This is a genomic window from Pseudomonas sp. KCJK9111 (assembly GCF_046231935.1).
Taxonomy (GTDB): Bacteria; Pseudomonadota; Gammaproteobacteria; order Pseudomonadales; family Pseudomonadaceae; genus Aquipseudomonas; species Aquipseudomonas parafulva_B.
The window spans coordinates 1-44,206 of sequence record NZ_JBJJMO010000037.1; the positions used below are offsets into that span (position 1 = coordinate 1).

The following is a 44,206-nucleotide window of genomic DNA, read 5'->3' on the forward strand; positions in this document are numbered from 1 at the left end:
ACAGGATTCCAGCGAAGGCAAAATCCATTTTCACCAATGGCTGGGCGACGGCTGGGGCGTGCTGTTCTCGCACCCTGCCGACTTCACCCCGGTGTGCACCACCGAATTGGGGCTCACGGCCAAGCTCAAGGATGAATTTGCCAAGCGCGGGGTCAAAGCCATCGCACTGTCGGTCGACCCGGTGGACTCGCATCACCGTTGGATCGACGACATCAACGAAACCCAGCAGACCGTGGTCAATTTCCCGATCCTCGCCGATGCCGACCGCAAGGTGTCGGATCTGTACGACCTGATCCACCCAAACGCCAGCGATACCCTGACCGTACGCTCGCTGTTCGTCATCGACCCGAACAAGAAGGTTCGCCTGACGATTACCTACCCCGCCAGTACCGGGCGAAACTTCAACGAGATTTTGCGGGTAATCGACTCGCTGCAACTGACCGATTCGCACAAGGTCGCCACGCCAGGCAACTGGCAGGACGGCGAAGATGTGGTGATCGTTCCTTCGCTCAAGGACGAAGAAGAGATCCGACAACGATTTCCAAAAGGCTACACGGCGGTCAAACCCTATTTGCGTCTGACGCCTCAACCGAACCGAGCGTAAATACTGTGTTGCATAACGCTTAGCCAAGCAGGGATTTTCGGGCCGTTTCGACGGCCCTTTTTTTTGACTTAAATTAGCCTGCAAATATCTAAATAGAATAAACAAAGAATTAAATATGATTTATAGATATATGAGGAAACTGCTAATGTCATTCCACCGTAACCCAAGGAAGCGCAGCAATGCTGGTCGTATCAATCGGTGGTAGCCCAAGTCCTCGTTCACGCTCAGGCGTGCTGCTCGAACGTTCGCGGCAGTGGCTCGAGCACCGTGGCGTTGAAGTCGTCACCTTGCAGGTGCGCGACTTTCCTGCCGAAGACCTGTTGCATGCCCGCTTCGACAGCCCACACGTGCAGCACTTCCAACAGTTGGTGGCCCAGGCCGATGGCCTGATCGTTGCCACACCGGTGTACAAGGCGTCGTTCGCCGGTGCGCTGAAAACCCTGCTTGACCTGCTGCCCGAGCGCGCACTGGCCAACCGGGTCGTGCTGCCCATCGCCACTGGCGGCAGCATCGCCCACATGCTGGCCGTGGATTACGCCCTCAAGCCCGTACTGTCGGCTCTCAAGGCCCAGGAGACCCTGCAAGGGATCTTTGCCGATGACAGCCAGATCGCCTATGCCGAAGGCAGTAAGCCAGCGCAGCTGGCGCCTGCCCTCGAAGAACGGCTGCACGACTCGCTGGAAACCTTCCACCTGGCCCTGGCCAGGCGCCCGCGCCCGGTAGCACCCGGCGTGCTCAATGATCGCCTGATCAGTGCTCGCTGGAGCATCTGACCCGGCAAACCCGCTGTATCACCTTACTCGCCCGTCAACGAGGCAAGCAGGTGCAACCCGAACCCCATCGCACAGGAGAGCGCCATGCGCACAATCTTCTTGCGTCGTGGTCTGGTCGCCCTGTTTGCGGCGGCTGTGTCCCTCGGCGCCATTACCCAGGCACAGGCTGAAACCCTGCGCATCGGTTATCAGAAATACGGCACCCTGGTGCTGCTCAAGGCCAAGGGCACGTTGGAAAAGCATCTGGCCGAGCAAGGCGTGCAGGTGCAGTGGACCGAGTTTCCCGGTGGTCCCCAACTGCTTGAAGGGCTGAACGTCGGGTCTGTCGATTTCGGCGTGACCGGCGAAACGCCTCCGGTATTCGCACAGGCCGCCGGGGCCGACTTGCTGTACGTGGCCTACGAGCCACCCGCGCCCCACAGTGAGGCCATCCTGGTGCCCAAGGACTCGCCGATCCAGTCGGTGCAGGCACTCAAGGGCAAGAAGGTCGCCCTCAACAAAGGCTCCAACGTCCATTACCTGCTTGTGCGGGCGCTCGAAGATGCAGGCCTGAAGTACACCGATATTCAACCGATCTACCTGCCCCCGGCCGATGCGCGCGCAGCGTTCGAGCGTGGCAGTGTCGATGCCTGGGTCATCTGGGACCCGTACCAGGCCGCCGCCGAGCAGCAGCTGCAAGCCCGCACCCTGCGTGACGGCCAGGGCCTGGTCGACAACCATCAGTTCTACCTGGCCACGCGCAGTTATGCGAATCAGCACCCGGCCGTCATCAATACCGTCATCGATCAGGTACGTGCGGTCGGTGAGTGGTCGCAGGCCAACCCGCAGGAAGTCACCAACCAGGTCGCCCCGCTGCTCGGGCTCGCGCCGGACATCACCCTGACGTCCGTCAAGCGCCAAGGCTACGGCGCAGCGCCCTTGACGCCGGACGTCGTGGCGGCCCAGCAGAAAATCGCAGACACCTTTCAGACGCTCAAGCTGATACCCAAGCCGCTGCGCATCAAGGACGTGATCTGGACACCCCCGGCCAAGGTTGCCAGTGCGCCTTGATTGATCTGCCCGTGCCGGGCGTTCCCCGGCTCAGCTACCCCTTAGGAGACAACTCCAATGAGCCTCAACATCTTCTGGTTCCTCCCCACGCACGGTGATGGCAAATACCTGGGCACCGCGCAAGGCGCCCGGGCGGTGGACCATGGCTACCTGCAGCAGATTGCCCAGGCGGCCGACCGCCTGGGGTTCGGCGGCGTGCTGATACCCACCGGGCGTTCCTGCGAGGATTCCTGGCTGGTGGCCGCGTCCCTGATCCCTGTTACCGAACGCCTGAAGTTCCTGGTAGCCCTGCGCCCTGGAATCATCTCGCCGACGGTCGCCGCGCGGCAGGCCGCCACGCTCGATCGCCTGTCCAATGGCCGGGCGCTGTTCAACCTGGTAACCGGTGGCGATCCGGACGAGCTGGCCGGTGACGGCCTGCACCTCAATCATCAGGAGCGCTACGAAGCGTCTGTCGAATTCACCCGCATCTGGCGCAAGGTGCTTGAAGGCGAAGAAGTCGATTACGACGGTAAACACATCCAGGTCAAAGGCGCCAAGCTGCTGTACCCACCCATCCAGCAGCCTCGTCCACCGTTGTATTTCGGTGGTTCCTCCGAAGCCGCCCAAGACCTGGCTGCAGAGCAGGTCGAGCTGTACCTGACCTGGGGCGAGCCGCCCAGCGCGGTGGCTGAAAAGATCGCCCAGGTGCGTGATAAGGCAGCTGCCCAGGGCCGCGAAGTGCGGTTTGGCATTCGCCTTCATGTGATCGTGCGTGAGACCAATGCCCAAGCATGGGAAGCGGCTGAAAAACTGATATCCCATTTGGACGACGACACCATCGCTCGCGCCCAGGCGTCGCTCGCCCGTTTCGACTCGGTAGGGCAGCAGCGCATGGCCGCGCTGCACAATGGCCGCCGCGACAAGCTTGAAGTCAGCCCCAACCTGTGGGCAGGGGTAGGTCTGGTTCGCGGAGGTGCAGGCACTGCGCTGGTGGGCGATGGCCCGACCGTCGCCGCGCGGGTCAAGGAATATGCCGCCCTGGGCATCGACACCTTCATCTTCTCTGGCTACCCGCACCTTGAAGAGTCATACCGGGTGGCTGAACTGTTGTTCCCGCACCTGGACGTACAACGGCCTCAGCCTGCGACCAGCGGCGGCTACGTGAGCCCGTTCGGCGAGATGGTTGCCAACGATATCCTGCCCAAGTCCGTGGCCCAGCGATGAGGGACATTGTATGAGTCGGAAAACTTCGAATACCGTGACAGAGCGCTTGGCGCCCTGGGCGCTGCCGGTACTGCTGCTAGCCGCGTGGCAACTGGCGGTCAGCGCGGGCTGGCTGTCGACCCGCATTCTGCCAGCGCCCAGCGCCGTGCTGTCAGCCGGCGTCGACCTGGTACGCAGCGGAGAAATCTGGACGCACCTGGCCATCAGCGGCTGGCGTGCCGGGCTGGGCTTTCTGATCGGTGGCAGCATCGGCCTGGTGCTGGGCTTCATCACTGGGCTGTCCAACTGGGGCGAGCGCCTGCTCGACAGTTCGGTGCAGATGATCCGTAACGTGCCGCACCTGGCACTGATCCCGCTGGTGATCCTGTGGTTCGGCATCGACGAGTCGGCGAAGATCTTTCTGGTCGCGCTGGGCACGCTCTTCCCTATCTACCTGAATACCTACCACGGGATCCGCAATGTCGACCCGGCCCTGGTGGAAATGGCACGCAGCTATGGGCTCTCGGGGTTCAGCCTGTTTCGCCAGGTGATCCTGCCCGGTGCCTTGCCTTCGATACTGGTGGGCGTGCGCTTCGCACTGGGCTTCATGTGGCTGACCTTGATCGTCGCCGAAACCATTTCGGCCAACGCCGGCATTGGCTACCTGGCGATGAATGCCCGGGAGTTCCTGCAGACCGATGTGGTGGTGCTGGCCATCGTGCTGTACGCCGTGCTCGGCAAGCTCGCCGACCTGGCTGCGCGTGGTCTGGAACGTGTGTGGCTGCGTTGGCATCCGGCTTATCAAGTTGCCAGGAAGGAGGGCGCATGACCGTGCTCAAGGACAATCCGCCACACCTGCTGCGTGGCATTCCACTGGCCGCCAATGGCCTGCGTAAAACCTTCGGCTCGCGCGAGGTGCTTAAAGGCATCGACCTGCATGTCCCGGCCGGCCAGTTCGTCGCCATCGTCGGCCGTAGCGGCTGCGGCAAAAGTACCTTGCTGCGCCTGCTGGCCGGGCTCGACCAACCGACGGCAGGGCAACTGCTGGCAGGTGCTGCACCGCTGGACGAGGCGCGGGAAGAAACCCGCCTGATGTTCCAGGACTCGCGGCTGCTGCCGTGGAAAAAGGTCATCGACAACGTGGGGCTTGGCCTGTCCGGCGATTGGCGTGCCAGGGCGCTGGATGCGCTGGGGGCAGTGGGCCTGGCCGACCGCGCCAACGAATGGCCCGCAGGCCTCTCGGGCGGGCAGAAGCAGCGCGTTGCGCTTGCCCGCGCATTGATTCATCAACCGCGTCTGCTGCTGCTGGACGAACCGCTAGGTGCGCTGGATGCACTGACGCGCATCGAAATGCAGCAACTGATCGAGCGCCTGTGGGGCCAGCATGGTTTTACCGTGCTGCTGGTGACCTATGACGTCAGCGAAGCGGTTGCGGTGGCTGATCGTGTGATTCTGATCGAAGACGGCGAAGTCGGGCTCGACCTGACGGTCGACCTGTCACGGCCACGACCGCGCGCCTCGCACCGCCTGGCCGCGCTTGAAAGCCAAGTGCTCAACCGAGTCCTTTCTGCGCCGGGCGCTGCGCCCGAGCCGGAGCCTGTTGCCCCCCTGCCCACGCAGTTGCGTTGGGCGCACTGAACCCCCAGAAGCCATCGAAAAGGAAACACGCCAATGACCATCAAAGCCATCAACGTCCGTAATCAGTTCAAAGGCACCGTCAAGGAAATCCTCGAAGGCCCGGTGCTGTCGGAGATTGACGTCCAGACCGCCTCGGGTATCGTCACATCTGTCATCACGACCCGCTCCGTGCGGGAACTGGAACTGCAAGTGGGCAGCGAGGTGATCGCCTTCGTGAAGTCCACCGAGGTGTCCATCGCCAAGCTGTGATCGAGCACGGGGCCGCCTTGCGGCCCCTCAGTGCGAGCGCTTGACCAGAAAAGGTGGCAGGTACAAGCCCAGGTAGGCTTCGAACACCCGCTTGCCTTCTTCGGCCATGCGCGGGGTGATGGTCTCGTGCAATTGCATCGACCGGGCATACACCCGATCGCTCAACTCCATCGCCAAGGCGAACACATCCACATCCGCAGGCATCACCGGCAAGTGAAAGTGCTGGTCGAACAACCTGTGCATCAGGGCACCGAGCTCCATGTCGTGCTGCCGGTCCGCCTGCATGACCTCGCTGAGCCCATGCTGCGCCAGGATCAACTGCCGCGCAGCGGCATCCCCGTTGTAAATATCCAGCATGCGTTGCTCGATCAACCGCGACAGCTCATGCCAGCGGGTGAGCGTGCTGCTGTCGATCGGCGCGCCAAGCGCCTCGCGGAAAACCCTGTGCACATCGGCAGTCAGCGCTTCGAGCAGCGCAGGCACGCTGGCGAAGAAGTGGTAGACCGACGACGGCGGGATTTGCGCGCGCTCGGCCACGCTGTAGATCGACAGGCCAGCCACCCCGCCCTCTGCCAGGAGCTCGCGGGCAGCTGCCAGGATCGCTTCGATCCGGGCCTGGCTGCTGGCGCGTGGCTTGCGCGCTGAGGTGTTGCGGGTCATCAGTTGCTGATTGCCAGGATACTGGCCTGGTAGGCGCCCACGAAGGTATCGAACTCGCCCACTTCTTCCTGTTCCATTTGGGATTGCTTGGCCAGGGACTCGCGTGCCAGTGTTTCGAAGGCCTGCTGCTGGTCGGGGCTCAGGGGCTGCTCGCGCAGTGTCTGGGCGTGGAGACGACTTTGCCGCAGCGAGAAGGCGATGAAACTCTCGTCATGCTCGGTCATGCGCGCCAACACCTGGGCCGATGGGGTCAGCTCAGGGTCGTCGACCTTTGCCTGCTGGGCTTGCAGGGCCTGGACGTGATCATCCCCGCCCTGGGCTTGGTCGAGCAGGTTGGCCAATTGACCGATCTGAGCAATCAACTCGCTGGCCCAGTCTTTGAGAGGTACAGGCTGCCCATCACGCTGCAACTTCAGGCCTGGACGCCGGCCCTCTTTGACCACGCTCAGGAAATTGCTGGTGCACTGGCTGCATTCGTTGTTGTTGAGCTGCGGGCTGTCGTCCAGCGCGCAGAACAGCAGAAACGCATCGAGAAAGCGTGCCTCGGAGAGGTCGATGCCCACCGGCAGGAGCGGGTTGATGTCCAGGCAGCGCACCTCCACGTACTGCACCCCGCGCGAGGTAAGCGCCTGGATTGGGCGCTCGCCTGAGTAGGTCACCCGCTTGGGACGGATGTTGGAGTAGTACTCGTTCTCGATTTGCAGAATGTTGGTGTTCAGTTGTACCCACTCGCCATCGACATGGGTGCCGACCTCCACATAGGGTGGGTACGGCGTGCCCACCGCCTTGCGCAGGCTGTCGGTATAGCTGGCCAGGTTGTTGTAGCAGGGCGTCAGGCCCGCCTGGGCATTGCTCTGATAGCCCAGGTCGCTCATGCGCAGGCTGGTGGCATAGGGCAGGTAGAGGGTTTCGCCATCGAGCTCTTCGAGCTGATGGGCGCGACCCCGCAGAAAGCCCTTGTCCAAGGCGGGCGAGGCGCCGAACAGGTACATGAGCAGCCAGCTGTAGCGACGGAAATTGCGGATCAAGGCAATGTAGGCGGCCGATTGGTAATCCCGTTCGTTCTCAGTGCTGCCTTCGGCTTCGCGCAGCAATGGCCACAGGGCCTCTGGCAGCGAGAAGTTGTAATGGATGCCGGCGATGCACTGCATGGTGCGGCCGTAGCGCAGGGCCAGGCCCTTGCGATAGACATGTTTGAGCTTGCCGATGTTGGAGGTGCCGTACTCGGCGATGGGAATGTCTTCTTCAGCCGGCAGCGAACACGGCATCGACGGGCTCCACAGGTACTCATCGCTCAGCTTGGTATAGACGAACCTGTGAATCTGCTCGAGGTTTTCCAGCACCGCAGCGGCGTCAGGCAGCGCGGGGGTGATGAATTCAAGCAGTGATTCGGAATAATCGGTGGTGATCTGTTCGTTGGTCAGCGCCGCGCCCAGTGCTTCAGGGTGCGGTGTCTGGGCCAGACGGCCACTGTCTGTCACGCGCAGGCATTCGCGCTCAATGCCGTGCAGACACTGCTTGAGCAAGGGGAGATTGGCGCCGAGCAAGCTCAGGCGGCGGTTGAGGAGTGTGCTCAAGATGTATTCCTTCACGCGTCAGTCGCCCCAATATGGGGGTAGAGAGGACGGTCTACAAGGGTAGGGGGAAGGGAACGGGCGTTGTCGCCTGGTTTACCGCGGCCCCAGCAGTGCGCGCGCACTGCCGAAGTTACCGCAGATAGTGCTTTGTGAGCTAGAGAGCGACGAAGGTTCCTTGCGCCTTGGCCACCAGCTTGTCGCCCTGAACTACGTCAGCGTCGACCACCAGCGTGCGCTTTCCTGCGTGCAACACCCGAGCGGTGCACAGCACCTCGCCATCGCTGACGGCGCGCAGGTAGTTGATCTTGCATTCGAGGGTGACGCTCTGCTGGTCGAAGCCGTGGCTGGACGAGCAGGCCAGCCCCATGGCGATGTCCACCAGGCTGAAGATCGCCCCGCCATGAAGCTTCTGGCCACGGTTGCGCAGGTGCGGCGCCACCGCCAGGCTTACCTCGGCAACGCCCGCTTCCAGGCGTTGCAGGCTGCAGCCCAGCAGTTGGCTGAAGGCGCTTTGTACGTACTCCGGCGCCACGTCCATCACTTCTTCTTCAACTGCTTGGCGTTGGCGAACAGGGCAGCCATGGCGTTGTTGGCAGGCGCTGCAGTGGCGGTCTCGCGCTGACGGGGCGCCGGTTGCTGACGGCCACCCCCCTGGCCACGTCCGCCACCGCGGTTGCCTTCGACCTTTTCGCCCGGCGTGTCGCTCATGCGCATGGACAGGCCAACACGCTTGCGCGGGATGTCCACTTCCATGACCTTGACCTTGACCACATCGCCAGCCTTGACCGCTTCGCGTGGGTCCTTGACGAACTTTTCCGACAGCGCCGAGATGTGCACCAGCCCATCCTGATGCACGCCGATATCCACGAACGCGCCGAAATTGGTGACGTTGGTCACCACGCCTTCCAGGATCATCCCAGGCTCCAGGTCCTTGAGGTCCTCGACCCCGTCCTGGAAGGTGGCCGTCTTGAACTCCGGGCGCGGGTCGCGGCCAGGCTTGTCCAGTTCCTGCAGAATGTCGGTCACCGTGGGCAGGCCGAAGGTTTCGTCGGTGAACTTCTTCGGGTCCAGGCGCTTGAGGAAACTGCTGTCCCCGATCAGCGAGCGGATGTCCCGGTCGGTATTGGCAGCGATGCGCTGCACCAGCGGGTAGGCCTCGGGGTGCACGGCAGACGCATCCAGCGGGTTGTCGCCGTTCATCACGCGCAGGAAGCCTGCGGCCTGCTCGAAGGTCTTCTCGCCCAGCCGGCTGACCTTCTTCAAGGCCGCACGGGTGGCGAACGGGCCGTTGGCATCACGGTGGGCCACGATGTTCTGTGCCAGGGTGGTGTTCAACCCCGAAATACGCGTGAGCAGGGCGACCGACGCGGTGTTCACGTCCACGCCGACGGCGTTCACGCAATCCTCGACGACGGCGTCGAGGCCGCGTGCCAGCTTCACTTGCGACACGTCGTGCTGGTACTGGCCCACGCCGATGGACTTGGGATCGATCTTGACCAGCTCGGCCAGTGGATCCTGCAGGCGACGTGCAATCGAGACCGCGCCACGGATCGATACATCCAGGTCGGGAAATTCCCGGGCCGCCAGCTCCGATGCCGAGTACACCGAGGCGCCGGCTTCGGAGACCATGACCTTGGTGATCTTCAGGGCAGGGTACTGCTTGACCAGGTCAGCCACCAGCTTGTCGCTCTCGCGGCTGGCGGTGCCATTGCCGATGGCGATGAGCTCGACCGAATGCTTGGCGCACAGCGCAGCCATCACCGAAAGCGTGCGGTCCCATTCGTTTCTGGGTGCATGGGGATACACGGTGGTGTAGTCGAGCAGCTTGCCAGTGGCATCGACCACGGCGATCTTGCAGCCTGTGCGCAGGCCAGGGTCGAAGCCCAGTGTGGCGCGCGGGCCGGCAGGCGCTGCCAGCAGCAGGTCATGCAGGTTGTGGGCGAAGACGTTGATTGCCTCACCCTCGGCATTGTCGCGCAGTTCCCCGAACAGGTCGGTCTCCAGGTGGGTGTAGAGCTTGACCTTCCAGGTCCAGCGCACCACTTCGCCCAGCCATTTATCGGCCGCGCGGCCGCGGTTCTCGATGCCGACGTGCTCACCGATCATCAATTCGCACGGGTGCAGGGTACCCGGCAGCTCTTCGCCCACTTTCAGCGAGGCGCTGAGCACGCCTTCGTTGCGCCCGCGGAAGATCGCCAGCGCGCGGTGCGACGGCGCGCTGCGCAGCAGCTCGTCATGGGCGAAGTAGTCGCGGAACTTGGCGCCTTCTTCTTCCTTGCCGGGCACCACGCGCGCGCTGAGCACCGCCTCCTGCTTGAGGAAGCTGCGCAGTTTGTCGAGCAGGGCTGCATCTTCGGCGAAACGCTCCATGAGGATGTACTTGGCTCCCTCCAGCGCAGCCTTGACGTCTGCCACGCCCTTGTCGGCGCTGACAAAGCGCGCCGCTTCGCTTTCCGGGGCCAGGGACGGGTCGGCGAACAGGCTGTCGGCCAGCTCGCCCAGGCCAGCTTCCAGGGCGATCTGGCCCTTGGTGCGGCGCTTTTGCTTGTAGGGCAGGTAGAGGTCTTCGAGGCGCGTCTTAGTGTCGGCCAGCTTGATCTCGCGCGCCAGTTCCGGCGTCAGCTTGCCTTGCTCCTCGATGCTGGCAAGGATGCTGATGCGGCGCTCGTCGAGCTCGCGCAAGTAGCGCAGGCGCTCTTCCAGGTGGCGCAGCTGGGTGTCGTCCAGGCTGCCGGTCACCTCTTTGCGGTAACGGGCGATGAAAGGCACGGTAGAGCCTTCGTCCAACAGGCCCACGGCCGCCTCGACCTGTTGTGGGCGTACGCCCAGTTCCTCGGCGATACGGCTGTTGATGCTGTCCATGTAAACCACCTGACGTTCTTGAATACGGAGTCGCCGGTGGGCCTTTCGCCCGGCGGCGCTGGATGAAAGCGGCGCATTATACCCATCGCAAACGGCTTGCGGTGATGGCCTGGCGCCAGTTGGAAGTGGCGTCCTGGGAAAAATCTGCTAACAATGCTCACGGCACGCGTTGCAGCGGCTACGCCATAATGCGCAGCGATACCAGAGGAGTAATTCATGACCGGCACGCCAACTACCGCTGAAGGTGAAAAAATTCTGATCGTCGACGACGATCCAGGGCTCAGCAGCCTGCTTGAACGTTTCTTCACCAGCAAGGGTTACCGTGCCCGCGCGGTCCCCAACACCGAGCAGATGGACCGCCTGCTCCAGCGTGAAGTGTTCAACCTGGTGGTGCTCGACCTGATGCTGCCGGGCGAAGACGGCTTGTCCGCCTGCAAGCGCCTGCGCCAACAGAACAACCAGATCCCCATCATCATGCTCACGGCCAAAGGTGACGAGCTCAGCCGCATCAAGGGCCTGGAACTGGGCGCCGACGACTACCTCGGCAAGCCGTTCAACCCCGACGAGCTGATGGCCCGGGTCAAGGCCGTGCTGCGCCGCCAGGCACCTTCGGTACCCGGTGCGCCGGGCAGCGAGGACGAGTCGGTCACCTTCGGCGACTACGAGCTGTCCCTGGCCACCCGCGAACTCAAGCGTGGCGACGAAGTGCACATGCTCACCACGGGCGAATTCGCCGTGCTCAAGGCCCTGGTGATGCATGCCCGCGAACCGTTGACCCGCGACAAACTCATGAACCTGGCACGCGGGCGTGAATGGGATGCGCTGGAGCGCTCCATCGACGTACAGATCTCGCGCCTGCGCCGCATGATCGAGCCAGACCCGTCCAAACCGCGCTATATCCAGACGGTATGGGGTGTGGGCTATGTGTTCGTACCGGATGGAAACGCCGGCAAATGACGCTGCTGCCTAGATGAAGACGCCGCTTTGGTTTCCGCAGAGTTTCTTCGCGCGCACCTTGTGGCTGGTGCTGATCGTCGTTCTGTTCTCCAAGGCGTTGACCCTGGTCTACCTGCTGATGAACGAGGACGTTTTGGTCGATCGGCAGTACAGCCACGGCGTGGCATTGACCTTGCGCGCCTATTGGGCGGCCGATGAAGAGAACCGTGACCAGATCGCCGAGGCGGCAGGCCTGATCCGGGTAACCGGTGCTGGCGTACCGGAGGGCGAGCAGCACTGGCCCTACAGCGAAATCTACCAACGGCAGATGCAGGCCGAGCTTGGCGAGGACACCGAGGTACGGCTGCGCATCCATGCACCGCCTGCGTTGTGGGTCAACGCGCCCAGCCTGGGCCCGGGCTGGCTGAAAGTGCCGTTGTACCCCCACCCGTTGCGCGGGCAGAAAATCTGGAACGTGCTGGGCTGGTTCCTGGCCATTGGCTTGCTGTCCACTGCCTCAGCCTGGATATTCGTGCGTCAGTTGAACCAGCCGCTCAAACGCCTCGTGTTCGCCGCGCGCCAGCTTGGCCAGGGGCGCAGTGTGCGCCTGCCGGTCAGCGACACGCCCAGCGAAATGACCGAGGTGTACAAAGCCTTCAACCAGATGGCCGAGGATGTCGAGCAAGCCGGGCGCGAGCGCGAGTTGATGCTGGCTGGCGTGTCCCACGACTTGCGTACCCCGCTGACCCGGCTGAGGCTTTCACTGTCCTTGCTCGGCAGCGACAGTGAGCTGAGCGACGACATGGTGCGCGATATCGAAGACATGGACGCCATTCTCGACCAGTTCCTGGCGTTCATTCGCGACGGGCGGGACGAGCCCCTCGAAGAAGTCGATCTTGGCGCGTTGGTGCGTGAGGTGGTCGCACCCTACAACCAGCCCGAGGAACGTGTTCGCTTGTGCCTGGAGCCCATACCGCCGTTTCCACTGCGCCGGGTATCGCTCAAGCGCATGCTGGGCAACCTGATTGGCAATGCCCTGCACCATGCGGGCAAGGGCGTCGAGGTTGCAGCCTATGTCTCGGGGGACGAAAGTGCCCCGTATGTGGTGCTGAGCGTGCTTGACCGAGGGGCAGGGATCGACGAATCCGAGCTCGAGACCATCTTCAACCCGTTCATTCGAGGTGACCGTGCCCGAGGCGGCAAAGGCACCGGGCTGGGCCTGGCCATCGTCAAGCGAATCGCTGCCCAGCATGGCGGCAACGTCGAGCTGCGCAATCGTTCCGGGGGCGGTATCGAAGCGCGGGTACGGTTACCCTTGGGGCTGCTGTTGCCGCGCAACGCTGTCTGATCGCAAGTCTGGCCTGGCGCTTCCAAGGGGCGATTAGCCACCGAGGAAGCAGGCTGGCCCGGTAGGCGACCAGCGGGGCGATCAGCCCTTGCCCTTGGTTCGGGTCTGGTTGGGCCCGCCGTTCTTCTCCAGGTGTTCGAAGATCATGCCGGCTACGTCCTTGCCGGTAGTCACCTCGATGCCCTCCAGCCCCGGTGACGAGTTGACCTCCATCACCAGTGGGCCATGGTTGGAGCGCAGAATGTCGACGCCGGCCACGCTCAAGCCCATCACCTTGGCTGCGCGAATGGCCGTCATGCGCTCTTCCGGGGTGATCTTGATCAGGCTGGCAACGCCACCACGGTGCAGGTTGGAGCGAAACTCGCCCGGTTTGGCCTGGCGTTTCATCGACGCGATCACCTTGTCACCCACCACGAAGCAGCGGATATCAGCGCCACCGGCTTCCTTGATGTACTCCTGGACCATGATGTTCTGCTTGAGCCCCATGAAGGCTTCGATCACAGATTCGGCTGCCTTGGTGGTTTCGCACAACACCACGCCAATGCCTTGGGTGCCCTCGAGGACCTTGATCACCAGTGGGGCGCCGTGGACCATCTGGATCAGGTCCGGAATGTCATCGGGCGAATGGGCAAAGCCGGTTACCGGCAAGCCAATGCCGCGGCGTGACAGCAATTGCAACGAGCGCAGCTTGTCGCGCGAACGTGCGATGGCGACCGACTCGTTGAGCGGGTACACCCCCATCATTTCGAACTGGCGCAGCACAGCGCAGCCATAGAAAGTGACAGAGGCACCAATGCGCGGGATGACTGCATCGAACCCTTCCAGTGGCTTGCCGCGGTAGTGAATCTGCGGCTTGTGGCTGGCGATGTTCATGTAGGCCCGCAGGGTATCGATCACCACCATCTCGTGACCACGCTGGGTACCGGCTTCGACCAGGCGGCGGGTGGAATACAGACGCGGATTACGCGAAAGCACAGCGATCTTCATGCAGCACCTGTCAAGGTAGTGTGGGTGGCCGGAAAGGCGGGTTTGTCTTGTACGTACTTCAGGCCCGGATTGACGACCAACTGGCCGTGAATCAGGGCCTTGGAACCCAGCAACAGGCGGTAACGCATGCTCTTGCGGCAAGCCAGGGTAAATTCGACGGCCCATACCCTGTCACCCAATGCGAGCGTGGTGCGAATGACATAACGGGTTTGGGCGTGGCCATTGGAGCTTCGAATGGTTTTCATGCTCACCAGCGGCGCCTCGCAGCGGCGGTGACGCAATTGCACGATCGAACCCAGGTGCGCAGTGAATCGGACCCACGGCTGGCCATTGCGTTCGAAAGGTTCTATCTCGGTGGCATGCAGGCTGGAGGTGCTGGCGCCGGTGTCGATCTTGGCGCGTAGCCCTGCCACGCCCAGCTCGGGCAAGGCTACCCATTCCCGCAGGCCAATTACAGTCAGATGATCAAATGTCTTCACGAAACGCACCCAGCGGATGAGAGAGTGAACTGTAAGCATGGCGGGGAATTTTTGCATCCGATGCTTACGGTAGTACAGTTCCCCCAATCACGGAATTCGAGGTATCGGGATGGCACAGAAAGTCGAAGATGACGACAAGGTTCGCCTGGACAAATGGCTGTGGGCGGCGCGTTTCTACAAGACGCGTGCGCTGGCCAAGGCGGCCATCGAAAGTGGCAAGGTGCATTGCCGTGGCGAGCGATGCAAACCGGGCAAGGAGCCACGGGTGGGCGATGAATTCGTCCTGCGTACGGGCTTCGACGAGCGCACGGTGGTGGTAAAGGCGCTGTCGGCCGTACGCCGCGGTGCACCGCAAGCGCAGGCCCTGTATGAAGAAACCGAAGAAAGCGTGCGCCAGCGCGAGCAGGCTGCGGCGCTGCGCAAGGCCGGTGCCACCGGTGTCACCACCGATGGGCGGCCGACCAAGAAGCAGCGCCGCCAGATACATCAATTGCACGGAAGCTTCGAGTAGCCAGGGCCGCCAGGCGGCCCAGGCTTAGCGCAGCACGACCATCCGACCGACCAACGGCAACCTGCCCAGCAGCCTGAACAGCGGGGCGGTCCAGCGCACCAGCGCAGCACTGCTTCTGGCCGCCAGGGGCGTGTACAGGCTCCAGCCCAGAGCCAGCACCGCCATCAACAGGCCGCCGATGTAATCATCCTGCCCCCAGTGTGCGCCAGCGACCAGGCGTGGCAGCATGAACAGCACCGCCAGCCCCCAGATCACCAGGTACTGCCCGACGCGGCGACTGAAGACGCTCATGAACAGCGCCCAGATGAGCAATACCGAAGCATGATCGCCCGGGAAACTCTTGCTGGAACGGTCCTTGAGCTCCCAGGTTGCCTCCAGGTGTGGGTAGTAGTCACTCAGGTGCACGGCGCCATCGAGCATCATCGACGGGCTGTTGTGTTGCCAACCGGCAGCGTCGACCCACTTGGAAAACAGTGCTCGAATCACCACTAAGAGCAGTAGCGTGACCAGAAAGCCGAAAAATGCCTGGCGAACCTGGGCGGCCCTGAATACCCAGTCACCCCGGATCAGCGTGGCCAGCAGGATCAGGCCGACGACGATGTCGAACGGGCGCAGGCTGCCGATGGTCCAGATGTAGCGCCAGGCGGTGCTTTCAGCCAGCGGTGCGTTGAGGCTGTGGAACAGCCATTCGTCGAATGTCAGGCACAGCATCTGGCCAACAGGCCATAACCAGAAACACAGTAGTGCGATGGGAAGTAGCGTACAGGCTACCAATGGCCCCCAGGACCACCTCGCTTGGAACAGTGGTCGATTGTCCATAAGATACCTCGATCTCCTAACGGGAATGAGCGCCCGAAACGCTCGACGACGGGATTGCAAATCCCGGCAATTATCTTGTCATTATTTTCAGATAGCCAGACAACCATGAGCGATTTGCCAGATACAGATTTCACCCAACGTTTCATCTTCGACGAGCGCGATGTGCGCGGCGAGTGGGTGTCTCTCGATGACAGCTACGCCGCGGTGTTGGCGCGTCACGAGTACCCGGCGCCGGTCAAGACCTTGCTCGGCGAGCTGATGGCCGCCACCGCGCTGCTGGTCGGTGCCCTCAAGTTCGACGGGCTGCTGATCCTGCAGGCGCGCTCCGCAGGGCCTATTCCGTTGCTGATGGTCGAGTGCTCCGGGGATCGAGACATCCGCGGCATGGCCCGCTACGAGGCCGACCAGATTGCAGCCGATGCCACCCTGTCCGAGCTGATGCCAGGTGGGCACCTGACGCTGACCATCGATCCGGTCAGGGGCCAGCGCTACCAGGGCACTGTCGAGCTCGACGGTGCCGACCTCTCGGAATGCTTCACCAATTACTTCGTGCAATCCCAGCAGCTGAACACTCGGTTCTGGCTGCACGCCGAGGCGGGCAAGGCCCGTGGCCTGCTGCTGCAGCAACTGCCGCGCGACCGTCAGCCCGACGACGAGGAACGTGAAGACAGCTGGCAGCATGTAGTGGCCCTGGCCCAGACCCTCAAGCCGCAAGAGTGGGCCGAAGCCAACGAAACCCTGCTGCACCGCCTGTACCACGAAGATGCCGTGCGTTTGTTCGACGTCCAGCCTCTGCGCTTCAACTGCAGCTGCTCGCGCGAGCGTTCCGGCAATGCGCTGGTAAGCCTGGGTAAAGTCGATGCCGAGGCGTTGGTAGAGGAATGCGGGGGTACGGTGGAGATCGACTGCCAGTTCTGCAATGAGCGGTATTTCTTCGATGCCAGCGATGTCGCACAGCTCTTTGCGGGCGGCGGCACGGACTCTGCCTCAGAAACTATTCACTGAAACGTTTCACTACAGGAGATTCTCCTGTCGAATTGCGCAAAAGCTCGGTTCTGACAGGAGGGGCCTACTTTTTTTGGGCGTTTCTGGCATAATCCGGCCACTTTTTTCGCTGTAGTAGTTTTTCTGAAACGACTACAAAACGTTTGGAGCACTCGGCCTCGGGCCGGATGGGGTATCTCATGACGCAAGCCAACAACACCGTGTACACCGACCTGAGCGTCGATGAGCTGGTAAAAGAAGCGCTGCAACGCGGTGAAGGTGTACTAGCCGACACGGGTGCACTGGTCGTGGAGACCGGCCACCGTACCGGCCGTTCCCCGGCTGACCGTTTCATCGTCGAAGAACCTTCCACCCAGGACGCCATCGCCTGGGGCCCGATCAACCGCAAGTTCCCGGCCGACAAGTTCGATGCCCTGTGGGACCGCGTCGAGGCGTTCAACAACGCCCAGGATCACTTCGTTTCCTACGTCCACGTAGGGGCGGCGGCCGAGCACTACCTGCCGGTCAAGATGACGACCCAGACAGCCTGGCAGAACCTGTTCGGGCGTTGCCTGTTCATCAACCCGGAGCAGTTCAACCCGGCTGGCCGTGGCGAGTGGCAGATCCTCAACGTCGCCAACTTCGTCTGCGAGCCTGAGCGTGATGGCACCAACTCCGATGGTTGCGTGATCATCAACTTCGCCCAGAAGAAAGTGCTGATCGCTGGCATGCGTTACGCTGGCGAAATGAAGAAAGCCATGTTCTCGGTACAGAACTTCCTGCTGCCGGCTGCCGACGTACTGCCAATGCACTGCGCGGCCAACATCGGCGAAGAGGGTGATGTCACCCTGTTCTTCGGTCTGTCCGGCACCGGCAAGACCACGCTGTCGGCCGACGAGAGCCGTTACCTGATCGGTGACGACGAGCACGGTTGGGGTGAAGGTGTCGTCTTCAACATGGAAGGTGGCTGCTACGCCAAGTGCATCGACCTGTCCGAGAAGAACGAGCCGGTCATCTGGAAAGCCATCAAGCATGGCGCCGTCCTGGAAAACGTCGTGCTCGATGCCAACAACCACGCCGATTACAGCGACGTCAGCCTGACCCAGAACAGCCGCGCCGCCTACCCGCTGGAACACGTGGCCAAGCGCTCCGAGGCTAACCTGGGTGGCGAGCCGAACGCGGTCATCTTCCTGACCTGCGACCTGACTGGCGTACTGCCGCCCGTATCGATCCTGAACAACGAGCAGGCGGCCTACCACTTCCTGTCCGGCTACACCGCGCTGGTCGGTTCCACCGAAATGGGCTCGGGCGGCGGCATCAAGTCGACCTTCTCCACCTGCTTCGGCGCGCCGTTCTTCCCGCGCCCTGCTGGTGAGTACGCCGAGCTGCTGATCAAGCGCATCAACGGCTTCAACTCCAAGGTCTACCTGGTCAACACCGGCTGGACGGGCGGTGGCTACGGTGTGGGCAAGCGCTTCAGCATTCCGACCACCCGTGCCGTGATCGCTGCCATCCAGAGCGGCGCGTTGGTCGGTGCTGAAACCGAGCATCTGGACATCATCAACCTGGACGTGCCGAAGTCGGTACCAGGCGTCGAGACTGACTTGCTCAACCCGCGCACCAACTGGGCTGACAAAGCTGCCTACGACGAAGCCGCCAAAGGCCTGGCCAACCTGTTCATCGAAAACTTCAAGAAGTTCGATGTATCCGACGCCATCAAGGCTGCGGGTCCTCAGCTGTAAGCTGAAGCAGGTTGTAGTAAAAGAGCCGCCCTCCGGGGCGGCTTTTTGCTAGGGGCTTCAAAAGGGTTAATTCGATCAAGCGGCTTATTTTCTGGTTCACTGTGTACACCCAATGTGAAGCCGCGAGCCCGTCCGATGATCCAGCCTCCCCAGCGCACTGCCTTTTTCCACGTACATCCGATCCTGACCCGCGCGCAAGACAACGACGCCAACGGCCATATCGCCGGCTCGACCGTGCATGCGTACTTTGAAACGGCCATCCATGCTTTTCTGATCGAACACGCGGAACTGGACCTGCGCGACGGCGAACTGGCGGCGTTTGTGGTCAGCTCGGCGGCAGACTTCTATGCCCTGCCGGGCTTTCCGGACGTACTGGAGGTGGCGCTGGGGGTGACGCGTCTGGCTGGGAGCACCGTGGAGTACCGGCTGGCGCTCTATCGCCGTGGTGAAGCCCAGGCGTGTGCAGCGGGGACGGTGGTGCAGGTGTTCATCGACCGCGCCAGTGGCCAGCCGGTTGCACTACCGGCGCAGTTGATGGCGAAGTTAGCGGCGCTTTTAGAGCGGACCCATTGAAAATCCCGCCATCGAGGTTTAGTCCTGTTAATTCAGGGTCCGCTTCACGGCCCCGCCGTTTTTAAGTGAACAGTGCCCTCAAGGCGGGGTCATACGCGCAGCGGCTACCCTGACCCATCAAGGGTGGCGATGGCGGCCGTGCTTGCGGTGGCCATAGTGGTGACCACGGTCCCAGTGACGACGGTCGTCGTAGTCGCGGCGGTAGCGGCGATGGTCGCGGCGATCATCCTGATCGGCCTTGTTGCCCATGTAGTTGCCCAGGGCACCGCCTGCGCCACCGCCAGCGGCTGCACCAATGTAGCTGCCGGTGGTGCCGCCAACGCTACGGCCTACTACGTTGCCGCCTGCTGCGCCGAGCGCACCGCCGATGGCCGCTTCGCCGCGCTGACGCTTGTCGGCGCCGACCGCACTGCCGGCGGCGCCGCCCAGGCCTGCGCCAATGGCGCCGCCAGTGCTACCACCAATGGACTGGCCTACGACTGAGCCCAGTACCCCACCCAATGCGCCGCCAATGCCGGCCTCGGTGGAGCCGCCTGCCATGGCAACGCCGCTGAGCAAGCCAAAAGACAACAACAGAATCGAGGAGTACTTCTTCATTCAAGAGAGCCTCAAGGAGATGACGAGGCGAATGTGCTTCTATCTACGTCCAGTGGCAACGAATATCCGACGAATTGCACGGGTTGTACACAATTCGTCAACTCATTGATTTATAAGTGAAACTTTATCTTTTTCCTGCGGTCTTACGCTCTTGTGACATAGCCCTGATCCTGCATTGGACCAGGGCTTTTTCATTCAGAGAATTCGTCCGTCGTCCTCGGCGCGTTCCAGCTTGATGGCAATGAACTTGGACGTTGGCGTGTGGCTACCCTCGCCAACGCTCTCCAGCGGTACCAGCGGGTTCACTTCTGGATAATAGGCCGCTGCCTGCCCGGCAGGTATGTCGAACGCTAGCAGGGTAAAGCCGCGCACTCGGCGAACATGCTCATCCCCCCACAGTGAAACGATGTCGACCTTCTGGCCAGGCTTGAAGCCCAGCCGAACGATGTCGGCTTCGTTGGCGAACAACACGTCGCGCTGGCCGCGTACGCCTCGGTAACGGTCGTCCAGGCCATAGATGGTGGTGTTGTACTGATCGTGCGAGCGCATCGATTGCAATACCAAGTCAGGCACCTGGCCGCTGGCACGCACGCGCTCGTCGAGCAGCGAATCTGGCAGCAGGTTGGCCTTGAAGTTGGCGCGGCCATTGGCCGTGGCCCACTCGCGACGGCCGGCGCTATTGCCCAGGTAGAATCCCCCAGGCTGCCGCATGCGCTGATTGAAATCAGAGAAGCCTGCAATGGTGTCGGCGATCAGAGCTCGAATACGGTCGTAGTCGGCCACTAGCCATTGCCAGTCCACAGGGTGTTTGCCCAGGGTGGCAGCAGCGATGCCAGCGATGACCGCGGGCTCAGACCGCATCTGCCGGGACAGTGGTTTGAGCTGGCCGTTGGAGCCGTGGACCATGCTGAACGAGTCTTCGACGGTGACCGCTTGAGGCCCGTCCGCTTGCATGTCGATGTCGGTACGGCCCAGGCAAGGCAGGATAAGTGCCTGCTTGCCGTGAACCAGGTGGCTGCGGTTGAGCTTGGTGCTGATGTGCACGGTCAGTTCGCAGTTGCGCAGCGCTCGCGCCGTGCGTTCGGTGTCAGGCGTGGCCTGGGCGAAGTTGCCGCCTAGTCCGATGAACACCTTGGCGTGCCCCTGGAGCATGGCATGGATGGCTTCGACGGTGTTGTGCCCGTTCTTGCGCGGCACCGGGAAGCCGAAGCGCGCCTCGATGGCGTCGAGCAGGGCGGCCGGCGGACGCTCGTTGATACCCATGGTGCGGTCGCCCTGCACGTTGCTGTGACCGCGAACCGGGCACAGCCCTGCCCCTGGGGTGCCGATGTTGCCGCGCAGCATTTGCAGGTTGACCAGTTCCTGGATGGTCGGCACCGAATGACGGTGCTGGGTAATGCCCATGGCCCAGCACATGATCACGCGTTGGCTTCGGCAGTACATGCGAGCGGCCAGTTCGATGTCTTCGAGTGCCAAGCCCGACTGCTGCTGGATATGCGCCCAAGGCGTGGCATCGACCACCGCCAGGTAGTCGTCCAGGCCGTGCCCGTGCTCGGCGATGAAGGCGTGGTCGAAGACCGCCGGCTCACCCTTGGCCTGCGCCTCACGCTCCCATTGCAGGGCGAACTTGGCCATGCCGCGCAGCATGGCCATGTCGCCACCCAGAGCCGGGCGGAAGAATGCGGTATTGGTGGGGCGGTCGCTGTTGGTCAGCATCTCCAGCGGGTTTTGCGGATGCTGGAAGCGTTCCAGGCCGCGCTCCTTGAGCGGGTTGATGCACACCACCTGCGCACCGCGTTTCACTGCATCGCGCAGCGGGTCCAGCATGCGCGGGTGGTTGGTGCCCGGGTTCTGGCCCCAGACGAAGATCGCGTCGGCGTGCTCGAAATCCTCGAACGTGACGGTACCCTTGCCCACCCCCACGCTCTGCCCCAGCGCCACACCGCTGGCCTCGTGGCACATGTTCGAGCAGTCCGGAAAGTTGTTGGTGCCGTAGGCGCGCACGAAGAGCTGGTAGAGGTACGCCGCTTCGTTGCTGGCGCGCCCGGAGGTGTAGAATTCGGCCTGGTCAGGGCTTGCGAGCTTGTTCAGCTCTCGGCCGATGAGGGCGAACGCGGCGTCCCAGCTGATGGGCTGGTAGCGATCAGTGGCGGCGTCGTACACCATCGGCTCGGTCAGTCGGCCTTGGTACTCCAGCCAGTAATCGCTTTGCTGCAGCAACGAGGTGACGCTGTAGCGGGCGAAGAAGGCAGCGTCGACGCGGCGTTTGGTGGCTTCCCAGTTGACCGCCTTGGCGCCGTTTTCGCAAAACTTGACCATGCCGCTTTCAGGCGAGTCGCCCCAAGCGCAACCTGGGCAGTCAAAGCCGCCGTTCTGGTTGGTCTTGAGCAGGGCACGGATGTTCTTCAGCGGGTTGTCGCTGCCCACCCAGGCTTTGGCCACGCTGCGCAATGCACCCCAGCCGCCGGCAGGGCCGTGGTAGGGCTTGTAGCGAGGAGAGGAGGCTGGGGCGTTTTTCGGAATAGGCTGGTACGAGGTCACGGCTGTTACGACTCCGCCGCCGGGCTGTAGACCCGCGGTGCGCTGTGTTTGGGCAAATGAATGAGGTTGAGGTTGTGCCTGCGTGCCCATTGCAGGGCCAGGCCCGTAGGCGCCGACAGGCTGACCAGGGTCTGGATGCCGGCACGCAGCACCTTCTGGATCAATTCCAGGCTGCAACGGCTGGTGACGATGGCCAGGCCGCCATGGCTGTCGATACCCTGACGCAACAGTGCGCCAATGAGCTTGTCGAGGGCGTTGTGCCGGCCAATGTCTTCGCGGCCCAGCAGCAGTTCGCCATGGCGGTCCATGAACAAGGCCGCATGCACGGCGCCGCAGTGCTGGCCCAGCGGCTGAAAGGCGTCGATCCGCTGGCGCAGGCCGACCAGCCACTGGGCAGGGGGCAACGGTGCGCCCGGCAATTTGGCCAGGTCCGGCAGCGCCTGCTCCAGGGCTTCGACGCCGCACAGGCCACAGCCGCTGGTGCCGGCCAGTTGGCGGCGTTGGTTCTTCAGGTTCCAGAAGGCGCGGCTGGAGATTTCCAGGTCTGCATACATCGAAGCGCCGCTTCCCGACAGTTTGACGTCGTAGATTTCGGCAGTGCTTTCAACGATGCCGCTGCCCACACTGAAGCCAACGGCAAAATCTTCCAGGTCGGTCGGGCTGACGAGCATGACGGCCTGGTTCAGGCCGTTGTACACGATCGCCAGGGCGACTTCTTCGGCCAGTGGCGTGCTGCCGGGCTGGCCATCGCCGAGCTGGACGTAATCATAGGTAGTGCTGGCGGCGGGCATGGCTAACGGTAACGAGGCCGCACACAGCGGTGGCTTGCTGTTCATCCAGGCGTGCTCTTGATCGGCGACGGGCGCCGGCTTACTGAGGCTACAAGCCTAGGCTTGCCTGCCGGCGACGTCTAATTGCTAGGGTCTATGCCGTGATAGACCGCGTCGATAGGTCGCAGTGCGATGACCGATTGAGTCTTGGCCCAGACTTCATTGTCCAACGGTTTCACATCAACAAGGAGAGCGTCATGAGTCTATTCAGCTTTGTGAAGGAAGCAGGCGAGAAGTTGATCGATCTGCTGACCCCCGGCAATGCCAAGGCCGAGGAGCAGTTGAAGAAGCACGTCGAAAACGTCGGGTTGGGTAACCCCAACATCACTGCCACCGTGGAAGGCGACAAGGTGACCCTCAAGGGCGAGGTGGCCAGCCAGGAAGAGAAAGAGAAGATCATTCTGGCAGCCGGCAACATTGAAGGCGTGGCCAGCGTCGACGACCAGATCACCGTCACCGGCCCCGTAGCCCAGGCGGCGCGCTTCGTGACCGTGGAGAAGGGCGATACCCTCAGCGCCATCTCCAAGAAGGTCTACGGCGATGCCAACAAGTACCAGAAGATCTTCGAGGCCAACAAGCCCATGCTGTCGGATCCGAACAAGATCTATCCGGGCCAGGTGCTGCGTATTCCCGAGTAACCGATAGGCCCATCCAGAGGCTTGTCACCGCAACCCGCGCCCATGGCGCGGATTTGCGTTCAAAGACCGTTCAGCAATTCCCGATAGTCTTCCACAGCTGCGAACTCTGCGGTGTCTCGAGGCTGCGCCTGGCTGTCCGGCTGGCGCACCGCCAGCAAATGGCCCACGCCGAATTGCCGGGCACTGCGCAAAATGGGCAGCGTGTCGTCGATGAACAGGCTGCGGGCAGGTTCAAAGCCGATATCGGCCTGCAAGGCATCCCAGAACTGCGGACTCTCCTTGGGAAACCCGTAGTCATGGGAGCTGATCATGCGGTCGAAGTAGGGTGCCAGTTCGATGCGTTCGAGCTTGAGCGAGAGTGAATCGCGGTGTGCATTGGTGATCATGATCACCCGCTTGCCTGCCTGGCCGATCGCGGCCAGAAACGTATCGGCATCGGGCCGCAAGGCGATCAGGTCGGCGATTTCGCGCTTGAGCTCGCGGATCGGCAGGCGCAGCTCACGGCTCCAGAAGTCCAGGCAATACCAGTTCAAGGTACCGGCGTTGCGCTCGAACAGCGGCTCGAGTTCCAGCTGCGCCATCGCCCGGCTCACGCCGTGCAGCTCTGCATAGCGCTGCGGCAGGTGCTCCAGCCAGAAGCGGTTATCGTAATGCAGGTCGAGCAGTGTGCCATCCATGTCCAGCAGGACGGTATCGATGGCGGACCAGGGAAGAACAGGCATGGGAAACTCTCGTTCGGTCGGCAAGCCACGGTATAGTAACCCGTTCACGCCAAGGAGCCCCCCATGCGCCAGAAACCTACCGTCCTCAGCCGCGAGATCGTCGCCAGCAGCCGCCTGTTCCGAGTCGAGGCCGTCGAGTTGCGCTTCAGCAACGGCGTGGAGCGCACCTACGAGCGGCTGGTGGGCCGGGGCAATGGCTATGGTGCGGTGATGATCGTGGCCATGCTCGATGCCGAGCACGCTGTACTGGTGGAAGAGTACTGCGGCGGGACTGACGAATATGAACTGTCGCTACCCAAGGGCTTGATCGAACCGGGCGAGGACGTGCTGGCGGCAGCTGACCGGGAGCTCAAGGAAGAAGCCGGCTTTGGTGCACGGCAACTGGAGCACCTGACCGAGCTTTCCCTGTCCCCGGGCTACATGAGCCAGAAGATCCAGGTGGTACTGGCCACCGACCTGTATGAGGAACGGCTGGAGGGCGATGAGCCGGAGCCGATGGGCGTGGACAAGGTCAACCTGCGGGAGCTGTCGTCCCTGGCCATGCACCCGCAGTTCAGCGAAGGGCGTGCGCTGGCTGCTTTGTACCTGGCGCGTGACCTGCTGATCCAGCGCGGGGTACTGGCACTATGAGCGATCAGCAATTGATGCAGGACGTGGTGGCGTTGGCGCTGTCGGCGGGCGAGGCGATCCTGCCGTTCTGGCGCGCTGATGTGGCCGTCGTCAACAAGGCCGACGACTCGCCCGTCACGGCTGCCGACCTGGCAGCACACCAGGTGATTGCAGAGGGCTTGCAGACCCTGGCCCCGCACATTCCCGTCCTGTCCGAAGAAGACTGCGATATCCCGTTGGCGGAGCGCCAGACGTGGCGCCGTTGGTGGTTGGTCGACCCGCTCGACGGCACCAAGGAGTTCATTGCCGGCAGCGAGGAGTTCACGGTCAACATTGCCTTGATCGATCAGGGCGAGGTGGTGTTCGGGGTAGTATCGATGCCCACTTCGGGGCGTTGCTACTTTGGAGGGCGGGCACTGGGTGCCTGGCGAGCGGAGCGGGGTGAAACCGCGCAGGCCATCCAGGTGCGCGCCACCCCGCCTGCCGGGTCGCCGTTCACCGTGGTTGCCAGCCGCCGGCACTCCAGCCCTCGGCAAGAGGCTTTGCTGAACGGGTTGGGTACTGCGATGGGGCCGCTTGAGCTGGTTTCGGTGGGCAGTTCACTGAAGTTCTGCCTGTTGGCCGAAGGCAGCGCCGACTGCTACCCACGCTTGGCGCCGACCTCCCAGTGGGACACGGCGGCCGCCCAGGGTGTAGTCGAAGGTGCCGGGGGCGAGGTGATTGAGGTCGACGGCCAACCCTTCCGGTATCCGGCGCGCGAATCGCTGCTCAATCCCTACTTCCTTGCTCTGCCGGCGGGGGCTGGCTGGCGAGAGGCCTTGCTTGGGCTTGTTTGATTGGCGAGGGTAAGTGTGGCTTTAGGGGTGGAAAATTGTTCATGGGTAGAGGACCGAAGGGGCCGCAAAGCGGCCCCAGGTTCTCGGCGTCAAGGCCGCCTGTTGATAACCCGCGATCAACCCGCCGCTCACCTGTGCAACACATACTGCCCGCTGAACACCACCGCCGCTTCATCACTGCCAACATTGCTCACCGTCGTTTTCAGCATCAGCCGGGCCCGTCCACGCCGCTGATACATTGCCAGGAACCGCGACCAGTCCTTCTCGTCTGGTGCAGCGCAACTGGCCACGGCAGCGCCGGTAACCGGCAGCGGGTAGCTGATCTGCCCCTCCTGAATGACGATATGCCCATCATCGATGCCCAGTTCCTGTAGCCGCAGGTGCAACCAGCCCCAGCCGGCCAGTACCGCTGCGCAGTAGAGGCTGCCGCCGAACATGGTGTTCTTGTGGTTGACGTTGGCGGCCAAGGGCAGTTGCAGGCGCAGGATATGCTGTTGCCAGTCCAGTACCTCCAGGCCCATCTCCCGGGTCAATGGAATATCGGTGTGAAGCACTGTCTGCAGAGGGTGAATCGGCTCGCTCATCAACGGGTTTCCTCATGGTCGTCGTGGCCACCGCTACCACCTTCGAAGCTCAGGCCATGCTTGCGCAACTTGTCGTGCAGCGTCTTGCGTGGAACACCCAGCGCTTCGGCCAGGCTACGCAGCGAGCCGTGCGGCTGAGCAAGTTCAGCCGTGATCAACGAGCGCTCGAAGTGCTCGACCTGCTCGCTCAGGTTGCCGGTGACCGGGGCGGGAGCGTGGGTTGCAGGCGGCGCCTGGCCATCGAGCGCCAGTTCCAGCCCGAGGGCGAAGCGTTCGGCCGCGTTTTGCAGTTCGCGCACGTTGCCCGGCCAGTCATGGCGCAGCAGCAAAGCCCGTTGCGCGGGTTGCAGGGCGTGCGGCCCCAGGCCATGGCGTTGGCTGGCCGCATCGGCAAAATGCTGGAAGAGCATCAGGATATCGTCGCCACGTTCGCGCAGCGGCGGAATACGTAAGGGCGCCACGTTCAGGCGGTAATACAGGTCGGCGCGAAAACGCCCCTGGTCGGCGGCCTGGCGCAGGTCTTCCTTGGTGGCGGCGATGATGCGGATGTCCAGCGGTATCAGCTGATTGCCACCCAATCGCTCGACGACGCGCTCTTGCAGCATGCGCAACAGCTTTACCTGCACATCCAGGCTCATGCTTTCGATTTCATCGAGGAACAACGTACCGCCATTGGCAAATTCGAACTTGCCGATGCGGCGTTTTTGCGCGCCCGTGAAGGCGCCGGGCTCGTGGCCAAACAGCTCGCTCTCGACCACCGATTCGGCCAAAGCACCAGCGTTGATGGCCACGAAGGGCCCGTCCCGGCGGCTCGACAGGTCGTGCAGGGCGCGGGCGACCACTTCTTTGCCAGCCCCGGTCTCACCAAGGATCAATACGTCGGCTCGCGTGCCGGCCAGTGCGCCGATCTGCTCGCGCAGGCGCTGCATGGCCGCAGACTGGCCCACCAGGCGCGTGGCCAGTTGCTGGCGGTCGCTCAATGCCATGCGCAGGCTGCGGTTCTCCAGCACCAATTGGCGCAGTGCCAGGGCGCGGCGCACGCTGTCGAGCAGGGCGTCGCTGGCGAAGGGCTTTTCCAGGAAGTCGTAGGCACCGGCGCGCATGGCTTGTACCGCCAACGGGACATCGCCGTGCCCAGTGATCAACAGCACCGGCAGCTCGCTGTCCAGGCCATGCAGTTGTTCAAGCAGCTGCAGCCCGTCGATACCCGGCATGCGGATATCGCTGACTACAACGCCTGGCCAGTCTGCCGGGATACGCTCGGCCAGGCCATGGGCATCGGCCAATGCCACCACCTTGAGCCCGGCCAGGTCCAGTGTCTGGCTCAGGGCCTGGCGCAGGTGTGCGTCGTCGTCGACCAGGATCACCTGGGCGCGACTGTCGATCAGTGTCTCGGGGCTCATGCCGAAGAATCCTCTGAATTGGGCAAGGTGGCACCCGGTGGGGCCACGCGCATTTTCAAGGTCAGCAACGCACCGCCCTCGGGGTGGTTGGCCAGCAGCAGCTCACCCCCTAGGGTGCGCATCAGGCTGTCACAGATGGCCAGGCCCAAACCCAGCCCCTGGGTGCGGGTCTTGGTGGTGAAAAAGGGCTCCCTGGCATGCTCCAGTGCTTGACGGCTGAAGCCGGGGCCGTTGTCGCGAATGTACAGATAAACGTAATCGTCCTGCTGTTCGGCACTTATCCACAGCCGGCGCGGGTTGGCCTTCTCGGTCAACGCGTCCAGGGCATTGGCCAGCAAGTTGCCCAGTACCTGGCGCAGGCGGGTTTCGCCCGCCTGTACCCACAGCGTGGCTTCCGGCAGGTCGCGCACCAGCTCAACCGCCATTGCCCGGCGACGTTTGGCAAGCAGGGCCAGGGCGTCGTCCAGGGCCGGTTGCAGGGCTACGCTTTCTGGAGCGTGGCGGTCGCGGCGGGCAAAGGCGCGCAGGTGGGCAATGATCGAGGCCATGCGCCCGGTCAGCTCGCCGATCAGTTTCAGGTTGCCGCGCGCGTCTTCCGTACGTTGGTGGTCCAACAGGATCTCGGCGTTTTCGGCATAGCTGCGAATGGCTGCCAGGGGCTGGTTGAGCTCATGGCTGATACTCGCCGACATGGTGCCCAGCACCGACAGCTTGCCTGCCTGCACCAGTTCGTCCTGGGCCCTCACGGCCTCCTGCTGGGCATTCTCGCGCTCGAGCACGGCGCTTTTGAGGCGTGCATTGAGCCCTTCGAGGTCGGCGGTACGCTCGGCCACCCGCTGTTCGAGTTGCTGGCGCCCGCGGGCCTCGAAATCGATGCGGTCCATATAATGACGGCGCCGCTGCATCACCAGGCCGGTCAGCAGCACGATGACCAGCAGAGCGCCGGCACCGATGGCCGTGACCGTCTGCGCGGAGCGGTCCACCAGGATGCGCGGCGCAAGGATGCTGACCTGCCAGCCGGTTTCTGGAATGGCCCGGGTCTGGGTGATCCAGGCATCGTCACTGATCACCAGCGGCTGGGGGGCCTGGGTGGGGTACGGCTGGATGGCGATGATGGCTTGGCGCTCGGCTGCGGTCAGCGGCCGGGTAGCGCGAAAACGCCACTCCGGGCGTGACGTGAGGATGACCACGCCGTTGTGATCGGTCAGCAACAGTTGCTCGGGCGTGCGGCCCCACAAGGTCTCGGTATGATCGAGGTCGACCTTGACCACCAGCACACCGACGATGCGTTCGCCGTCGCGCACGGCGGCGGCGAAGAAATAACCCCGCTTCGCGGACGTTGTGCCCTGGCCGAAGAAACGCCCCAGGTGCCCGGCCATGGCTTCGTTGAAGTAGGGGCGAAACGCGAAGTTGCGCCCCACGAAGCTGTCGTGTTTGTCCCAGTTGGACGCCGCCAGGGTGTTGCCGCTGACGTCCATGAGGTACATCACTTCGGCGCCGGTCTGCTGCACGATGTTTTTCAGCAGGCGGTTGGCATTGGTGACCGCTTCCAGGCGAAACGGGTCGGCCAGCACCCCGCGCAGGGCCGGCAAATCGCCAAGGATCTGCGGCAAGGTTTCATAGCGGTGCAGCGTGCCCAGCAGGTTGGCGACATACAGGTCGAGGGTCTGCCGGTTCTGCGAGGCCAACTCTTGCCGGTAATAGCGCTCGGCCAGGTGATGCAGCGGCCACAGCAGCGGCACCAGGCACAGCGCCAGTAAGGCCAGGCTGCGCCAGCGAGGGCGGCGAGGAGGTGTGTTCTTGGCGATCATCACATCATTGCGTCAGAAAGTCTGAAGCAATTATGCGCTAGTTAAGGCAGCACTTGTGCTTCTGCCCACGACACGCCCAGCTTGTCCTTGTCTGAGAGCACAGGCGGCTGTTGCAGGCCCCAGTCGATGGCCAGTGTCGGGTCGTCCCAGCGGATGCAGCGGTCGGCCTGTGGGTTGTAGTAGTCGGTGGTCTTGTACAGAAACTCTGCCGAATCGCCCATCACCGCAAAACCATGGGCAAAGCCTGCCGGGATCCACAGCTGACGATGGTTTTCCGCCGACAGGTGCACTGCCACCCACTGGCCGAACGTGGGCGAGTGCCTGCGCACATCCACGGCCACATCGCGGATCTCGCCCTGTACCACGCGCACCAGTTTGCCTTGGGTATTGGCCACCTGATAATGCAGCCCACGCAGCACGCCCCGGCCGGAGCGCGAGTGGTTGTCCTGGACGAACTCGACCTTGGCGCCGGTCAGCCGGGCAAACTCGCGGGCGTTGAAGGACTCGAAGAAAAGTCCTCGGCTGTCGCCGAACACCTTGGGCTCGATGATCAGCACTTCGGGAAGGGTAGTGGGTATCACGTTCATCGGAAGACACTCTGCATGCTGTGCGTTATGACCCTAGCTGGCAGAAGCGTGCTTGTCCTGTCGAGCAAGGCGCGCGGCACTGGTCTGGCCAATGCTAGGGTGAAGGTTGCGCCTGACCGGCGTCACGTATTTGCCGATTATTATCGAAATATTGTGTCGGGCTTATCAGGGTCATGCGGCATTATTCTGTTTAAACACGGATTTATATCGGTTATAAACGCTTTTTACGCCCATACCCTTCCGGGCAGGGCCATGACAGAGGTCAACGATGAAAACCCTCACTTCCACGCCCCGTGCCGATGGTTTCCACATGCCCGCCGAATGGGCCCCGCAAACCCAGGTCTGGATGGTCTGGCCCGAGCGGCCGGATAACTGGCGCCTGGGCGGCAAGCCGGCACAGGCGGCCCATGTCACCCTCGCCAAGGCGATCGCGCGCTTCGAACCGGTCACCGTGGGCGTCTCTGCCGGCCAGTATGAAAACGCGCGTCGCCTGCTGGACCAGCCCAATATCCGGGTTGTCGAACTCAGCAGCGACGATGCCTGGGTGCGTGATACCGGCCCCACGTTCGTGGTCAACGACAACGGCGAAGTGCGCGGCGTAGACTGGGACTTCAACGCCTGGGGCGGGTTCGAGGGTGGCCTGTACGCACCGTGGAACAAAGACGAGGCGTTGGCTGGCAAGGTGCTGGAGATGGAGCGCTGCCAGCGTTATCGCACCGAAGGGTTCGTGCTCGAAGGCGGCTCGATCCATGTGGACGGCGAAGGCACGGTGATCACCACCGAAGAGTGCCTGCTGAACCACAACCGTAATCCGCACCTGAACCGCGAGCAGATCGAAGCCGTGCTACGCGACAACCTCGCGGTCGATACCGTGGTCTGGCTGCCGGACGGCCTGTACAACGACGAAACCGATGGCCATGTCGACAACTTCTGCTGTTACGTGCGCCCAGGTGAAGTGTTACTGGCCTGGACAGATGACGCGAACGACCCCAACTACGCGCGTTGCCACGCGGCCATGGAAGTGCTGCAGACCACCCGCGACGCCAGGGGGCGGGCCTTCGTCGTGCACAAGATGCCAATACCCGGGCCGCTGTATGCCACCGAAGAGGAGTGTGCGGGCGTCGACCAAGTGTCGGGCAGCCAGGAGCGTGACCCTTCGGTACGTCTGGCAGGCTCGTACGTCAACTTCCTGATCGTCAACGGCGGCATCATCGCGCCGAGCTTCGACGACCCGGCCGATGCCGAGGCCAAGGCCATACTGTCGAGCATCTTCCCTGACCATGAGGTGGTGATGATTCCTGGGCGGGAATTGCTGTTAGGCGGCGGTAACATTCATTGCCTGACCCAGCAGCAGCCGGCGCCTGTGCACCGTTGATGGCCCGTGGGGCGCGGCGAGGGTGTACGCTCGCTTCCCAGCCCGGCGACGCCTGGCATGTGTAGTGGCATAGCTTTTGTATTGTTTTTCAAGCAGATAGCCCGGTATCACTGGGTTATCTGCTTGTAACACTACTTGCGTAGGTTAGCTGCTCACGGCCAGGAGTACGTGTAGAAATGAATGCAGCAAGTGAGTCGGCATTGCGCCCATTGGCAATAGACCATGCATCGCTCGAGCGTTTGGCGAAGTGGTTGAAGCACCATGGAAGCAGCAGGGTCAGGACGACCGACCCACGACGGCTACTTGCCGGGCGTTACCCCGAAGGGCTGATCAGCGAGGCTGAGCTTCATGCGTTGATGGCGGTGTGGCGTTAGCCGCGATCCAACGTTCCTCAAACCCTGTAGCACACGGGCAGGGGCAGCCTCGCAAAGGCTGCCCCTGCTGACGTTCAGAAGCTGTAGGTGCCTGTGACGACCAGGCTGCGCGGGTCGCCGACCTGGATCTGCGCTGCACTGGTCGCCGAACTGTAGTAAGTCCGGTCGGCAATGTTGCTCAGCGCCGCCCGCACATCCCACTCCTGGGTGCGGTACCCGGCCAGCGCATCCCAGCGGCCATAACCTGGCAGGACCGTGGTGTTCTGGTTGTCGGCATACCGCTGACCGACCAGCGTCAGGCCTGTTTCTGCGTACCAGCCCAGTTCTGGTTTCCAAGTGACGAACAGGCTGGCGTTACGCTTGGCCACGTCATTGATCCGGTTACCCTGCTGGCCATTGTTGTCCTTGACGATCGTGGCATCTTGCAGACCGACCCCGCCACGCACGTACCAGTTGCCAACCACATTGCCCATGGCGGTCAACTCGATGCCGCGCGAGCGCTGCAGGCCGCTGAGCAAGGTGACTTCCGGGTCAAGCGGGTCGCGGGTACGACGGTTGTACAGCTCCAGTTCATAGACCGCCAGGGTGGTGGTCAGGCGTTGGTCGAACCAGTCGCTCTTCACGCCAACCTCCTTTTGCCGCGTCAGCTCGGGTGCTGTCTCGTTGCTGTTGCCCGGTGCGCCCGGCGTTATACCGATCAGGCCGCCGCCTACTGGCGAGAAGGTCTTGCTCCATGACGCATAGAACGAGTGGTCCTGCCACGGGGTATACACCACCCCGATGCGAGGGCTGGTAGTGCGGCTGCTCTGTTTTTCGGACAGGCTGCGCACCTTGTTGGTGGTCTGAACGTCGAATTCATCGAAACGCACGCCTGCCAGCAACTGCCATTGATCGTTCAGGCGAAGCTGGTCTTGCAGGTACAGGCCTCGGCTTTGCACCACGGTGTGGTTATTGCTCGACATCACCATGCGACCGTTGTGCTGCCTGCTCCGGTCAGGGTCGTACAGGTCCACGGGCGGCACGGGCCTGCCGCCGGCGTTTGCCGCAGCCGCGGTGTACAAAGTGGGGTCGCGGCGTTGGCTGCCGAATTCCAGGCCCAGCAGTAGCGTGTGCCCCAGGCCCAGTGTGTCGAAGGTGCCTTCGGCTTCCAGGGTATTGAACAGGTTGCGGGTGTTCAGGTCCTGCTGCCAGCGCTGACGCGTTACCGTGCCATTGCCGGGGTTATAGGCGGTGGGGTAGGTGTTGTCGAATTCGCTGTCGAGCTTGAACAGGCTCAGGGTATGACGCAGTTGCCACGCATCGTTGAGCTCGTAGTTCAGGCGTGACCGCAAGGACTGCGCCCGGTCATCGATGAAGTCACGCTGTGTATCGCCGTAGGTCGTGCTACGGCTGACATCCGCGGGGCGACCATCGACGCCGGGGATACCGCGGTCCGGCGTGCGGTTGAAGCGGCTGTACTCGTATTGCACCAGCCAGTTCAGCGCCGGCGTGACCTGCCAGCTGACCGAGGGTGCGAACAGCTGGCGGCTACCGTCGACACCGTCACGGAAACTGTTGTTGTCCTGGTTGCCCATGTTCAGGCGCAGGCTGACCGTGTCGCTGGGGTCTGCGCTGAGGTCGGCATACAGGCTGCGCAGGTCCTCGCTGCCTGCCCGTGCCTCCAGGGTGGAACGACGGCCCGCCTCGGGCGCCTTGCTGATGCGGTTGACGATACCCCCCTGGCCGCCCCGCCCATACAGCACGGCCGCAGGGCCTTTGAGCACATCGACCCGTTCGATGCTGTGCAGGTCGCGGATGTACTGGCTGTCGTCGCGCACGCCATCCAGGTAGAAGTCATTGCCGGCTTCGAAGCCGCGAATGCGCACGCTGTCGAAGCGCGTGTCGGCACCACTGCTGACGTTGGGGATACCTTCGAGTGCCTTGCCCAGCGTGTTGCTGCCGTAGTCCAGCACCTGCGAGGTCTTGACCGTATCCACGGCCTGCGGCACGGCGCGTACGGCGGTGGCGGTTCGGGTCGCAGTACTGACCTCACGCACCCGCGGGCTGTCTTTGTCCCGCTCGCTGTCGGCGGTGACGGACAGCTCAGGCAGTGTGGTAGTGGCGGCACTTGTGGGGCTGGCAGCCAGCAGGCATGAAATGGAGAGCGTGATAGGAGCGAGGCGGGAAGGGGCAGGCATGGCGCGCGTTTGACCGGGCAGTAATGAAGGCGCGAATGATAATGGGTGCTATTTGCTAATGCTCGCCTATTCTGGTTTCTGGATTTTTTCGTTTGTATCACTTTGTAACTATCTAGAATGGGAGCTAAGTGAACTTGTCGCCTTGATCAAGATGAGTTTTCAATACCGAGAAGGAATATCCTCCTACAGCTTTAGTTCTAAAGAAAATGCCTCATGAGCGCTCGGTTTTTTAGTTATATCAACCTGCATTTCACGTTTTTTTGACATTTGTAATCGCGCGCCGCTAGGATTCGGCCACGCCTGCTGGCCAATCCGTTTGGCCATGCTGTTGCCAAGGCCGGCCGCGTTTACCGGCAAAGGGCCCTCTGGCAGAACCTGCATAGCGTCGAACCTACGAAGGGGCGTTGGTTCATGGCGTCATTACGCAGCGCGTTTTCGATCAAGGAATAAGGAAAATAACATGTTGAATACCAGGATCAGCCTGGTCGCCCTGGCGATGATCGCCGCGACCCAGGCCCAGGCCAATGACCAGGCCGCCAGCAACGGCTTCATCGAGGACAGCCACGCCAACGTCCTTCTGCGCAACGCCTACATCAACCGTGACAAGAAGCACGGCACCGATGACCAGATCGAGTGGGGCCAGGCATTCATCGGCAACTTCTCGTCCGGCTTCACCCAAGGCACCGTCGGTGTCGGCGTCGATGCATTCGGCCTGTACGCCTTGCGCCTGGACGGCGGCAAGGGCCACAACGGTGGTGGCGGCGTCGACTTCTTCAAGCCGCACGAGACCACCAACGCCGAGGGCAATGCCCGCTCGCCGCACAACCTGGCCCGTGCCGGTGCTGCCGTGAAGTTCCGTATTTCCAACACCGTGCTCAAGTACGGTGACCAGATGCCTGCACTGCCAGTGCTCCAGTACGACGATGCGCGCCTGCTGCCGGAAAGCTTCACCGGCACCCTGATCACCTCCAAGGAAATCGAAGGCCTGGAGCTGAACGCCGGTCGCTTCACCCAGGAAGCGCGCAAGAGCGCCGAACGCCGTGATGGCGGTGGCCTGAAGTCGATCAACGTGTTGGGCGGTAGCTACAAGTTCAACGACAACTTCACCGCGTCGCTGTACACCGCCGACACCGAAGACGTGATGAAGAAGCACTACCTGGGCCTGAACTACGTCTATGCCATCGCCGACGATCAGTCCCTGACCCTGGACTTCAACGGCTACAAGTCGAGCATCGACAACAAGTACGTGCGTGAAGCGGGCCTGAACGGTGACTCGAACACCATCTGGAGCCTGGCTGCTACTTACGCCTACGGCGCCCACTCGTTCACCCTCGCTCACCAGCGCAGCACCGGCAGCACCGGCTACAACTACGGCTGGTACCAGAACCAGGGCGGCGTGGGTGACGGTGGCTCGACCATCTTCCTGGCCAACTCCTACTGGTCCGACTTCAATGCCGAGGACGAGCGTTCCTGGCAGCTGGGCTATGGCCTGGACTTCGGTGCCTACGGTATCCCTGGCCTGACCTACAAGCTGGCTTACGTGGTGGGGGACAACATCAATACCCGCAACGTCGCCAACCCACAGGGCTTCGGCGAAGGCAAGGAGCGCGAGATCTTCAACCAGATCCGCTACGTGGTCCAGGAAGGCCCGGCCAAGGACCTGTCGGTCAAGCTGCGCAGCTCGTTCCTGCGCACCAACAATGCCGTGCGCCAGAACGGTTACAACGACGACGGCAACGAAGTCCGCGTATTCGTCGAGTACCCGATCAGCATCTTCTGATCCGGGCACCCACCCAGGCCACCTTCGCACCGCGTGCGCCGGTGGCCTGAGCCCACGGGCTGCCCACGTCTAGACAGGCAGCTCGATGGTCACGCGCAACCCGCCCCCCTCACGGTTGCGCATCCGCAACGCCCCCCCATGACTGGTCATGATCCGCTCGACGATACTCAGCCCGAGCCCATACCCACCCGATGCCTGGTTACGCGAACTCTCGCCACGTACGAACGGTTCGGTAACGGTCGCCAGCAGGTGCGGCGCAATGCCTGGGCCTCGATCCTCGACGTGAACCAGCACCCGTGGCCCTACGCGCTCCATCGACACACTCACCTGACTGGCATAGCGCAGTGCATTGACCAGCAGGTTTTGCAGACAACGCTGCACCATCAGGGCATCGACGCTCACCACCCCGCCATGACCGTGCACAGGGATGGGTTCGTCGGCAGTGGCCAGCTCCGCACACTGGCGTGCAACCAGGCGATCAATGTCGACCGGCTGCAGGTTCTGCTGCTCACCCGCACGCAGGTAGTCCAGCACCTGACCGATCATGTCGTCCATCTGGGCGATGTTCTGCCGTAAACGCTGCCGGTGTTCGTCATCGGGCATGCGCTCCAGGCGCAGGCGCATGCGCGTCAGCGGGGTGCGCAGGTCATGGGAGACGGCGGCGAGAAAGTAAGCCTTGTCGTTGACCATGGCGATCAGGCGCTGCTGCATGGCGTTGAAGGCTTGCGCGGCCTGACGAACCTCGTCGGGGCCGTCGAGCGCCAGCGGCGGTTGTTTCAGGTTGCTGCCAAGCGCCAGCGCTGCATCCGCCAGGCGGCGCACCGGACGCAGGCACAGGCGCACGGCAATCAGGCACACCACCAGCACGGCAACAATGCGCAGCGCGTACACCCGCAACAGGTAATCGCTGATCAGCAGCCAGGCGGACTCGCCGCTCCAGCCTTGCAGTTCCTGCCCGTCGATGGTCAACCAATGCCCGTCTGCCAACGGCACCGCAAACTGAAGATGGGCCTGGGCCGTGCGCAGGCCGAACAGGCTGCGCCAGACGATCGGCTGGCCCAGTTCGTCGGTCAACTGCACCTTCATCAAATGCACCTGCGGCTCACGGCCAAGCTCGTATTTCAGTGCCTGGTGAAGCAGCAACTCGACCCGTTTGCGCCCGCGGCGTTCGTCCTGCTGCGGTGAGGGCAGCTGCTCGGCGCAGCGCAACTGGTAATGGGGCGGTACCTTGAGCACGCCGGCATGACAGCTGGCCTGCTGGATGAGCGGTGCGCTGCGCGCCGCAATCAAGCGCACGGGAGCTTCGAAGACCTGGGCGAAGCGCACATCGAACCAGATGCTGCTGGACATCAACTGGATGGCCAACGTGCCGCCCACCATGATCAGCATCAGCTGCCCGAACAGCGTGCGCGGCCACAGTCGGCGAGCCCAGCGCATGTCAGGCCGTGGCCTGGCTCTGAGCAATGCTCAGCAGATAACCTTCATTGCGGATGGTGAGGATCTGCGCCACATCGCCGGGCGCATGGCGCAAGTGCTGGCGTAGGCGGCTGACGCACATGTCGACCGAGCGGTCGTCGGGCAGGTGGTCGCGGCTGAAGGCACTGCGCGTCAACTGGTCGCGAGACACCACACGGTTGTTGGCTTCGAGCAATTCGCGCAGCACCCGGTAGTCGGAGCGCGGCAAGGTCAAGGTCTGCCCATCGGGGCGCGTCAGCAGGCGCTTGATGTGTTCCAGGCGAAAGCCTGCAAAGACATGAGCTTCGACCTGGGTCGGCTCCTGTACGGCAGCCTCCAACCGATGGGGCCTGCGCAGCACGGCCTTGATCCGGGCAATGAGTTCCCGGGGTTCGAAAGGCTTGGCCAGGTAGTCGTCGGCCCCCACTTCCAGGCCGATGATGCGGTCCAGTGCACTGCCCTTGGCCGACAGCATGATCACCGCCAGCCCCGGCAGAGCCTGCAACTGACGGCACAGGCTCAGGCCATCTTCACCGGGCAGCATCAGGTCCAGCACCACAAGGTCCACCTTTTGCCGCGCCAGGTGCTCGTGCATCTGCTTGCCGTCGGCAGCCGCCAGTACGGCATAGCCTGCATCGGTCAGGTAATCGCACAGCAGCTCGCGAATCTCGTCGTCGTCATCAACAACCAGCAGGGTTGTGCTCATCTGAAAAAACACCTGTGAGACGGGCGTCATTAGCGCCCATTACGTTGCATTACATCCCCGTACATGTCGGGTGTAGAGCCCGGAGGACTGATCCCTAGAATCCTAACAAAAAATCATCTGCAAATACGAAGCCTTCCCAAATGAATCCCTCAAGCATCGCCAACACCTTCACCGCGTTCACCTGTGGTGGCACCCGCCTCAAGCCCATCGCCCTCTTCGTCGGCCTTGCCATCAGCGGTGGCGTCGTGGCCGCCGACAGCGCACCCTTGGTGCTCGATGCCACGCAAATCGAAGACAGCGCCCTGCTGCCCCAGGACGATGCCGGCCAGCTGGGCTACACCGTCGAACGCACGCGCAGCTCCACCGGCCTGGCGCTGACCCCACGGCAAACGCCACAGTCGGTCACCACCATCACCCGCCAGCAGATGGATGACCGCGCCATCCACAGCATCGAGCAGGCGCTGGAAACCACCCCAGGGGTGACCGCCAGCAAATCCGAAGTGGGCGGACGCACCGATTACCGGGCCCGTGGCTACTCCATCACCAACTGGAAAATCGATGGCCTCCAGGCACCCGGCGCGTCGGACTTCAGCGGTAGCGGCAACGCCCTGAACATGGACCTCTACGAGCGCATCAACATCGTGCGTGGTGCCAACGGCTTGCTCGGCGGAACCGGCGACCCGTCCGCTACCATCGACCTGATTCGCAAGGCGCCCACCCGCACCTTCGGCGGCAGCGCGTACGCCACCTACGGCAGCTGGGACAAACGCCGCCTGGGCGCCGACCTGAACCTGCCGCTGTCCGAAGACGGCCGCCTGCGCTCGCGTTTCGTGGTGACCCAGCAGGACGCCAACTCGTTCCGTGACTACCAGTCCGACCGTTCACGCGCGGCCCTGGCCAACTTCGAGTTCGACCTGGACGATGCCACCACCCTGGGCGCCGGCTACCAGTACGAATACAACAAGGTGGTGGGCGGCGGTTGGGGCGCGAACATCCCCATCTGGTACCGCGACGGCAGCAAGACCGACCTGCCACGCAGCTCCAACCTGGTACCGAGCTGGAGCTTTGGCGAGTACACCACCCGCACCGCCTTCGGCTCGCTGGTGCACCGCTTCGACAACGACTGGTCGCTGGACCTGAAGGCGTCCCAGAGCACGACCGATGCCCTCAACCACCGAGGCCTGGGCAAGGTCAACTCCGCAGGGCGCGGCCGCGGGTTCGGGGGTTACTGGGATCAGGACGGCAGCGGCGCTGTGCTCAACGGCCTGCACAGCTCGAGCGACACCACCCAGCAGTCGGCGCAGATCGACCTGTCCGGCCCATTCCAGCTGTTTGGCCGTACTCACCAGGCCATGGTCGGCTACAACGACAGCCGCAGCGTGCAGTGGTCCCCGGAGTACCGCTGCAGCATGGTCGGCGGCGGCAAGGTTGCCGACTCAGGGGTGGGCTGCCTGTTCCGCGCTAATAACGGCCTGCCCATCAGCGACTGGCGCAATGGCGTGAACGGGGACTACGCCATGCTGGCGTCTCAGACCGGCAAGCACAGCAAGACCACCACCCGCCTGCAAGGCATGTACGCCGCGACCCGCCTGAGCATCACCGACCCGCTGTCGGTGATCCTGGGCGTGCGCACCACCGACTACTCGGCCATCACCCGCAGCGTGGATGCCGAGCGTACCAGCCAGGAAGAAAACGGCGTCGTGACCCCCTACCTGGGCGCGGTCTACGACCTCAACGACACCTACTCGCTGTACGCCAGCTACACCGACATCTTCAACCCGCAAACCCAGGAAACCAGCGCTGGCAGCCGGGTCGAGCCGATTCGTGGGCAAAGCTACGAGACGGGCATCAAGGGCGCCTGGTTCGATGGTCGCCTGAACGCCTCTGCGGCGTACTTCCGCACCAAGCAGGAAAACAAGGCGGTGCTGGACGGCGGCCTGTCGACCCCGACCGGTGGCGATGCCTACAAAGCAGGCTCAGGCCAGGAAACCGACGGCATCGACCTGGAAATCGCCGGCGCCCTGACCCCGGACTGGAACGTGTACGCCGGCTACACCTACCTGCACTTCCGCCGCGTTGACAGCGACGGGCGAAGCGACCCTTCGCACCTGTTCAAAGCCTCCACCACCTACCACCTCAGCGGCCCACTCGACCGCCTGACCGTAGGCGCCGGCGTTACCGCGCAATCCAACATTCGCGCCATATCCAGCCCGGCGGGCCAGCCTGTCAACGGCGTGAGCAGCGGTGCCACCGACGTGAACTGGTCCGGCTACGCCATCTGGAACGCCATGGCCAAGTACCAAGTGACCGATGACACCAGCGTGACCCTCAATGCCAACAACCTGTTCGACAAGCACTACTACACCCGCTACGGGTTCTATGCAGGTGCCGTATACGGTGACCCGCGCAGCTTGTCGCTGACCGTCAACACCACCTTCTGATCTAAGTCGCAAGGACGAACACCTCACCCGCGCCGAGCGGGTGAGGTGTTTCATGCAGGGGTGGAGGCACTCAGAAGGTGGGGGGCTTCGCGTTATCCACAGCGGGCGGCTCGAACCGGTCATCGAAACTGTCCCAGTCCTCGCCGAACAGCTCCACCGGGTGCATGGTCCGGTCGGCACCATTGCCGCACGCCAGCGCCTTGGCCGGGCAATACAGATCGCAGCCCCAGCAAATGCGCTCGGGGTGGCTGGGGTGCTTCGGGAATTTCTTGGCCATGAGGGGGCTCCGGCAAGCAGTACATGGCCTGAGCCTAACGCTCCCATCTCTGTTCGGGTTGACCGAAGTCAAGCACCAGCCAGGGGCATCCGGATCATCACCAGACCCTTTGGTCTCAGAAAACAGGCAGAAACTTCTACGTCGCTTGCCTATATAGCGTAAGGTGGGCGTCCCGATCCGTGAACTGTTTCTGCACAAAACCCCACTAAGCACTTAGCGGGGCGCTGGCGCGTTGCTCAACGGCACCTACCCGAAGGGCTTCTCTCAACTATTCTCAGCAAGGACTTGAACGGATCGTGACAGCTCAGCATGACGTTGAACGGTATTCGGGAGAGGTATGACCCTGCAAAGACGTAACAACGTCCAGGTAGCCGGCGCGGGCGACGTGACCCTCGTTCTGTCCCATGGCTTCGGCTGCGACCAATCCATGTGGCGGCTGCTGCTGCCGCACTTTCTCGAACGTTTTCGGGTTGTCACCTACGATTTGGTCGGGGCAGGGCGCTCGGACCTCAGTGCCTACAAGCACGACAAGTACTCCACGCTGTGGGGCTACGCCAGCGACCTCAACGAAATCATCGACGAATACGCCCAAGGCCCGGTCATCGTGGTCGCCCATTCGGTCAGTGCCATGATCACTGCCTTGGCCGAGCGCCAGCGGCCAGGCCACCTGATGGGGCTGGTCATGGTGGGCGGCTCGCCCTGTTATGTGGACGACGAGGCCTACACCGGCGGTTTCACCGCCGATGAAGTGCACGACCTGCTGACCACCCTCGACGAAAACTACCTGGGCTGGTCCAGCTCCATGGCCCCCGTGCTGATGGGCACCCCCGGTCAGCCGGCCCTGGAGCAGGAACTGGCCAGCAGTTTCAGCCGCACCGACGCCCAGATCGCCCGGCATTTCGCCCGCGTGATCTTCCTGTCCGACCACCGCAAGGACGTAACGGGCCTGCAACTGCCTACCCTGATCGTGCAAAGCACGGGCGACCCCGTCGTGCCCGTGGCAGTGGGCAAATACCTCAACACCGTCATGCCGAGCAGCCAGCTGAGCATCATCGAGAACATGGGCCATTACCCCCAGCTGAGCGCGTCAGGCGCTTGTGCTGCCGCGATGGACCAGTTCTTCACCCACCTTGGCCTCGACCATGGATAACAAGGAGTTGTTGTCTACCCAGGCCTTCTTCGAGCACGCGCCCTGTGCCCTGGTGGTGATGGCGCCCGACGGCACCCTGGTGCGCTGCAACCAGACCCTGGCGGACTGGCTGGGATACGACAGCGCCACCCTGCACGCGATGAGTTTCGATCAGCTGCTGCCCGCCGACGGCCGCGTGTTCCTGCTGACCCACTGGGGCCCACTGCTGAACATGCAAGGGTCCATCTCCGAAGTGAAGATAGCCCTGCGGCACCGCGACGGCCGCAAGCTGCCCATGCTGCTCAGCGGCGTACGCCGCGAAAGCGATGACGGCATTCGCTACCACCTGGCGCTGTTCAGCGCCCTCGAAAGCACCAGCAGCGGCAAGGCCGCCCTGGAAGCCATGCAGCGCGCCGAAGAAATGCTGGCGCAGAAGATAGAAGCCGAAAGCGCCCTGCAACGCGCCCAGGCCGAACTCGCCGCCGCCTACCAGGAAGTCCAGCGCCGCGCCGTCTTCTCCGAACAGATGGTCGCCATCGCCAGCCACGACCTGAAGAACCCCCTGACCGCCATCCAGATGGCCGCGTCCATGCTCAAGCGCGATCTACCCAACGACCGTGCGCGGCGGTTACTGACCGGCATCGACAACTCGACCGAGCGCGCGCTGCGCATGATCGTCGACCTGCTCGATTTCGCCTCGGTCAGGCTCGGCCCCGGCATGACTATCCGCCGCGAGCCGGTGGACCTGGTGCGGGCTGTGGATTATTCGGTAAGCGAGCTGAAGGTCGCCTTCCCCGATGCCCAGATTCGGCATTACGCCCGCGGCCGGTGCGTGGTACAGGTCGACCCGGATCGGTTGCAGCAGTTGATTGGCAACCTGGTGGCCAATGGCGTGGCCTACGGCGACCTTCGCTACCCCATCACCCTGACCACAAACTTCTCGGATGACGGGGCGGTGGTGAGTGTGCATAACCATGGTGCTGCGATCGATGACGCGCTACTGCCCACGTTGTTCGAGCCGATGACCCGAGGCAGCGATTGCCAGGACACGGTGCGGTCGGTGGGGCTGGGGTTGTTTATCGTGAAGAAGATTGCCGAGGCGCATGGGGGGAGTGTGAGCATGTGCTCGGATGAGGTGTTGGGGACACGGTTTGAGGTTTGGTTGGGGTGAGGGGGCTTGGGCAGGTGCGTTCAATTCGCCGAAAATCCTAACCCGTATCTTGCGTAAGCGCCGTCCCATACGAGCAACCACCCAACACCGCATCCGGAACCGAGCGAATCCCAGGGTGGGAGCGGCCTCGCGCCGCGATGGGCTGCGCAGCAGCCCCAACAGCCCGAAAGTGAAACAAAGATTCTTCAGGTTGTCTCGCAGGCCCTAACCCGTATCTTGCGTAAGCGCCGTCCCATACGAGAAACCACCCAACACCGCATCCGGAACCGAGCGAATCGCAGGGTGGGAGCGGCCTCGCGCCGCGATGGGCTGCACAGCAGCCCCAACAGCCTGAAAGCTACACAAGAACCTTCAGGTTGCCCCGCAAGCCCATAACCCTACCGTCAGAGCAAGTAATTCCCGTTGCCGAATCTGAGCCAATTTATGGGTGCATCCCATACCCAGCTATAAAATTCCGGCTGTTGAAGAAAGTACCCAGCCTGTGACGACATTGTCGTACCTAAGCCCGTGTTCCCAGACCACTTGCCCCGCGCCAACAAGACCGTCACTGTAACGACCACTGTCATTACAGCGAGCAACCCATCATGGCCTCCATCAACGTCCGCATCGACGACGATCTCAAAACCCGAGCCTATCGTGAGCTTGAGCGCTTGGGCGTGACGCCCTCGGAGCTCATGCGTCAGGCATTGCAGTACGTGGCCGAGCGTGGACAGCTACCGTTCAGGCCTGTGCTCATGACGGATGAGGATGAAACGCTGCTGGCGACCGTTCGCGAGCGTCTTGCTGACCCTCAGCGGGTGAAGGTTTCTCTGGATGACCTATAGCCTTGAGTTTGATGCGAGAGCGCTGAAGTAATGGCAGAAGTTTTGGATATGATCCGGCAACAACTCGAGAAAAACTCGTCTCGGTTTTGCTAAATCCCAGAGTCGAAGTGAACCGGCTACACAGCTTGCCGGATTACTACGAGATCAAGCTGCGTAGTAGCGGCTACCGATTGGTCTATCAGGTGATCGATCAGGAGGTTGTTGTATTTGTGGTAGCTATCGATAAGCGCCAACGAGAACAGGCTTTTCACAAGGCGGGTTTTTTGGAGCTTCCAAGGCATTCGGTAGAAAGCGATGGAGCTGGATATGGTCCGGCACCAGGAGTACGAACTAACCCGTACTCTATTGATTTTTTTGTATGT

Annotated in this window: 42 protein-coding genes and 1 pseudogene; 24 read left to right on the forward strand and 19 right to left on the reverse strand. The window is 62.6% G+C overall.

The annotated features are described in order from the left end of the window. From ACK59L_RS13610 to ACK59L_RS13640, 7 genes are all read left to right on the forward strand, one after another. Positions 1-604: peroxiredoxin (locus ACK59L_RS13610; RefSeq protein ID WP_409274165.1), on the forward strand; the 604-nt coding region annotated here is incomplete at its 5' end. 179 nt (positions 605-783) lie between these two features. Next, positions 784-1,377, forward strand: a complete 594-nt coding sequence (gene ssuE / locus ACK59L_RS13615) for an NADPH-dependent FMN reductase (RefSeq protein ID WP_058604715.1) — start codon at positions 784-786, stop codon at positions 1,375-1,377. A gap of 84 nt (positions 1,378-1,461) precedes the next feature. Further along, positions 1,462-2,427 carry a sulfonate ABC transporter substrate-binding protein gene (locus ACK59L_RS13620; RefSeq protein WP_409274167.1) on the forward strand — a complete coding sequence of 322 codons (966 nt, stop codon included), beginning with the start codon at positions 1,462-1,464 and terminating at the stop codon, positions 2,425-2,427. Between the two features lie 57 nt (positions 2,428-2,484). Then, on the forward strand, positions 2,485-3,633 hold the full coding sequence (gene ssuD, locus ACK59L_RS13625; RefSeq protein WP_058637072.1) for an FMNH2-dependent alkanesulfonate monooxygenase: 1,149 nt from the start codon (positions 2,485-2,487) through the stop codon (positions 3,631-3,633). Positions 3,634-3,643: 10 nt separating this feature from the next. Next, positions 3,644-4,441: an aliphatic sulfonate ABC transporter permease SsuC gene (gene ssuC, locus ACK59L_RS13630; RefSeq protein WP_409274170.1), complete on the forward strand. Its 798-nt coding sequence runs from the start codon at positions 3,644-3,646 to the stop codon at positions 4,439-4,441. After that, the gene (ssuB, locus tag ACK59L_RS13635) at positions 4,438-5,250 is read left to right on the forward strand and encodes an aliphatic sulfonates ABC transporter ATP-binding protein (RefSeq protein ID WP_409274172.1); all 813 of its coding nucleotides are present in this window, start codon (positions 4,438-4,440) and stop codon (positions 5,248-5,250) included. Before ssuC ends, ssuB begins: the two co-directional genes overlap by 4 nt. A 33-nt stretch (positions 5,251-5,283) precedes the next feature. After that, positions 5,284-5,499, forward strand: coding sequence for a molybdopterin-binding protein (locus ACK59L_RS13640; protein WP_003255829.1), 216 nt, complete (start codon positions 5,284-5,286; stop codon positions 5,497-5,499). Positions 5,500-5,526: 27 nt separating this feature from the next. Here ACK59L_RS13640 and ACK59L_RS13645 read toward each other — a convergent pair whose 3' ends face one another. From ACK59L_RS13645 to ACK59L_RS13660, 4 genes are all read right to left on the reverse strand, one after another. Then, positions 5,527-6,159, reverse strand: a complete 633-nt coding sequence (locus ACK59L_RS13645) for a TetR/AcrR family transcriptional regulator (RefSeq protein WP_058604720.1) — start codon at positions 6,157-6,159, stop codon at positions 5,527-5,529. Then, the gene (gene gshA / locus ACK59L_RS13650; RefSeq protein WP_409274174.1) at positions 6,159-7,751 is read right to left on the reverse strand and encodes a glutamate--cysteine ligase; all 1,593 of its coding nucleotides are present in this window, start codon (positions 7,749-7,751) and stop codon (positions 6,159-6,161) included. The genes ACK59L_RS13645 and gshA overlap by 1 nt, the downstream gene beginning before the upstream one ends. A 139-nt stretch (positions 7,752-7,890) precedes the next feature. Further along, positions 7,891-8,274, reverse strand: a complete 384-nt coding sequence (locus ACK59L_RS13655) for a PaaI family thioesterase (protein WP_058604722.1) — start codon at positions 8,272-8,274, stop codon at positions 7,891-7,893. Further along, positions 8,274-10,598 (reverse strand): Tex family protein, encoded by a 2,325-nt coding sequence (locus ACK59L_RS13660; protein ID WP_100850596.1) that lies wholly within the window; start codon positions 10,596-10,598, stop codon positions 8,274-8,276. Before ACK59L_RS13660 ends, ACK59L_RS13655 begins: the two co-directional genes overlap by 1 nt. Positions 10,599-10,814: 216 nt before the next feature. Here ACK59L_RS13660 and ompR point away from each other — a divergent pair, with 216 nt between their 5' ends. Then, positions 10,815-11,555, forward strand: coding sequence for a two-component system response regulator OmpR (gene ompR / locus ACK59L_RS13665; protein ID WP_058637080.1), 741 nt, complete (start codon positions 10,815-10,817; stop codon positions 11,553-11,555). Between the two features lie 13 nt (positions 11,556-11,568). Beyond that, the gene (locus ACK59L_RS13670; RefSeq protein WP_058604725.1) at positions 11,569-12,882 is read left to right on the forward strand and encodes an ATP-binding protein; all 1,314 of its coding nucleotides are present in this window, start codon (positions 11,569-11,571) and stop codon (positions 12,880-12,882) included. Between the two features lie 81 nt (positions 12,883-12,963). On the opposite strand, the gene rimK is transcribed toward ACK59L_RS13670, so the two are convergent. Both rimK and ACK59L_RS13680 read right to left on the reverse strand, forming a co-directional pair. Beyond that, entirely contained in the window at positions 12,964-13,869 is a 906-nt protein-coding gene (gene rimK, locus ACK59L_RS13675; RefSeq protein WP_027914119.1) for a 30S ribosomal protein S6--L-glutamate ligase, read from the reverse strand. Further along, positions 13,866-14,348, reverse strand: coding sequence for an ATP-dependent zinc protease (locus ACK59L_RS13680; RefSeq protein ID WP_023535750.1), 483 nt, complete (start codon positions 14,346-14,348; stop codon positions 13,866-13,868). The genes rimK and ACK59L_RS13680 overlap by 4 nt, the downstream gene beginning before the upstream one ends. Before the next feature lie 109 nt (positions 14,349-14,457). Here ACK59L_RS13680 and ACK59L_RS13685 point away from each other — a divergent pair, with 109 nt between their 5' ends. After that, positions 14,458-14,859 carry an RNA-binding S4 domain-containing protein gene (locus ACK59L_RS13685; RefSeq protein WP_409274179.1) on the forward strand — a complete coding sequence of 134 codons (402 nt, stop codon included), beginning with the start codon at positions 14,458-14,460 and terminating at the stop codon, positions 14,857-14,859. A 24-nt stretch (positions 14,860-14,883) separates the two neighbouring features. On the opposite strand, the gene ACK59L_RS13690 is transcribed toward ACK59L_RS13685, so the two are convergent. Continuing rightward, complete coding sequence (locus tag ACK59L_RS13690; protein ID WP_409274181.1) at positions 14,884-15,678, reverse strand: phosphatase PAP2 family protein; 795 nt, start codon at positions 15,676-15,678, stop codon at positions 14,884-14,886. A 105-nt stretch (positions 15,679-15,783) separates the two neighbouring features. On the opposite strand from ACK59L_RS13690, the gene hslO reads away from it, so the two are divergent. The 3 genes from hslO (at position 15,784) to ACK59L_RS13705 (ending at position 18,977) form a co-directional block, all read left to right on the forward strand. Beyond that, complete coding sequence (hslO, locus tag ACK59L_RS13695) at positions 15,784-16,683, forward strand: Hsp33 family molecular chaperone HslO (protein ID WP_409274183.1); 900 nt, start codon at positions 15,784-15,786, stop codon at positions 16,681-16,683. A gap of 179 nt (positions 16,684-16,862) precedes the next feature. Further along, positions 16,863-18,404, forward strand: a complete 1,542-nt coding sequence (locus tag ACK59L_RS13700; RefSeq protein WP_409274185.1) for a phosphoenolpyruvate carboxykinase — start codon at positions 16,863-16,865, stop codon at positions 18,402-18,404. Between the two features lie 135 nt (positions 18,405-18,539). Beyond that, on the forward strand, positions 18,540-18,977 hold the full coding sequence (locus tag ACK59L_RS13705; protein WP_409274187.1) for an acyl-CoA thioesterase: 438 nt from the start codon (positions 18,540-18,542) through the stop codon (positions 18,975-18,977). A 117-nt stretch (positions 18,978-19,094) separates the two neighbouring features. On the opposite strand, the gene ACK59L_RS13710 is transcribed toward ACK59L_RS13705, so the two are convergent. From ACK59L_RS13710 to fdhD, 3 genes are all read right to left on the reverse strand, one after another. Then, positions 19,095-19,574, reverse strand: coding sequence for a glycine zipper domain-containing protein (locus ACK59L_RS13710; protein WP_058605994.1), 480 nt, complete (start codon positions 19,572-19,574; stop codon positions 19,095-19,097). A gap of 195 nt (positions 19,575-19,769) precedes the next feature. Next, positions 19,770-22,115 (reverse strand): FdhF/YdeP family oxidoreductase, encoded by a 2,346-nt coding sequence (locus ACK59L_RS13715; protein ID WP_409274189.1) that lies wholly within the window; start codon positions 22,113-22,115, stop codon positions 19,770-19,772. Positions 22,116-22,120: 5 nt separating this feature from the next. Then, a complete protein-coding gene (fdhD, locus tag ACK59L_RS13720) occupies positions 22,121-22,951 on the reverse strand; it encodes a formate dehydrogenase accessory sulfurtransferase FdhD (RefSeq protein ID WP_409274191.1) in 831 nt (276 codons plus the stop codon). A 191-nt stretch (positions 22,952-23,142) separates the two neighbouring features. Between fdhD and lysM the strand changes: the two genes are divergently transcribed. Beyond that, complete coding sequence (gene lysM, locus ACK59L_RS13725; protein ID WP_058605997.1) at positions 23,143-23,583, forward strand: peptidoglycan-binding protein LysM; 441 nt, start codon at positions 23,143-23,145, stop codon at positions 23,581-23,583. A 59-nt stretch (positions 23,584-23,642) separates the two neighbouring features. Here the strand turns inward: lysM and yrfG are convergent, their stop codons facing one another. Further along, positions 23,643-24,305, reverse strand: coding sequence for a GMP/IMP nucleotidase (yrfG, locus tag ACK59L_RS13730; RefSeq protein ID WP_058605998.1), 663 nt, complete (start codon positions 24,303-24,305; stop codon positions 23,643-23,645). A gap of 63 nt (positions 24,306-24,368) precedes the next feature. On the opposite strand from yrfG, the gene nudE reads away from it, so the two are divergent. Further along, positions 24,369-24,935: an ADP compounds hydrolase NudE gene (nudE, locus tag ACK59L_RS13735; RefSeq protein ID WP_409274193.1), complete on the forward strand. Its 567-nt coding sequence runs from the start codon at positions 24,369-24,371 to the stop codon at positions 24,933-24,935. After that, positions 24,932-25,750, forward strand: a complete 819-nt coding sequence (gene cysQ, locus ACK59L_RS13740; RefSeq protein ID WP_409274195.1) for a 3'(2'),5'-bisphosphate nucleotidase CysQ — start codon at positions 24,932-24,934, stop codon at positions 25,748-25,750. The genes nudE and cysQ overlap by 4 nt, the downstream gene beginning before the upstream one ends. Before the next feature lie 128 nt (positions 25,751-25,878). On the opposite strand, the gene ACK59L_RS13745 is transcribed toward cysQ, so the two are convergent. The 4 genes from ACK59L_RS13745 to rfbC are packed head-to-tail and all read right to left on the reverse strand — an operon-like array spanning position 25,879 to position 30,135. Beyond that, positions 25,879-26,334: a YiiD C-terminal domain-containing protein gene (locus tag ACK59L_RS13745; RefSeq protein WP_409274197.1), complete on the reverse strand. Its 456-nt coding sequence runs from the start codon at positions 26,332-26,334 to the stop codon at positions 25,879-25,881. Continuing rightward, a complete protein-coding gene (locus ACK59L_RS13750; protein ID WP_078477825.1) occupies positions 26,334-27,737 on the reverse strand; it encodes a sigma-54 dependent transcriptional regulator in 1,404 nt (467 codons plus the stop codon). The genes ACK59L_RS13745 and ACK59L_RS13750 overlap by 1 nt, the downstream gene beginning before the upstream one ends. Then, positions 27,734-29,548, reverse strand: coding sequence for an ATP-binding protein (locus ACK59L_RS13755; protein ID WP_167339034.1), 1,815 nt, complete (start codon positions 29,546-29,548; stop codon positions 27,734-27,736). The genes ACK59L_RS13750 and ACK59L_RS13755 overlap by 4 nt, the downstream gene beginning before the upstream one ends. Positions 29,549-29,589: 41 nt before the next feature. Beyond that, on the reverse strand, positions 29,590-30,135 hold the full coding sequence (gene rfbC, locus ACK59L_RS13760; protein WP_409274200.1) for a dTDP-4-dehydrorhamnose 3,5-epimerase: 546 nt from the start codon (positions 30,133-30,135) through the stop codon (positions 29,590-29,592). Positions 30,136-30,403: 268 nt separating this feature from the next. On the opposite strand from rfbC, the gene aguA reads away from it, so the two are divergent. Continuing rightward, the gene (aguA, locus tag ACK59L_RS13765; protein ID WP_058605942.1) at positions 30,404-31,510 is read left to right on the forward strand and encodes an agmatine deiminase; all 1,107 of its coding nucleotides are present in this window, start codon (positions 30,404-30,406) and stop codon (positions 31,508-31,510) included. 176 nt (positions 31,511-31,686) lie between these two features. Continuing rightward, on the forward strand, positions 31,687-31,884 hold the full coding sequence (locus ACK59L_RS13770; protein WP_081322894.1) for a hypothetical protein: 198 nt from the start codon (positions 31,687-31,689) through the stop codon (positions 31,882-31,884). 74 nt (positions 31,885-31,958) lie between these two features. Here ACK59L_RS13770 and ACK59L_RS13775 read toward each other — a convergent pair whose 3' ends face one another. Continuing rightward, on the reverse strand, positions 31,959-34,061 hold the full coding sequence (locus ACK59L_RS13775; RefSeq protein ID WP_409274203.1) for a TonB-dependent receptor: 2,103 nt from the start codon (positions 34,059-34,061) through the stop codon (positions 31,959-31,961). A gap of 460 nt (positions 34,062-34,521) precedes the next feature. Here ACK59L_RS13775 and ACK59L_RS13780 point away from each other — a divergent pair, with 460 nt between their 5' ends. Continuing rightward, a complete protein-coding gene (locus tag ACK59L_RS13780) occupies positions 34,522-35,841 on the forward strand; it encodes an OprD family porin (protein ID WP_144966161.1) in 1,320 nt (439 codons plus the stop codon). A gap of 69 nt (positions 35,842-35,910) precedes the next feature. Here the strand turns inward: ACK59L_RS13780 and ACK59L_RS13785 are convergent, their stop codons facing one another. Then, positions 35,911-37,278: an ATP-binding protein gene (locus ACK59L_RS13785; protein WP_409274205.1), complete on the reverse strand. Its 1,368-nt coding sequence runs from the start codon at positions 37,276-37,278 to the stop codon at positions 35,911-35,913. Position 37,279: 1 nt separating this feature from the next. Continuing rightward, entirely contained in the window at positions 37,280-38,002 is a 723-nt protein-coding gene (locus ACK59L_RS13790) for a response regulator (RefSeq protein ID WP_058638936.1), read from the reverse strand. Between the two features lie 140 nt (positions 38,003-38,142). Here ACK59L_RS13790 and ACK59L_RS13795 point away from each other — a divergent pair, with 140 nt between their 5' ends. Next, positions 38,143-40,443, forward strand: a complete 2,301-nt coding sequence (locus ACK59L_RS13795; protein WP_409274208.1) for a TonB-dependent siderophore receptor — start codon at positions 38,143-38,145, stop codon at positions 40,441-40,443. 70 nt (positions 40,444-40,513) lie between these two features. Here ACK59L_RS13795 and ACK59L_RS13800 read toward each other — a convergent pair whose 3' ends face one another. After that, positions 40,514-40,720 (reverse strand): DUF3079 domain-containing protein, encoded by a 207-nt coding sequence (locus tag ACK59L_RS13800; RefSeq protein WP_058638934.1) that lies wholly within the window; start codon positions 40,718-40,720, stop codon positions 40,514-40,516. A gap of 337 nt (positions 40,721-41,057) precedes the next feature. Between ACK59L_RS13800 and ACK59L_RS13805 the strand changes: the two genes are divergently transcribed. The 4 genes and pseudogenes from ACK59L_RS13805 to ACK59L_RS13820 all read left to right on the forward strand — a co-directional run. Then, on the forward strand, positions 41,058-41,870 hold the full coding sequence (locus tag ACK59L_RS13805) for an alpha/beta fold hydrolase (protein WP_409274210.1): 813 nt from the start codon (positions 41,058-41,060) through the stop codon (positions 41,868-41,870). Further along, a complete protein-coding gene (locus tag ACK59L_RS13810) occupies positions 41,863-43,020 on the forward strand; it encodes an ATP-binding protein (RefSeq protein ID WP_409274212.1) in 1,158 nt (385 codons plus the stop codon). The genes ACK59L_RS13805 and ACK59L_RS13810 overlap by 8 nt, the downstream gene beginning before the upstream one ends. Positions 43,021-43,604: 584 nt before the next feature. Then, complete coding sequence (locus ACK59L_RS13815) at positions 43,605-43,844, forward strand: type II toxin-antitoxin system RelB/DinJ family antitoxin (protein WP_028688166.1); 240 nt, start codon at positions 43,605-43,607, stop codon at positions 43,842-43,844. Next, positions 43,834-44,101, forward strand: a pseudogene (locus ACK59L_RS13820) (type II toxin-antitoxin system RelE family toxin); the annotation flags it as partial. The gene ACK59L_RS13815 and the pseudogene ACK59L_RS13820, both read left to right, overlap by 11 nt. Positions 44,102-44,206 lie beyond the last annotated feature (105 nt).

What these genes read in the sequence shown, in the direction of transcription:
- hslO (WP_409274183.1), top strand. Translation starts at nt 15,784, where the DNA reads ATGAGCGATTTGCCAGATACAGATTTCACCCAACGTTTCATCTTCGAC.
- ACK59L_RS13745 (WP_409274197.1), bottom strand. Translation starts at nt 26,334, where the DNA reads ATGAGCGAGCCGATTCACCCTCTGCAGACAGTGCTTCACACCGATATT.
- ACK59L_RS13705 (WP_409274187.1), top strand. Translation starts at nt 18,540, where the DNA reads ATGATCCAGCCTCCCCAGCGCACTGCCTTTTTCCACGTACATCCGATC.
- ACK59L_RS13670 (WP_058604725.1), top strand. Translation starts at nt 11,569, where the DNA reads ATGAAGACGCCGCTTTGGTTTCCGCAGAGTTTCTTCGCGCGCACCTTG.
- ACK59L_RS13660 (WP_100850596.1), bottom strand. Translation starts at nt 10,598, where the DNA reads ATGGACAGCATCAACAGCCGTATCGCCGAGGAACTGGGCGTACGCCCA.
- ssuC (WP_409274170.1), top strand. Translation starts at nt 3,644, where the DNA reads ATGAGTCGGAAAACTTCGAATACCGTGACAGAGCGCTTGGCGCCCTGG.
- ACK59L_RS13655 (WP_058604722.1), bottom strand. Translation starts at nt 8,274, where the DNA reads ATGGACGTGGCGCCGGAGTACGTACAAAGCGCCTTCAGCCAACTGCTG.
- ACK59L_RS13805 (WP_409274210.1), top strand. Translation starts at nt 41,058, where the DNA reads ATGACCCTGCAAAGACGTAACAACGTCCAGGTAGCCGGCGCGGGCGAC.
- aguA (WP_058605942.1), top strand. Translation starts at nt 30,404, where the DNA reads ATGAAAACCCTCACTTCCACGCCCCGTGCCGATGGTTTCCACATGCCC.
- ACK59L_RS13710 (WP_058605994.1), bottom strand. Translation starts at nt 19,574, where the DNA reads ATGAAGAAGTACTCCTCGATTCTGTTGTTGTCTTTTGGCTTGCTCAGC.
- ACK59L_RS13775 (WP_409274203.1), bottom strand. Translation starts at nt 34,061, where the DNA reads ATGCCTGCCCCTTCCCGCCTCGCTCCTATCACGCTCTCCATTTCATGC.
- ACK59L_RS13795 (WP_409274208.1), top strand. Translation starts at nt 38,143, where the DNA reads ATGAATCCCTCAAGCATCGCCAACACCTTCACCGCGTTCACCTGTGGT.
- ACK59L_RS13770 (WP_081322894.1), top strand. Translation starts at nt 31,687, where the DNA reads ATGAATGCAGCAAGTGAGTCGGCATTGCGCCCATTGGCAATAGACCAT.
- ssuD (WP_058637072.1), top strand. Translation starts at nt 2,485, where the DNA reads ATGAGCCTCAACATCTTCTGGTTCCTCCCCACGCACGGTGATGGCAAA.
- ACK59L_RS13690 (WP_409274181.1), bottom strand. Translation starts at nt 15,678, where the DNA reads ATGGACAATCGACCACTGTTCCAAGCGAGGTGGTCCTGGGGGCCATTG.
- ACK59L_RS13815 (WP_028688166.1), top strand. Translation starts at nt 43,605, where the DNA reads ATGGCCTCCATCAACGTCCGCATCGACGACGATCTCAAAACCCGAGCC.
- ACK59L_RS13640 (WP_003255829.1), top strand. Translation starts at nt 5,284, where the DNA reads ATGACCATCAAAGCCATCAACGTCCGTAATCAGTTCAAAGGCACCGTC.
- ACK59L_RS13790 (WP_058638936.1), bottom strand. Translation starts at nt 38,002, where the DNA reads ATGAGCACAACCCTGCTGGTTGTTGATGACGACGACGAGATTCGCGAG.
- ACK59L_RS13800 (WP_058638934.1), bottom strand. Translation starts at nt 40,720, where the DNA reads ATGGCCAAGAAATTCCCGAAGCACCCCAGCCACCCCGAGCGCATTTGC.
- ACK59L_RS13700 (WP_409274185.1), top strand. Translation starts at nt 16,863, where the DNA reads ATGACGCAAGCCAACAACACCGTGTACACCGACCTGAGCGTCGATGAG.
- ACK59L_RS13645 (WP_058604720.1), bottom strand. Translation starts at nt 6,159, where the DNA reads ATGACCCGCAACACCTCAGCGCGCAAGCCACGCGCCAGCAGCCAGGCC.
- nudE (WP_409274193.1), top strand. Translation starts at nt 24,369, where the DNA reads ATGCGCCAGAAACCTACCGTCCTCAGCCGCGAGATCGTCGCCAGCAGC.
- yrfG (WP_058605998.1), bottom strand. Translation starts at nt 24,305, where the DNA reads ATGCCTGTTCTTCCCTGGTCCGCCATCGATACCGTCCTGCTGGACATG.
- fdhD (WP_409274191.1), bottom strand. Translation starts at nt 22,951, where the DNA reads ATGAACAGCAAGCCACCGCTGTGTGCGGCCTCGTTACCGTTAGCCATG.
- lysM (WP_058605997.1), top strand. Translation starts at nt 23,143, where the DNA reads ATGAGTCTATTCAGCTTTGTGAAGGAAGCAGGCGAGAAGTTGATCGAT.
- rfbC (WP_409274200.1), bottom strand. Translation starts at nt 30,135, where the DNA reads ATGAACGTGATACCCACTACCCTTCCCGAAGTGCTGATCATCGAGCCC.
- ACK59L_RS13810 (WP_409274212.1), top strand. Translation starts at nt 41,863, where the DNA reads ATGGATAACAAGGAGTTGTTGTCTACCCAGGCCTTCTTCGAGCACGCG.
- ACK59L_RS13785 (WP_409274205.1), bottom strand. Translation starts at nt 37,278, where the DNA reads ATGCGCTGGGCTCGCCGACTGTGGCCGCGCACGCTGTTCGGGCAGCTG.
- ssuE (WP_058604715.1), top strand. Translation starts at nt 784, where the DNA reads ATGCTGGTCGTATCAATCGGTGGTAGCCCAAGTCCTCGTTCACGCTCA.
- ACK59L_RS13780 (WP_144966161.1), top strand. Translation starts at nt 34,522, where the DNA reads ATGTTGAATACCAGGATCAGCCTGGTCGCCCTGGCGATGATCGCCGCG.
- ACK59L_RS13620 (WP_409274167.1), top strand. Translation starts at nt 1,462, where the DNA reads ATGCGCACAATCTTCTTGCGTCGTGGTCTGGTCGCCCTGTTTGCGGCG.
- rimK (WP_027914119.1), bottom strand. Translation starts at nt 13,869, where the DNA reads ATGAAGATCGCTGTGCTTTCGCGTAATCCGCGTCTGTATTCCACCCGC.
- cysQ (WP_409274195.1), top strand. Translation starts at nt 24,932, where the DNA reads ATGAGCGATCAGCAATTGATGCAGGACGTGGTGGCGTTGGCGCTGTCG.
- ACK59L_RS13750 (WP_078477825.1), bottom strand. Translation starts at nt 27,737, where the DNA reads ATGAGCCCCGAGACACTGATCGACAGTCGCGCCCAGGTGATCCTGGTC.
- ssuB (WP_409274172.1), top strand. Translation starts at nt 4,438, where the DNA reads ATGACCGTGCTCAAGGACAATCCGCCACACCTGCTGCGTGGCATTCCA.
- ACK59L_RS13685 (WP_409274179.1), top strand. Translation starts at nt 14,458, where the DNA reads ATGGCACAGAAAGTCGAAGATGACGACAAGGTTCGCCTGGACAAATGG.
- ompR (WP_058637080.1), top strand. Translation starts at nt 10,815, where the DNA reads ATGACCGGCACGCCAACTACCGCTGAAGGTGAAAAAATTCTGATCGTC.
- ACK59L_RS13755 (WP_167339034.1), bottom strand. Translation starts at nt 29,548, where the DNA reads ATGATCGCCAAGAACACACCTCCTCGCCGCCCTCGCTGGCGCAGCCTG.